This is a genomic window from Bacillus cereus group sp. MYBK5-2, assembly GCF_051915685.1.
Classification (GTDB): Bacteria; Bacillota; Bacilli; order Bacillales; family Bacillaceae_G; genus Bacillus_A; species Bacillus_A cereus.
Genome location: NZ_JBQAFE010000005.1, coordinates 288357 through 346027 on the forward strand (window position 1 = coordinate 288357; position 57671 = coordinate 346027).

The window sequence follows — 57671 nt, forward strand, 5'->3', positions numbered from 1 at the left end:
GTACAGGTTATTCAAGATAATTTCATATATAAGAATCATATCGTTTTATGGAAACTCTCTGAAAAGGGAGAGAGACAGTCAGCTACAAATGCACTTATAGATGATCTTCGTATTATAGAACAATTATATCGTGCTTATGAAATGTATAAGGAAGAGCGTTATAAAAACCTTGCCGATCAATTAAGTGATGCTGTACTTCGTTATAATAAAAAAGATAATTATTATGTTGATTATTATGATGCAGATACAGGGAAACAAAATAATTTTGTAACAACATCATACATAAATCCGCGTGCATTCTCCTATATGAAGAAGTACGGCAAAGTTTCTGCTCAGCAATATCAGGAAGTCGTTCAATTTTTAGCAGATTATCCAAGGCATGGCTGGGCATTCCCAAAAGAGTATAAAGAAGATGGTACATTTACGTACGATAAAGAAGTGAATCTTATTGACCAATCATACGTTGCATATCATCGAAGTTTAGGTGGTCTTTCATCAGCTGCTTATTTGGAATTTATAAAAAAGAAGTTCCAGGAGGATGGAAAGCTATACGGTCGTTACAATTTAGAAACGGGAAAACAAACTGTGAATTATGAATCGCCGGCCGCGTATGGACTAACGATTTTGTACGTACTACAAACAGGTGATACAAAGTTTGCGAAGGAATTGTATGATCATATGGCCACATTCCGAAATGACAACGTATTTAGTAGATATTACGGTGGATATGTAACAGGTGAAAATAATAATACGCATATTTTTGATAACGTACTACCACTTTTAGCTGAAATGGAATTAAAAAAGAGTGAACAATAAAAGGTGCCACCATATGAGGGTGGCACCTTTTATTTGTTCATATAATTTTACGTCCTAATATTAGAGAAGTAGTCAATCACGAATTCACGGAATTGCTGAGCTGTTTTTGATAAGTAGCGTTTTTTTGACCAACTTAATCCGATGGTTCGCTGACAAGTGGGTTCAATAATACGCAACTTGCTCGATGCTAAAGTAGAGTTTTTTAATAAAGTTAAACTTGGAACAAAAGCGATGCCGAGACCTTGCTTAATGAGGTCGCTAATCACGGTCGGTTCATCGACTTCAAAAGCAATATGTGGAGTGAAACCAGCTTCTTTACAAAATTCATCCGTTAAGTGCCGAAATCCATAGCCAGTGTTCATACTAATAAACGGTTCGTCCTTTACTTCATGCAGGTGGATATTTTCTCGGCCTGATAAACGATGGCCTGAAGGGACGACTAAGAAAATTTCTTCTGTAATAAGTGGTTCCCAAACAATTTCTTCCCCTTCAATTGGCACAGAGGAGATACAAAAGTCAATTTCTATATTATCTAGTTGTCGTTTCATAGAAGGAGTGGATGCAAGAAATTGTTGGAACCGAACGTTAGGATGTTCTAGTAAAAAAGAGCCAAGTAGTTCTGGTAATATTCTCGGAATAGAAACGGCTAGTGTAATAGAGCTTTGTTGTAATTCGGCTAAATCTTTAATTTCTCGTTCCCCTTCGCTTAATTCATGAAAAATACGTTCTACTCGTTTTAAAAATACTTTTCCGAAAGAATTTAAAGTAATCTGTCGGCCTTGGCGATCAAATAAAGGGACGCCTAAATCCTTTTCGAGTCTAGCTATTGTTTTGCTGAGTGAAGGTTGTGCGATATGCAATTCTTCAGCTGCCTTTGTCATATGTTCTAGTCGTGCCACTGTCTGAAAGTATTTTAACTGGAGCAGTTCCATTTCGAGTCTCCTTTCTATAGACCAAAAGGAATGAATTAATAATTAAAGATGTATTATACAGTATGGAAAGTGACGTGTATAGTAAATCTGTTAAACCATTCTAATGGTGTTAAATTCGGAGAAGGAGTATGTTTCATGAAGGGAATTCAACTTGTATTTAAAGATTGGAAAGCGATGTGGCACCATAAACATGGACGTATCGCTTTAATTTTTTTATTAATCGTTCCGTTAATTTATTCAGGATTCTTTTTAGCTGGATATTGGGATCCGTACGGAAAATTAGATAAATTACCTGTTGCGGTTGTGAATTTAGATAAAGGTGCTGCGATGGATGAGAAAATAATTCATGCAGGAGACGATTTTGTAAAAAATTTAAAGGAGAATAAAGAACTGGCTTTTCATTTTGTATCAGAAAAAAATGCTGATGAAGGGCTAAAAGAAGATAAGTACTATATGGTTGTTACGATTCCAGAAAATTTCTCTAAAAAGGTAAGTACACTTATGGATGAGAAACCAGAACCAGCACAATTGCAGTACAAAGTAAATCCGGGTAAAAACTTTGTAGCAGCGCAAATTGGAACGACAGCTGTTGAAAATATGAAAACAAAAATCTCAAACAGTATTACGAAATCTTATACAGAAGGTGTCTTTTCAAAGTTTCAAGATTTGGCACAAGGATTGAGTGATGCAAGTAATGGTGCTGAGAAGTTACATGAAGGAACGACCGATGCAAAAAATGGAGCGAATCAGCTTGCGAATGGTATTGATCGTTTAAGTGATGGGACATCGAAATTGAAAGAAGGAAGTGAAAAGCTTGCATCCAGTCAATCTGCTTTAACCGGGGGAGCAAATGAGCTGAGTCAAGGAGCGACATCACTTCATAGTGGTATGGAATTACTAGCACAAGGTGAAAAAACGTTACAATCAGGAATTAGTGAATTAAGTGCTGGTACAAATGAATGGGTGAATGGAAATGAAAAACTTGCTGAAGGGCAAGCGAAAGCGGACAATGCGGCAAATAGTGTAAAACAACAATTAGAAGAGTACGTGAAAAATCATCCAGAAGTGCAGCAAGATCCCGCTTTTCAAAAAATTGTTGCTACGTCTAATGGACTAGCTAAAGCAACAAGTATTTTAAATAATAGCCAACAACAATTAACACAAGGTGCGCAGAAGCTTGCAAATGGTCAGCATAAGGTTGAAGAAGGTATGAATACATTCGGAGTTAAGTTAAATGAAGCTACTGCTGGAACGAAAAAAATAGCAGATGGTGCTACAAATTTAGCTAGTGGATTTACGAAATGGGGAGCTGGATTTACATCATTACAAGAAGGTGTAAATCAACTTGCGAGTGGCGGAACAGAGCTGAATCATGGTGCTGATCAGTTAACGAACGGACTTGTTAAACTTGATGATGGTGCGAAAGAACTTTCTAGGAAATTAGGAGAGGGCGCAGAGAAGATAGCGGATATTCGTAATGATGATGCACGCAATACGATGTTCTCAGAGCCAGTTCAGTTAGTGAAGTCAACAGTTTCTGACGTTCCTAACTACGGTTCAGGCATTGCGCCATATTTCTTATCGCTTGCATTTTATGTTGGCGGAATTATGGCATCGAATATTTTACCGCTTGGCCGCAGACAAAATATGAAAGTAAGCGGAACGGTACATTTTATTAATAAACTAGGATTGGTATATTTAATTGGACTTATTCAAGCGCTACTCGTAGATGTAGTTGTGCTAGGTGTTATGAAATTAGAAGTCGCAAGTGTGCCACTCTTTGTTTTATCAAGTATTGTTATTTCCTTTACGTTCATGACATTTATTCTTATGCTAGTAACAGTATTTGGTCTGGTTGGAAAGTTCTTAGCGGTAACCCTTCTTGTCCTGCAATTAGCGACGAGCGGAGGTACTTTCCCAGGAGAATTAAATATAGCTGTTCTTAGTAAAATTGGACAATTTCTCCCAATGTCTCATTCTCTTAGAGGATTACAAGATGTTATCTCTTTAGGAGATTGGTCACAATTACAAATGCAAATTTTAATATTGTTATGTTACCTCGTTGTTGCCGGTGGAATTGCTTGGATCACGAGTCATATACAGCATAGAGAAACGAATGCAGAACAAGTTTCTTAAAATGAAATAAGCTATCCGATTTTTTCGGATAGCTTATTTTTTATTTACGTTCCATTACTGCAAAGTAATTATTTTCATTATCAGCAAAGTTGAATGCTCTACCAGTAGGTAAATCTACAACCTGTCCAACTGTGACATTTTTCTCAGAAAGATCTTTATATAGACGGTCTAAGTCATTTGAGAAGAACATAAGTGAAGGTGTATTTAGGTTTAGTTCAGGTTGCATCTTCGCGATTAACGCTTTATCGTGAAGGACGATGCTTGTTCCTGCTTCTTTCGCCGGTGCAATTTCAATCCAGCGGAAGCCATTTCCGTTATTTTCTTCCGCAATGATTTGGAACCCTACTTTTTCTGTCCAAAATTGTACTGTTTCGTCTTGGTTATTTACATATAGCATAATTTGTCCAACTTGATTAATCATAGGTGTCTCTCGCTTTCTTTTTATATGCGTATTATTATATCAAATATATGGCTTGAATAGTTTTTTATGATTTTTTCGGAATACAACCTTCGTCCATTTCATCTTTGTTGTAGGAGAAGGTCCTGTAATCCAAGTATGAAATGGTATTGTGCTACAAATGACCATTGTTGAAATAGAGATAATGGCCGTTAACACAAATAGTAATAGGGTATATAATATAGTATTTTCTTGCAGCGTGAATAAGGAAAGAAGTTTTGTGCATAGTTGCAAGAAGAATAAATGAGCTAAATAAGCACCATACGTGTAATTTCCAATGAAACGTAACGTTTTATATAAGAAACCACGACGCTGTACTATCATAATAGATAACACATACAGTATGATAATTTCGCATACTATATATAAAAACATAGATGGTTTTAAATAGGTAGAAACAGTTAAATGGATAGAGTTTGCTCCGTAAAAACTAAACAACTCATAATTGATGAATAAAAATAAGATGAAAAATAATATTGTTATAAGCGGGATATGTTTCATGACGAATAGCCGCCAAGTTTTTAGTGCTACAGCGGCAATGCCGCCCATAACGAAATAGAATGAGTAGAATAGAAATGATCGATCTGTATAATGTAAAATTGTTGAACTTGTTAATTTTTCTCCATTAAAAATATAGTGAGAAGAGAACCACATTAATAGAAAATATAGGCAAGCGAAAAAGGTCATATATTTATATATGTCTTTTTTATTTTCTGTTCGTTTTTGAAACCAATAAAAAAGTGTGCATAGTAAAGGGAACAATAAGTGAATTTGGAACATCATAATAACGTACCAAAGATGGGGCGCGGCTGTTCCGAGTAATAAACTTTTTATTCCACTTTGTAACGTAATAAGATCGTTTGTTGTTAATAAGTAAAGAATAGACCAAAAGAAATAAGGAATGAGTAAGTGTGTCGCTTTTTCAGAAATATATTCTTTATATACTAATTGCTTCGTATAGTGACGAATTAAGTGAAATCCAACGATAAATATGAATGCTGGTGCTGAGAATTTTGCAAGATTAAATAGCATGCCCATAATGAGGGATTGCTCAAGTAAGACATTTCCTTGATTCATCGTATATAATAAGGAACTTTGCAAAACGACAGCGAGAAATGCAATGCTTTGCAAAACTTTAAATTCAGGTGCGCTTTGTGTCATCGTGTTCATCTCCTTTTCCATACATGATTATAGTACGGAGAATGGATAATGGATGTGGAATATTTGTGAAGATTGTAACAAATTTGTGGCGAGAGGAGCTATCAACTTATTAACAAATAACGAAAGAAAGAGGATGCTCTAAACGAGCATCCTCTTTCTATTAAGCAAATTTGTTTTTGATCCAATTCTTACCTTCTACAAGGCGAGCTGTCATTACCGCACAAGCGTTATCTGCTGTTACGTTTAACATCGTTGCAGGTGGATCAATGATTGTACTAATTGCTGCGATAATTGGCAGTGCTTCTGGCGGGAAACCGTATAGAGATACAATTAACATTTCACCGATCATACCGCCGCCGGGAATAGCACCCATTACTGTTCCTACTAATAGAGAAACAACAAGTGCGATTGCTAATGTTTTCGGTCCTTCGAATTCCATGTTGAAAATACCGAATAAGAAAGCAATTTTTAATACGCCACCTAAAACAGAGCCGTCTTTATGAAGTGTAGAACCAAGAAGGACAACTGTTTCGCGAACGTCTGAAGAAATACCCATTTTCTTCGTTGCTTCTAAGTTCGCTGGAATACTTGCGGCACTACTACAAGTTGCAAGTGATGTAACTGTAGGAGAGACCATGTTCTTCCAAAATACTTGTACACCTTGTTTGCGACCTGCAAGGTATGCATAGAATGTGAAGAATACAAAGAAATAAATTAGAGAAGCAGGATAGTATACCATTGCTGCTCGGAAGTAAGTTCCAAGAAGTTGTGGTCCGAATTCGCCAACTAATGCTGCAAAGTAAGCAGCAAGTCCGATTGGGGCGTAGTACATAATGAAAGATACAACCTTCATTGAAATCTCTGCACCAGCCTGTAGGAATGTAGCGAATGGCTTTCCTTCTTCGCCAACTGCTGAAGTTGCAATCCCCATTAAGATAGAGAAGAAAATAAGAGCTAACATATTTTCACGAGATAGTAACTTCGAGAAGTCAGATACTGTTAAAATACCGACGATTTGATCTGCAACACTAACAGCTTTGCCGGCTTTGTCAGGTTGTGTTAGTTCTAGTACAACACCTTGTGCTGGCGGGAATATTTTCACAACAATAATCATAAAAATAGCAGCTAAAATACTTGTAAATAAGAAAGTCCCAGCCATACTAGACATAATTTTACCGAAACGTTTTAATCCATCCATATTAGCAATAGACGATGCGATGCTAAAGAACACTAGAGGTACAACAATCGTAAACATTAAGTTTAAGAAAATGTCACCAAGCGGCTTTAAAGCAACTGCATCGGCACCCATGAAATAACCAATGAAACCACCAATTAGGATAGAAGATAATAAAATAAGTGGAAAGCGATATGCCTTCATAAATATATCCTCCTATCAATTAAAAAAAGTCATACTGAATCATTATAGCGAGTTAGAGTTCTCTTTACTAGGAGAATACGGATAAATGGAATAGCGCGAAAACCAAGAAATTTTTGTTTTTAAGCTCGGCATACAGCAGGAAATCTAGACATATATATTTGTAACCTAGTGGTGGCAAGGAGTGCACCATAATTTAGGTAGAGAAAAAAGGGGAGGGAAGCGGGATGAATATTTTACTTTGCTGTGCAGCGGGAATGTCTTCCAGTTTGATTGTTACAAAGATGGAGAAAGCAGCAGAGACAAGAGGGATAGAAGTAACAATCTGGGCAGTATCAGGTTCTGAAGTGAATAGTCATATTGATAAAGCTGATGTCCTTTTACTTGGACCGCAAGTACGTTATTTATTACCGAAAATGAAAGAATTATGTAAGGATAAAGGGATACCTGTTGATGTCATTCAATCTGTTCATTACGGACTTTGTAATGGAGAAGCTATCTTGCAAGCAGCTTTGTCAATGAAACCATGAGGAGAGTGGGATAGATGATACGGTTTTTAGAGAAGTATGTGATGCCGGTAGCAGGGAAGGTTGCAGAGCAGAGGCATTTACAAGCAATTCGAGATGGAATTATTTTAACGATGCCTTTCTTAATTATTGGATCGTTTTTCCTCATTATTAGTGCACTGCCGATACCCGGATATAACGAGTTTATGGCAGGTTTGTTTGGTGAGAATTGGCAGAGAGCTTTAGGGTATCCAGTTAGTGCAACTTTTAATATAATGGCTTTAATAGCTGTTTTTGGAATCGCTTACAGGCTTGGAGAGTATTATAAAGTGGATGCTTTAGCATCCGGGGCATTGTCGCTTGTGACGTTTTTACTTGCGACGCCATTTCAAGTTGCATATATTATACCAAGTACAAAAGAAAGTGTACTTGTAGAAGGCGCTATCCCAGCTGCATTAATGGGAAGCCAAGGGTTATTTGTAGCAATGATTATTGCACTTATATCTACTGAACTGTATCGATTTATTGTACAAAAAAAGATAATTATAAAGATGCCAGAGACAGTTCCACCAGCTGTCACGCGTTCATTTGCGGCACTTGTTCCAGGATTTATTGTTGTAACAGTTATTTGGATTTTACGCTTAATTATAGAAAATACTTCTTTTGGCAGTATCCATAATATTGTAGGACAAATTTTACAGGAACCACTTAGTGTACTTGGTGCTAGTCTTTGGGGCGCAATAATAGCAGTTATTCTCGTTCATGTTCTTTGGTCGTGTGGAATTCATGGTGCTACTATTGTTGGTGGTGTAATGAGCCCTGTTTGGTTGTCGTTAATGGATCAAAACCGAGTTGCTTTTCAAGCTGGGCAAGATGTACCAAATACGATTACGGCACAGTTTTTTGACTTATGGATTTATATGGGCGGTTCTGGTGCAACGCTTGCTCTAGTTGTTGGAATGTTACTATTTGCACGAAGTCAACAATTAAAAAGTTTAGGGAGATTGTCAATTGCACCTGGTATATTTAATATTAATGAGATGGTAACTTTTGGTATGCCGATTGTGATGAACCCACTTTTACTAATTCCATTTATATTAGTTCCAGTTGTGTTAACAATTGTTTCGTACTTTGCAATGGAATGGGGATGGGTGGCACGTCCGAGTGGGGCCGCTGTACCTTGGACGACACCTATTCTTTTTAGTGGATATTTAGGATCGGGCGGGAAAATTTCAGGTGTTATTTTACAACTTGTTAACTTTGCGCTAGCATTCTTCATTTATTTACCGTTCTTAAAAATATGGGATAAACAAAAACTGGCGGAAGAAAAGGGGGAGTAAAGAACTACAATGGATACGATAGAGACGAAAGCTTTTCATTTAATCTTGCATGGGGGAAACGCGAGAAGTTGTTCAATGGAAGCAATTGATTGTGCGAAGCGTGGGGAGTTTACAGAAGCTGAAGCTAAATTACAAGAAGCACTAGAGGAATTAAAAGAGGCGCACCGTGTACAAACGGAGCTTATCCAGAAAGAAGCTGGTGGTGAAAAGACCGAAGTTACTCTTTTAATGGTACACGCACAAGACCATTTAATGAATGCAATTACGGTGAAAGAATTAGCGAGTGAGTTTGTAGAGTTATATAGGAAGATGTCGGTGGATGAATGAACCTTGCTTATGCAAGGTTTTTTTATCTCGAATTAACGGGCAGTAAAACTCCCACTAATTAAAATTTCATTTTATGTATGTGCCTGTACCATCAGTGGAATGTTCATCCCACTGATGGTATTTTACAATCCTCCTTTTTTCGGATGAGTAAGAGTTATAATTAATCGGCAGTAACAATTTCTCCTATACCACGGATTAATCTTTTTATATGCATCCGTTCCGGTTTTAATATATTTACGATATAATCAATCGATATTTGTGGTTCAACGGTTGTACCGCAAGTATAACAGTCAATAGCTGCAAAATTTTGTTCCGGGTAAGTGTGAATGGAAAGATGGCTTTCTGATAATAACACTAATACAGTAACACCATATGGCTGGAACTCTTTTTTACTTACGTTTAAAACATGGGCACCAGAGTAATCTGCAGCTGTAACTAGATGATATTCTAAAAATTGCATATCATCTAATAGGGAAAAGTCCACTCCCCACAAATCTACTATTATATGCTTGCCAAAAGTAGAATATTCCATAGGGTAGCACTCCTTACTATAATATTGTCAAAACTTCATTTCCTGTTTGTAGCATTGATGTAAGATAAGATTTGATTCTGAATTTAAAAGAGCGAGGTTACGTTGTTCTAGATGTTCTTCTTTAAATTGAAATAAAGGAAAAAGAAGAGCAGGCAATGTTCGAGGAGTTGGTACTACATATAATTGTTCAATTTGATCGAGTACATGTGCAGAATTAGCAGCGATATGAAATCCCCAATCAGTTCCGAAAGAAGGGACTATTGTATGATAGCTTTTTACAGTTAATCCAGCGTGTTCAATTGTATTACCGATACTCCAATATACTAGAGGTGCATCAGCAGGTGAATTAGATTGACAGACAAAAGCACCATCTTTTGTTAAGAATGTAGCTATACGAGCAAATAGTTCGCTTGTATATAAAGTACTTAACAACTCTGTCGCTGGATCTGGAAAATCAATAATGATTACATCGTATAAAGATGAAGGTGAATTTAGAAATTCTTTTGCATCGCATACGTGTGTATTTACACGATTATCAAAAAATGCACTTTTGTTTAAAGAAACTAATTCTGGAACATTACGAGCCATATCAATCATCAATCCATCTAAGTCAACAAGGTCTACATGTAGTACAGTTTCATATTTTAAAACTTCTCGCAGGGCAAGACCATCGCCACCGCCTAATATGAGAACACGTTTTGGATCAATTACTTTTGACATAATTGGATGTACAAGTGCTTCATGATAAATTTGCTCATCGACGGAGCTGAATTGTAGTTGCTTGTCCAAGTATAAGCGAACATCGTTTACTTGGACTAAATTAATATTTTGGTAATTACTCTTTTCTTTAAATAAATTTGTATGTTCACCAGCTTGTATTTCTTTTAAAGAAATTTCATCCCATACATCTAAGTTGTGTGAATCTGTAGGTACTATAGTTACATTTTCCGATTGTACTTGCTTATCTTGCTTATTCTGCTCATCCTGTTTGTCCTGTTTGTCCTGTTTGTCTTGTATATCATGCTTGTCCTGCTGTTCTAGTTCAAATTTGTCAGAGTCTAATTCAGAACGCTTGTCTTTTTTATAGCTTGTTATTCTATAAATCTTTATTTTGCTTTGTTTTCTATGTTTTGGCATAGGAATCCCCTTTCGAATTGTGTTATTTTATTCTATTTTATTTTATGTAATCTAGTAGAGTATGCTTGGACAATAGAATAGATAGAAGACTGAGCTCAAGAAAATGTTGTTTTTTACTAGATTTCTACGATGAAAAATTTTTTTAGTGTTTTTTCATATTAAACATAACTAGACAACTAAACACTAATCTATTTTCATACAGTTATGTGTTAAAAGCGTGTTGTTTTATAACACACTGTGTGTTTTTTAGACGACACACTAATTGAAAGCGTTAACACACAAAGAAAATGCTCGAAAAAGCACTGATTTTAGTGGTTTTAAAAAGTTGGCACGCTAATTGCATTAATAAATAGCGTAAAGAAAAATAAATAAAACATAAATTTTTTATACTACACAAGGGGGATTTTCAAATGAATATTTTATTATGTTGCTCAGCAGGGATGTCTACAAGTTTACTAGTTACAAAAATGGAAGCGGCTGCAAAAGCTCGCGGTTTAGAAGGAAAGATTTGGGCTGTATCTGGGGATGCAGTAAAAACGAATATCGATCAAGCAGATGTATTATTACTAGGACCACAAGTTCGTTACATGCTTTCTTCAATGAAAACGCTTGCTGATGAGAGAAACGTTGGAATCGACGTTATCAATCCAATGCACTACGGCATGATGAATGGAGAAGCAGTTTTAGATCACGCATTAACACTTAAAAAATAATTAGGGGGGAAGCGAAATGCAAAAGTTTATTGCATTCATGGAGAAATATTTAGTTCCAGTCGCAGGAAGAATCGGATCGCAGCGTCACTTAGTTGCGATCCGTGATGGATTTATCGCAGTTATGCCTCTTATCTTAGTTGGATCATTTGCAGTACTTATAAATAATCTACCAGTTGATGCATTCCAAAAACTTATGAAGGGTGCATTTGGGGATGTTTGGAAAGATATTGGCGGTGGTATGTGGACAGGGTCCTTTGCAATATTAGCCCTCATAGCCGCAGTTGGGATAAGTTATAATTTAGCGAAATCTTACGGTGTAGACGCGTTGTCAGCAGCAATTATTACATTCGGTGCATTAATTATTATATCTCCGACAACGCCAAAAGAAGGCGGTATTGATTTAGCTTGGACAGGATCACAAGGTTTATTCGTTTCTATCATTGTAGCTCTTCTTGTAACCGAGGTATTCAGGTTCTTTGTTCAAAGAGATATTACAATTAAGATGCCAGATGGTGTTCCACCAGCAGTAATGAAATCATTCGCAGCATTAGTTCCAGCATTCGTTATTTTAATCGTAACAGCAAGTATTCAGTTAGCTGTGAAATTAGCGGGAACAAGTATTCATAAAATCGTATTTGAAACAATTCAATTACCATTACAAGGTTTAGCAGGTACGTTACCAAGTGCAATTATTATCGCATTACTTATTCACGTATTATGGTTCTTCGGATTACATGGTCCTAATATTATCGGTGGTATTATCGACCCAATTTATTTACCAGCACTAGAAAAGAACATTAAATTATTTAACGATGGTATGTCTGCATATGATGTACCGCACATTTTCACAAAGCCATTCTTTGATGTATACGTATACATCGGCGGATCAGGTGCAACATTAGCATTCTTAGTAGCGGTAATGCTTGTTGCAAAAAGTGCGCAACTTCGTGGTGTAGGTCGCGTATCTATCGGTCCTGGTTTCTTCAATATTAACGAACCAGTTATTTTCGGTACACCAATCGTATTAAATCCAGCGTTAATCATTCCATTCGTACTTACACCGGTTGTATTAGTTATTACTTCTTATACAGCGATTTCTTTAGGGTGGGTACCAAAAACAGTTGCTTTAGTTCCTTGGACAATGCCACCAATCTTTAGTGGTTATCTTGTAGCGGGCGGAAGCATCGCTGGTGCAGCACTACAAGTGGTAAACTTTGCAATCGCGGTAGTAATTTACTATCCATTCGTATTAATGTGTGACCGTACTTATGTACAGGCTGCAAAAGCTGAAACAAAAGGAAGCGACAATTCAGTATCACTTTAAAAAATATTATTCTGGCGAGTTCTTATAGCTCGTCAGAATAATTACCTTTATATCATGTTCAAAAAGATGAAAAACATCTATATGAACACTAAACTATCATTAATAAATTCATACTTTAATAGACATGTTCAAACTGAAGGGGTATTTAAATCGGTTGAACCTTATAGAGAGGGCGGTAATTATGATGACTACAGCAGAACAAATTCCATTCCAATTGATTTTAAATAGTGGTAACGCACGAAGCTTTGCGATGGAGGCACTTCAATTTGCCAAACAGGGGAAAATGGCAGAAGCAGATGAAGCGATGGTAAAGGCAAAAGAAGCGATTAATGAAGCGCATCATTTCCAAACAGAGCTCATACAATCAGAAGCAAGAGGAGAAAAAACAGAGGTTAGTGTTCTTTTAATTCACGCACAAGATCATTTAATGAATGCGATTACAGTGAAAGAATTAGCAGCAGAGTTTATCGATCTTTATAAAAAGCTTGAAGCGAAAGGGGAATAAAGCATGACTGGAATTAAAATTGCTACAATCGGCGGTGGATCTAGTTATACACCAGAGTTAATTGAAGGATTTATTAAGCGTTATGATGAGCTTCCTGTTCGTGAAATTTGGTTAGTAGATATTGAGGCAGGAAAAGAAAAGTTAGAAATCGTTGGTAACTTAGCGAAACGTATGGTGAAAAAATCAGGCTTACCAATCGAGGTACATTTAACACTTGATCGCCGTGAAGCATTAAAAGATGCTGACTTTGTAACAACACAACTTCGCGTTGGTTTATTAGAAGCACGTGCAAAAGATGAAGCAATTCCGTTAAAGTATGATGTAATCGGTCAGGAAACGAATGGTCCTGGTGGTTTATTCAAAGCATTGAGAACGATTCCTGTTATTTTAGATATTTGTAAGGATATGGAGGAGCTCTGTCCAAATGCATGGTTAATTAACTTTGCAAATCCAGCTGGTATGGTAACAGAGGCTGTCCTTCGTTATACAAATATTCAAAGAGTAGTTGGTCTATGTAACGTTCCAATCGGAATTCGTATGGGTCTTGCAAGATTACTTGAAGTAGATGCGAGTCGTGTTCACGTTGATTTCGCAGGTTTAAATCATATGGTATACGGACTAGATGTATACTTAGATGGCGTAAGTGTAATGGACCGTGTGTTAGAGCTTGTGACAGATCCAGAAAAACAAATTACGATGGAAAATATCGCAGCGCTTAACTGGGAGCCAGACTTTATTCGAGGACTTCGTGCGATTCCATGTCCATACCATCGTTATTACTACAAAACACGTGAAATGTTAGAAGAAGAGAAAGAAGCTTCTGTTGAAAAAGGTACACGTGCAGAAGTAGTAAAACAATTAGAAAATGATTTATTTGAGTTATATAAAGACCCGAACTTAGATATTAAACCACCACAATTAGAAAAACGTGGCGGAGCTTATTATAGTGATGCAGCATGTAGCTTAATTACGTCTATTTACAATAATAAAGGTGATATCCAGCCTGTTAACACACGAAACAACGGAACAATTGCAAGCTTACCACATGATTCAGCTGTTGAAGTGAACTGTATTATTACGAAAGAAGGCCCAAAACCAATTGCAGTTGGAGACCTTCCAGTACCAGTTCGCGGTTTAGTACAACAAATTAAATCATTCGAGCGCACAACAATTGAAGCTGCTGTTACAGGGGATTATCATAAGGCGCTGCTTGCTATGACAATCAATCCACTTGTACCATCAGATAAAGTTGCAAAACAAATTTTAGATGAAATGTTGGAAGCACATAAAGAGTATCTTCCACAGTTCTTTAAAAAGGTAGAGAAGTAAAAGCGGCGCTATTTAGCCCGCTTTTTTTATTCTATTAGGAGGTATTATGATGATTAAGTTAATTGTAAATGCAGATGATTTCGGTCTTACAGAAGGTACAAATTACGGCATTATTGATGGGCATATAAATGGACTTGTCAATTCAACGACGATGATGATGAATATGCCAGGAACAGAGCATGCGGTACGCTTAGCGAAAGAGTACAACCTACTCGGAGTAGGCGTACATCTCGTATTAACGGCAGGAGAACCACTGTTAAAGGATGTACCGTCACTCGTAGGGGAAAACGGATCGTTTCATAAACAAAGTGTTGTAAGGGAAGGGAATATAAATCCAGAAGAAGTTGAGAGAGAATGGACTGCTCAAATTGAGAAGTTTTTATCTTACGGATTAACACCAACTCATTTAGATAGTCATCATCATGTGCATGGTTTACCGATTTTACATGATGTTCTTGAGAGATTAGCGGCTAAATATAATGTTCCGATTCGTCGTTGTGAGGAAGATAGAGCGGTGCATCCATTTTCTGATGTGTTTTACAGTGACTTTTATGCGGATGGTGTGACGGAAGATTACTTTGTGAAGTTAAAAGAAAGAGTACAAGGTGAACAAACGGTAGAAATTATGGTTCATCCAGCTTATATTGATCCAGAGCTTGTGAAGCGTTCTTCTTACGTAATGGATCGTGTGAAGGAATTGCGTATTTTAACAGAGAGTGAGTTGCCAGAAGGCATAGAGCTTGTGAAGTTTTAATAGAAAAAACGACGGCTACATCATGCCGTCGTTTTTTCTATTTATAAAATGGACAGAATATATCCGCCAAAGGCTCCCAGTATAACGATAACCCAAGGTGGTGTTTTCCAAAAAGCTAGTAAGCAAAAAAGAAGCGAAGCGAAAACGAAATCTGAAGCATTTATAACTGTACTCGTCCAAATAGGATCGTAAAAAGCGGCAATTAAAATACCAACAACTGCGGCGTTAACACCAAGTAGTGCGCCTTGTATGAATGATATTTTTCTCACACTGTTCCAAAATGGTAAAACACCAATAACGAGTAAGAAAGCAGGGAGGAAAATCGCAATTGTTGCGAGTGTTGCCCCAAGCGTCCCGTTTAATACTGCTCCTATATAAGAGGCGAATGTAAATAGTGGTCCTGGTACTGCTTGTGTTAATCCGTATCCAGCTAGGAACTGTTCTTTCGTCATCATTCCGTTTTGTACGAACTCACCTTCAAGAAGGGGCAGCACGACGTGTCCTCCTCCAAATACAAGTGCGCCAGAGCGATAGAAACTATCAAATAAAGCGATGTAATAAGAAAACGGTCTTAATATCGGTAGCAGTAGTAATAGTCCAAAGAATAAGACGAGACAAGAAACTGCTATCTTTTTTGAAATAGGTACTTTTATATTTTGAGATTGGCTAATTGGTTGGTTGCGATATAAAAACCAACCGATAAAGCCACATATTATAATAAGGATGACTTGTGTCCAACTACTTGGCCATAATAAGGCAATTGCGGCAGTTACAATCGCAATCGTCGCACGGTTGCGATCTGGAGTTAACTTTCGCGCCATTCCCCATATGGCATGAGCGACAATAGCTACTGCTACAAGTTTTAGTCCATGAATCCAGCCAGCACTTCCAAGATCGAACTGATTAAGGAATGAGGCGAAGAAAACCAAAACAAGTACAGACGGTAAAGTGAATCCAATCCATGAAATAATAGCTCCTAATAGTCCGCCTCTTAATAATCCAACCCCCATACCGACTTGACTGCTGGCAGGACCAGGAAGGAATTGACATAGCGCTACTAAATCTCCATAGCTTCGTTCATCCATCCATTTTCTTTTTTGCACGTATTCGTGGTGAAAATAGCCGAGATGAGCGACAGGACCGCCGAATGAAGTAAGTCCTAATTTAAATGAGACGAGAAAAATCTCTAATAATGTGTGAAAGATGTGTTTGTTTTTTTTCAAAATAACCTCCTATAATGTTTTTCTATGTGCATTATACAAGAGACTTTCAATCTACAGGAACGATTTTAATGTAAAGATTTTGTGAATCTTTTCTTTGTAATTAAAATTGAAAAAGTCATAAATGATTATGTCTAAACCATAAAGTAGTAGAAGTAGTGCTGGGAAATTTATATAAGGAGAATGCCTTATGACAACACATTTCTTTGCCAGGTTAACAGGTAAGAGGGAAGTGCCTCCTGTAAATACAGAAGCTTTTGGGGTAGCAGAGTTTATTTTTAGTGATGATTTAACGAAATTGCATTACAGAGTAATACTAAAAAATATAGAAAAGGTTACATCGTGTCAAATTCATTTAGGGAAGTCTACTCAAATTGGTCCTGTTGTTTTATATTTGTATGGTCCACTGGAGCAAGGGATTAGTTTGAACGAGGGAAGTATTACTGGTGTAGTGAATGTAGAGGATTTTGAGGGACCTTTACAAGGGAAATCATTTGTACATTTACTTCAAGAAATTATTCAAGCAAATGTATATGTTAATGTCCATACGAAATCACAAAAAAGAGGAGAAATAAGAGGGCGAGTTAGAAAAGTAAAGAAGTAGAGGAAAAGGCTGTCCATATGTTGGAACAGCCTTTTCTCATTATATAAGGTGCTAGTTTTAGCGATTATTGTCGGTAAATCGATATGTTTTGAAAATCGCTGATATAATCTGAGTTGCGCCGATATAACTCACGTTACGGTCGATATTTTTAAAAACGGCCTCAATTAATTTTTAACAGGCTGATTTTTAATAAAGAAGTCCATAACGTAAAATACTTCGTCATCAGGTATTTGTATTTCAAATGTATTTTCAATCGGTTGCAATGCTTTTTTTACTTTCATATACATCCAGTATTCATCTTGTCTTCTTTTCTCTTTATCAGGGTGAGGAAGAAGGCTTTCTCCTTTTTGAAGACGGTCAACCATACAGCTCATATGCAGAATAACCCCCATTAAGCTATCAGGAGTTAGCTGTAAGGAAATTAATTCTTGAATTGTATTTAATGCGTAACGAATTGTTTTAATAAGTAATGCCCCATCGTTACGCTGCATTTGTTGTTCAAGAATATCCGCCATTTTTGCATATGTTTCTTCATACGTAATTAATTCTTGAATAGGCTGAATCGCTGTGTAGTTTACGATGTCTTGGAAATGATATGTTAAGCACGGCACTTGCACATCGAAATTCGTGACGATACAAATGATATTACGCTCTTTTTTTATGTTCTCGATCATTTTCGTTAAATCTTTTTCATGGACGATACTAATCGGAATAATTTCAATTAAGTCTTTATCAAATCGTAAATAGTTCTCTAACATTTTTTGAATAGCTAAAGCACTTCCTTCACCAGTTAAACAAGCTGTTAAAATAACAGATTTCATTGGAGAGAGAGGTTTTTTCTTTTCTTCTTGTACGTTTAAGTAAAATGGTGTTAAATTTTTTACTGTTTCATACAGCGCATCTAATGAATAACCGAGCTGAGCTTTTCGAGCTGCTTCTAGTGCATGTGGTGTGCTCGTCATCGAGAGAACACGTACAGGGATTTTGAACTCCGTTTCTAATATGTCACCGATATAAGCAAGTGACCCCATATCGACAAGTAAGAGAAGCCCATTTACATTTTGTAGTGTTTTCATATACACTTTCACACGTTCCAAGAAATCTTTCGGTGATTCGTGTAACGGCATATCAATACCGGTTACTTCCTCAATGCCGAGAAGTTCGTTTGCAACGTTTGCCATTTCAGTTGCGATGCCATTACCGTGTGCTAATATTAATACTTTTACTTCTGTTTGTGAGGCAGGAATTGGATCAACAACGAAGAACATTGTTAAAAAGCCAGCTTCATCAATAGGCATTGTTATTTGTAATTCTTCCTCCAGTAGTTGAATGCATTGCATAGCTACGGAAAAAGCTTCTTTATATTTCGTACGAATTTGATTTAATTGTGGGTGATGTATTTGTTTTCCGCTTTGTAAACGTTGTAGAGTTGTCTGTACATGTAAACTTAAAGCAAGAAATACTTTTTCATCAAACGTCTTAGATAAATGCTTTTCAGCAAGTTCCGCTATTTTTTCACATACGGAAACGATATTACGATCCACAATTTTAAAAACATTTTCATGGCTTGTTTTTTTGGATATTTGGTTAAAATATTGTACGAAAAAGCTTTGAACATCATTTTCTATTAGTAATTCTAATTCTTCCTCTTCAATACCACGTGCTTGAAGTTCTTCGTATTTATAGTCAATATAATCGTAAATAGAAGAGCGTTTTTCATCTTCTGTTTTATGATTACTCCAACCTTCCTCACCTGTAAATACAAATGTTTCATTTGGTATTTGGTATAAGTGACGGCTCTTCCTTTCAATGAACAACCCTTCTTTCATATACCAAGGTAAATCTGTACTTGAAACATAGACAGAATCACGTTTCTTTGTGACCAAATCAGAATAGGCTTTCGCACAGGCAATTTGAACATCTGTTTTTAATTGACCGATGTTATTGGGACAATTGTAAAAGACGAAAGCACGCATTGCATTTGGGCTAACGTGAATGTCTTTTCGCAGACGAATTGCTTCATTTGTGAAAAATAGCTGTAGTAAAGCAAAGCGCTCTTTATGTGTACGCTCACGAAGTGGTGGCAGCGTAACAGTCATCGGTATACGTCTTGTAAATGTTTTTAATAAAAATGAATTTGGTTCTTCTGTTGTTGCAGTAATGATTAATACTTGTGCTTTACGTTCGTTCTCTGTTTCTCCAAGGCGGCGGTATACCCCGCGGTCAATAAAGGTGAAAAGCATTTCTTGTCCCTCTGGAGGCAGGCGATGTACTTCATCTAAGAAAAGAATTCCTTCATGTGCTTTTTCAATTAACCCTTTTTGATCACTTGCTCCTGTATAAGCTCCTTTTTTAATCCCAAATAATTGCCCGAGTAGTAACTGTGGATTATTTGCATAATCAGCACAGTTAAAGACGATAAATGGTGCATCTTTGGGAAGCTGTTCAACTTCAATTGCATATTCGTGCATTAAAGAAGCAAACATAGACTTTCCGACCCCTGTTTCTCCCAGTAGTAAAGTATGCATACCGTTTGGAGGATAGAGAATAGAAGCTTTCGCTTTTTCAATTGCAATTTTAAGGCTCGTATTTTCAATTGCAAATGTATCCAATGAAGTTACTTCTTTTGAATGCGTTTCCAACGAAGTGTTCGTTTCTATGTAAAAACGAACAGGTCGCGTATTTGTTTTTAATAAAAGTTTATCTTTTACAAGTTTGTTTAAATCGCTACTTACATTGGCGCGATCTAGTTGCAGAAATGTAGCGAGTTCTGATGCGGTTACACCTTCTGTATAATTGCCTTTTTGTATTGCGTTAAAAATGAGATCTATTCGTTTCATTTCTATTCACCTCGAAACTTCATCACTATTTAAAATTTTACACAAAAATGGGAAGGGTGGGAAGAGAAAAATAAAACAGCTTTAGCACATAGGCACTAAAGCTGTTACAATCTTGTGTCTTTCCAAAAATTTACCTTGAGATGAGAAGAAGGATTATAGGGAAGAAGTTTGTATCCTTGTGACTGTAAATAATCAATTACTTTTGGCAGTATTTGTACGGTTACACTCGAATCATGCATTAAAATGACTTCGACTTGTTCATCACTTTGATTACGTACTCTTTCGAGTATGGCAGAAGGATTGTCATAGCTTTTCCAGTCGTATGTATCGATCGTCCAATCCCACATTTTATACTGGGCCGATACAAGTGCGTCACGGTAATTCTTTTTTAAGTAAGGCATACTACCATATGGAACGCGAACGAGATGTGTATTTAATTTCGTAACTTGCTGGACAATGCTTTGTGTTTGCTCCATTTCTGCAATTAAAGTGGAAGGGTCACCAGTGTAAAGGCGTTTTACATCGTGTGACATACTGTGAAGTCCGATATAATGTCCGTCTTTAATTAATCGTTGCATTGTCTTTTTATAATGTGGTACTTTTCCACCAATAACAAAGAAAGTTGCTTTTCCGTTCTTTTCTTTTAAGATGTTTAAAATTTGTGTAGTATATTTGTTTGGCCCGTCATCAAATGTTAAGTACGCAATTTTTTGTGTAGGAGAAGTTGTTTCAGCATTTGGATGATATTCAGCAGGAATAACAGTTGTTGCTTCAGTATTAGATGATACGTACATAGTAATCGTTAAAAATAAAATAATACATTGAAATACTCGCTTGATCATAACATTCACCCTCAGTTTGACAATCAAGATGTAAAAAAGAAAACTTGATACTTTTCTTATTATGTATATCTTTCTCCAATAGAGGAACTCTCAAACAATCTATATTTTGGAAATATAAAATATGGAATAAAAAATAGCATCCTCTTATAAGAAAGAGGATGCTATTTGAATATTTCATAATTGAAAAGGCTATACTACAATTAGTCTTCGCGTTTTTTCACTTTTTTATAAAAGGAAATGATTGGTTTGTAGCGTTCATGTACAAGCCCGATTATTTCAGCGATGATTTCTGTGAAGAAAATCAAAGCGAAAAGAAGAATAATGGATAACCATAATGTTGCAGTAGTGAAAATAATGGCATTTACACTAAAGAAAATACCGAATGCGTATATAATTAGTACCGTTTTGCGATGAGAGAATCCCATTGCAAGTAAGCGGTGATGTAAATGCGATTTATCTGGTGCTGAAATAGGTTTTTTATTTACGATACGACGGATGATTGCAAATATCGTATCAAATATAGGTACACCTAAAATGATAATTGGAACGATAAAACTGAATAACGTTACACTTTTGTATAATCCAAGTAACGATATAACAGAAATACAGTATCCTAAAAATAGTGCTCCTGTATCTCCCATGAAAATTTTTGCTGGATGGAAGTTGTAGAATAAAAATCCAATTGTACTTGCTAATATAATTAATGCGAGTGGCAAGATAATAGCTGTTCCAGTACCCCATGGGCTAGTGAAGGCCATATATGCTAGCGTTGCAAGTACGATAGATGAAATCCCAGCAGATAATCCATCTAAGCCGTCAATTAAGTTGATTGCATTTGTAATACCTACAAGCCAAAATACTGTAATTGGATAAGCAAGCCATCCAAGTTCAGTATCCCCAAGGAATGGGATATATAATACTTGCACTAATAATCCACTTTTTACAATCATAATGGCAACTAACAGTTGTCCACCGAATTTTACTCTCGCAGATAACTCGTACATATCATCTAAAATTCCGATGATTACAATGATAATCGCACCTAGCGTTATCGATAACATTCTTTGCTCATATAAGCCGCCGACAACAAATCCTACAGCTACACCAATAAATATTGCTAACCCGCCAAGACGTGGCATAATCTTTTGGTGCACTTTACGTGCGTTTGGCTTATCTGTCGCTCCTATTTTAAAAGCTAATTTAATAACTAAAGGAGTAACGACGAGTACAGTGATGAAAGATGCCAAAATGGCATAAATCACTTGTGAGTCCATTAATACCCCACCCTTTATAGTCTAACGTAATTTTTTTTTGAAAATATATTTATCTGAAAATTATGATGTTTATTTACAGGCTCATAACATATGGTATCACAAAAAGATTAGAATTCAATCTTTTTTTCTTTTTACGGTTAATGGAAGCGAATAGAATATATGACAATTGTATATAGAATGTTGAATCATATGAGAAGGTTAATCGTACTGGACTTCGGAATGTGACATTTCCTCTTTTTCTTCGATAGTGAATACTTTTATTTCAGTATTATAAGTGTTGCACGTAGAAATGAGTAAGTTTCGTGTTAAAATGTGGGAATTTATTACGCGTGACCTGGCAGCCTGATTCTCACTGATTAAGTTTTACTTTATAGTGCATTTAATTTTACAAAAACTTTAAAAAAAGTAAGGGAAGTAATTCATATAATGAAGAAGGAAAAGGGTTTTCTCATTTTTAATATGAGAGGGGGAAGCGCAGGGAGAGTTCTATATTTCATATCTTTTCTATTGTAAATTCCTGTGCGAAAAGGAAATGAAAATTACGATAGTAGGTACTGGATATGTTGGATTGATTACAGGAGTAGGATTGGCAAAATTAGGGCATTCAGTTACATGTTTTGATATAGATGATGAAAAAATTGAACGGATAAAACAAGGGGATTTACCTATTTATGAGGTTAGATTACATGAATTAATAAATTATGCATATGAGAATAATGCTTTAACTTTTACATCAAATAAAGAAGAGGCATTTGATGATGTAGAGTTTATATTTATTGCAGTTGGAACACCACCTTTATTAGATGGGACGGCAGATTTAACGTATATTCAGAGTGCTTGTAACGATATTGGATTATATGCGACGAACGATATTATTGTTGTTACGAAAAGTACAGTTCCAGTAGGTACAAATGATGTAATGAAGGGATGGATTGAGGAGAAGTTAAAAGGGAGGCATACAGTACATATCGTATCGAATCCAGAGTTTTTGCGTGAAGGTTCAGGTATTTATGATTTCTTTCATGGAGATCGTATTGTAATTGGAGCGGATAGTGAGGAAGTAGCAAGAAGAGTAGAGAGTTTGTATAGTGAATTATGTTTAGAGACGTATGTTACAGATATTAAAAGTGCAGAGATGATTAAATACGCGTCGAATGCCTTTTTAGCTACAAAGATTAGTTTCATTAATGAAATTTCAAATATATGTGAGAAGGTAGGCGCGAATGTATTGGATGTTGCCAAAGGGATGGGAATGGATAAGAGAATTGGTGCATCTTTTTTAAATGCGGGCATTGGCTACGGAGGGTCGTGTTTTCCGAAAGATACGAAAGCGTTGGTGCAAATTGCGGGAAATGTTGCTCATGATTTTCGTTTGTTAAAAGCGGTTATTGAAGTAAATAATAAGCAACAGCTGCTATTGATTGAAAAAGCGAAAAAAGTTATGAACATGAGTAAAAAGCGGATTGCAGTTCTTGGCGCATCCTTTAAACCGAATACGGATGATATTAGAGAGGCATCATCTCTTATTATAATAGAAGCATTACTTAATATAGGTGCAGAAATTGTTCTTTACGACCCAAAAGCAATTCAATATGTAAAAAATATATTTGGAGATGCTATACAATATAGTAGATGTATAGATGAATCGATTAGAGATGCGAGTGCGGTTTTTATCGTAACAGAATGGGAAGATATTCAAACTTATCCGTTAGAAAAGTACGTACAACTTATGAGGGAGCCTATTTTATTTGATGGGAGAAATTGTTATACTGATGAAGATGTTAAGAAACAAAAGATAGATTATTACTCGGTGGGAAGAAAAAGTATTTGTAATAGACATGTTTCTATTATGCGTTAAAAAGGGATGTACTCATGCATATTTTTATATGTCATAATAGAAGCTGTAATTAGTGAAAGAAAAGAGGCAATCACATGACTGAACGTTTAAAAGTAATGACAATTTTCGGGACACGTCCAGAAGCAATTAAAATGGCACCTCTTGTATTAGAGTTGCAAAAACACCCAGAAAAAATTGAATCGATTGTGACTGTAACAGCACAGCATCGCCAAATGTTAGATCAAGTATTAAGTATCTTTGGAATTACGCCAGATTTCGATTTAAATATCATGAAAGACCGCCAAACTTTAATTGATGTTACAACGCGTGGTTTAGAAGGTTTGGATAAAGTAATGAAAGAAGCGAAGCCGGATATTGTACTTGTACATGGTGATACAACAACAACATTTATTGCAAGCTTAGCTGCTTTTTATAATCAAATTCCAGTAGGTCATGTTGAGGCGGGCCTTCGTACGTGGGATAAGTATTCTCCATACCCAGAAGAGATGAATCGTCAATTAACAGGTGTAATGGCGGATCTGCATTTCTCACCAACAGCAAAATCAGCAACGAACTTACAGAAGGAAAATAAAGATGAGTCACGTATTTTCATTACAGGAAATACAGCGATTGACGCGTTACAAACGACTGTAAAAGAAACATATAGTCATCCTGTACTAGAGAAACTTGGAAATGATCGTCTTGTACTTATGACAGCTCACCGCCGTGAAAACTTAGGTGAACCGATGCGTAATATGTTCCGTGCAATTAAGCGTCTTGTTGATAAGCATGAAGATGTACAAGTTGTGTACCCTGTTCATATGAACCCTGTTGTTCGTGAAATAGCAAATGAAATTTTAGGTGAACATAACCGTATTCATTTAATTGAGCCGCTAGATGTAATTGATTTCCACAATGTTGCAGCTCGTTCATACTTAATGTTAACGGATTCTGGTGGTGTACAAGAAGAAGCTCCATCACTTGGGGTACCAGTTCTTGTTCTTCGTGATACAACAGAGCGCCCTGAAGGTATTGAAGCAGGTACGCTGAAATTAGCAGGAACAGACGAAGAGACAATCTTTGGTCTTGCTGATGAGTTGTTATCAGATAAAGAAGCTCATGATAAGATGGCGAAAGCATCTAACCCTTACGGTGATGGTCGTGCATCAGAGCGTATTGTAGAAGCGATTTTACAACACTTTAATAAGTAAATAAAAAAAGGCCCAATCGGATAGATTGGGCCTTTTTTTTTACGGCTGATTGCGCATAATCCACTCTGCATGAGCATTTGTAGAAGGTGGCGGATCAGTTGGTGTTTTATTTTGGTTTGTCTCTTTTTTTGTTTGTTCGTTAGAGTTAGAACTTGAATTTGAATCAGGATTTGAGTTGTTTTTTGTAGTTGGATTTTTTGCTTTTTCTCCTAATTCTTTTTCAATTTCGTTACGCACCGTTTCTACACTGATTGGATCTGGAAGGAAGTAATAAATACCGCCTATCTTTTTGTCTTCGCCTTCAAGCTTTAACGTTTGCATTGTAGAAGGATCAAATCCAGAAAGTTTATTGTAAAGAGCAAGTCCGTCTGAAATAGGAATGTCGGTTTTTATATATTTTCCAACGACAGCTGTTAAATCTTTAATTTTAAATACAGTAGAGGTGGAGTTTAGTTTATGAGCAACAGCGGCCAGTAATTGTCTTTGTCTAGCAGCTCGACCATAATCGCCATTTGGATCTTGCTTTCGCATACGGACGTAAGCAAGTGCTTCTTCACCGTTTAAGTTTTGCTGTCCTTGCTTAAATTGAATTTTTTTGTAGTAATCCACGTCAGAGCGCTCCCAGAAATCGAAGGGTACGTCAACGGTAACGCCGCCAACAGCATCAACGATACCTTTAAAGCCTTGGAAATCAATTTTCAGATAATGGTCTACAGGAACTTTTAGAAAGCCTTCGACAGTTTTGATTGCCATTTCTTCTCCGCCGTAAGCATGGGCAGCATTAATTTTGTCTTCCTTATTTTTGCCAACAATTTTAACTCGAGAATCACGAGGAATACTCATAAGTGAAATCTTTTGCGTTTTTGGACTGACTGTTGCAAACATTAATGAGTCTGTACGACCATTTTGACCATCTGTCGCATAATCTTCTATACCCATAATGAGAATTGTAAAAGGTTCTTTTGTAATTTCTACATCTTTGTTTCTTAAATCTGATTTTTCACGAGTAAAACCACTATACATCCCCATAAGAGAAGAGTAAGAATTTAACACATAAACTCCTATGCTGCCAAATAAAAATGCGAAAATAAGGAAGAAGAAAAGTTTCCTTCTTCGCTTCTTTTTTATTCTGCTATTTTGGAGATGATAATAACGTTCTTCCATATATAATCTCCTTAGTTCGTTAGTTCATTTGTAGGGAAGTAATTCACTACATTAATCTTTGAAGGTGATAAATGGGTTATGCTTAGATAACATCTTGTTCTAAGTACAACATATCTCCTTCTGTAATTGTACATTTCCCGTTTGTTAATTCAATCATCCAATCTGCAAATGCTTGTTTGCCGTCTTCTTCTACATACGTATCAAATGTGACATTTTCTAGATAATGAATATCTTTAATGGCATATTTTGAATTGCGTAATTCATTTTCCACTTTGCCAAGTAATGTGTAATCAATCTCGGTTTGCATCACACGCATTAGTTTTCGCTGGACAACACCGACATGATTAATGCCTTCGCTTGTACACTTTCCATATGCACGAATTAATCCACCTGCACCAAGTTTAATGCCACCAAAATAGCGTGTTACGACAACAACGGTATCTTTTAGTCCACGTTTTTTAAGTACTTCCAGCATTGGTACGCCAGCTGTACCGCTAGGCTCGCCGTCATCATTTGCTTTTTGAATATGATCTTGTTCGCCAATTAAATAAGCGGAACAATTATGTGTTGCATTCCAATGTTGTTTTTTTATTTTTTGTATAAATTCTTGAGCCTCTTCCTCAGTCGTTGCTCGGCTAATATAACAAATAAATCTTGATTTTTGAATGACGATTTCGTGTTCGCCGTAGTCTTTGATTGTTAAATATTGTAATAGCACTTGTGTACGCCCCTATCTATCAAAATGACTAGTACTTTCCATTTTAAAAGCGAGCCTTTTTATATTCAAACATTTTTTCTAAATATGCTGAAGTTTTTGGTGAGTATTTTATCTTTTTGTTGTAATTTGTCGAGATGGTAGGTATAATTTCAACCGGCATTTTCATGTATGGATGCACCATTTGTAGTTTTCGTGTAAAATTAGGAAATAAAACTTTTTATAAGGCAGGTACGAAAATGAAAATAGCTATTGTTACTGATAGTACGGCATATATACCGAAGCAAATTCGTGATGAACTCAATATATATATGATTCCATTAAACGTTGTGTTTGGAACAGAATCTTATCAAGAAGAAGCTGAAATTTCAGCAGATGATTTTTATGTGAAAGTACGTGAACAAGAGGAACTTCCAAAAACTTCTCAACCAGCAATCGGAAAGTTTGTTGAGCTATATGAAGAACTAGCTAAAGATTATGATGCAGTTATTAGTATTCACCTATCAAGTGGAATTAGTGGTACATATCAAACATCAACGACAGCTGGACAGATGGTAGAGGGTATTGATGTATACACGTATGACTCTGAAATTAGTTGTGAAGTACAAGGATTTTATGTGCGTGAAGGTGCAAAGTTAGCAAGTGAAGGAAAGAACCCAAAAGAGATTATCGCTCGTTTTGATAAAATGAAGAAAACGATGGACGCCTATTTTGTAGTTGATGATTTACATCATTTACAACGTGGTGGTCGATTGAATAGCGCGCAAGCTTTCATCGGCAGTCTGTTACAAGTGAAGCCAGTTTTATATTTTAGAGATAAAATCATTATTCCGTTTGAAAAGATTCGTACACGTAAAAAAGCATTAAAACGTATCATTGAAATTTTTGATGAACAAGCAAGTAAAGGTGTACCTATGGAAGCAGTTATCATTCATGCACAACGTGAAGAAGAAGCGAATGAATGGAAGAAAGAATTAGAAGCAAAATATCCTCACGTCACAATTCGTACAGGTTATTTTGGAGCTGTAATTGGTACGCACTTAGGTGAAGGCGCATTAGGTCTTGGATGGTATACGAAGTAATAAAGATATAAAAAGCTCTCTTTTTAAGAGGGTTTTTTTACGGGTATGTTACGTTTAGTTGACAAGTTAATATTTGGAAATGGTAAAATGTACGTAAAATAAAATAATGAGGAAAGTTTTATAACTTACTTTTTACAAGAAACTATATTATAATAGAAGAGAGGTGAAACATATGGAGCATAATTCTTGTTTATGTCCAAAGTTTGAGTCAGCTTTTACTCTGCTTAGTAAGAAGTGGACTGGCTTAATTATTAAATCTTTGCTTGAAGAGTCGAAACGTTTTAGAGAAATCGCAGATATTATCCCAAATATGAGCGATCGTATGTTGTCAGAGCGTTTGAAGGAATTGGAAAGCGAGGGCATTGTAGTTCGTAATGTCTATCCAGAAGTACCAGTTCGAATCGAGTATGGCTTAACTGACAAGGGAAAAGCGTTAGAAAGTGTTATGGATGAGGTCCAAAACTGGGCTGAGAAATGGATGAAGTAGCATTTCATTTGTATTCGTATATTTAATAAAACGTAAGGGATTCCTTACGTTTTTTCTTTTTTTACAGAAGTGAGAAAAGTATATAAATTTCTACACATATATACAAAAATATACGAATTTTGCGCTAGAGATACATATAATATTACATTTGTTTTACAAAAACGTAACATTAGCAAAAAAAATCCCGAATTATGGTATAAATTTTATAGGTTATATACGGAAAAAGAAAAAGAAAGCGGTGTAAAAAATAAAATGAAAAAGCTAAAAATGACATCTTGCGCATTAGTTGCAGGGTTAATGTTTTCTGGGCTAACACCAAATGTATTTGCAGAAGATAAAATTTCTGACGTGAAATCACAAATTAATACACAAAATGACACTTTACATAAACAACAACAAGAACGTGATGAATTACAAAAACAAATGAATGACTTAAACAAAACAATTCAAGGTTTAGATAAATCTGTTCAAGAGAATGCTGCAAAGCTTGATGAAACAACGAAAAAAGTTTCTGATACTGAGCAATTAATTGAAAAGAAAAATAAAGATATTGCAGAATTACAAACAAAGATTGCAAAACGTGAAGAGCTATTAAGAAAGCGTTTAGTTGCACTTCAAGAACAACCAAATACGAACGTTGTAACAGAAGTTCTTGTAAACTCTAAAAACGTTGCAGATTTAGTTGATCGTTTAACTTCTGTTTCTAAAATTCTTGAGTCTGATGAAGATATCATGAAAACACAACAAGAAGATCAAGCTAGTGTGAAAAAAGATGTTGCAACGGTAAAAGAGAAACAAAAAGAATTAAAAGAAGCACAAGCTCAAATTGAAACTGCTAAGAAAGAACTTGACGCTGAAAAAGAGAAAAAAGCAGCAGCGGTAAACGATTTAAGCGGTAAAATGGATACAGTTGTAACTTCAATGACAAGTACGGAAGGTCAATTGAAAGAGCTTGAGAAACAAGCATTACAATTACAACGCATTGCAGAAGAAGAAGCACAAGCAAAAGCTGCACAAGAAGCTGCTGCTCAAAAACAAGCAGAGCAAGCTGCTAAAGCTGCACAAGCTCAGCCAGCACAAGCACCTGCAGAGCAAGCTGCACCAGCAAACAATGGTGGACAAGCTCAAAAAGAAGAGCCTAAAAAAGAAGAACCTAAAAAGGAAGAGCCTAAAAAAGAGGCACCTAAAGCAGAAAAGAAAACACCAGAGCAAAACTCAGCACCAACTCCACCGGATACTGGCGTAATTGGTAAAGCTAAGCAATATTTAGGTAAGCCATATGTTTGGGGAAGTGCATCTCCATCAAACGGTGGTTTTGACTGTAGTGGATTCATTTCTTACATTTTTGGTGTAGGTCGTCAAGACGTTGCAGGTTACTGGAACTCAGTTTCTAAAGTAGGTAGCCCACAACCAGGAGACTTAGTATTCTTCCAAGGTACTTATAAAGCAGGTCCATCTCACATCGGTATTTACGTTGGTAATGGTCAAATGATTCATGCTAGTGATAAAGGAATTGCGTACGGTGATATCAATAGCTCATATAACCAAAAACATTTCTTAGGTTACGGTCGATTCTAGGATTTATAAAAGAATAAAAAACGTGTATAAAGTCGATAGCTTACTATTTTATAAGTAGGTTATCGGCTTTTTTGAGTTTTTACGAGATGATGAGAAAGGTTTATAGTAGTGCTGGAGGTGATTGTTGATGGTAGCGGGGAAACAGTTGCTATTAGAAGAACTTTCTTCAGATTTACAGAGGAAATTAAACGATTTGAAAAAGAAGGGAGAGATTGTATGTGTACAAGGTGTAAAAAAGAAGAATTCTAAATATATGTGCCAACGCTGTGGAAATGTAGATCGGCGGCTATTTGCGTCGTTTTTATGTAAAAGGTGCAGTAAAGTGTGCACATATTGCCGGAAGTGTATAACGATGGGGAGAGTAAGTGAATGTGCTGTACTTGTTCGCGGGATTGCTGAAAGAAAGAGAGAAAAGAATTCAAATTTGTTACAGTGGAACGGGACGTTGTCTACTGGCCAGAATTTGGCGGCGCAAGGAGTTATAGAGGCTATTAAGCAAAAAGAATCATTTTTTATTTGGGCTGTATGCGGGGCTGGGAAAACAGAGATGTTGTTTTACGGTATTAACGAAGCGCTTCAAAAAGGAGAAAGAGTTTGTATCGCAACGCCAAGAACGGATGTTGTTTTGGAATTAGCACCGAGATTACAAGAAGTATTTCCATATATAAAGGTAGCGGCTTTATATGGAGGGAGTGTAGATAAAGAAAAAGATGCAGTACTAGTCGTTGCGACCACGCATCAATTATTACGTTATTATAGGGCATTTCATGTCATGGTTGTAGATGAGATAGATGCTTTTCCATATTGTGCAGATCAAATGTTACAGTACGCGGTAAAACAAGCGATGAAAGAAAAAGCGGCGCGTATTTATTTAACTGCGACTCCAGATGAAACGTGGAAGCGAAAATTTAGAAAAGGTGAACAAAAAGGTGTTATTGTTTCTGGACGATATCACCGTCATCCGTTGCCAGTTCCTCTATTTTGCTGGTGCGGAAATTGGAAGAAAAGCCTCAACCGTGAAAGAATTCCTCGAGTTTTACTACGATGGTTAAAGATGCACTTAAACAAAAAGTATCCTGTTTTTTTATTCGTTCCCCATGTACGATATATAGAAGAAATAAGCTCGTTATTGAAATCATTGCATAATAAAGTTGAAGGGGTACATGCAGAAGATCCGATGAGAAAAGAGAAAGTCGCAGCGTTCAGAAAGGGAGAAATCCCATTATTAGTTACAACGACAATTTTAGAGCGAGGCGTAACGGTGAAAAATTTGCAAGTTGCAGTTTTAGGGGCGGAAGAAGAAATATTTTCAGAAAGTGCGCTCGTACAAATTGCGGGCCGAGCAGGGCGGAGCTTTGAAGCACCGTATGGAGAGGTCATTTATTTTCACTATGGCAAGACAGAGGCGATGGTGCGCGCGAAAAAACATATTCAAGGTATGAATAAAAATGCGAAAGAACAAGGATTGATCGATTAATGCATTGTTTACTTTGTGATGAGTGTTTTGTAGAAAAGGTTAGTTGGTACACTTTTTTTGTAAAGTGTCATAGAAAATATATATGTGATAGATGTGAGCAGAAACTTTCCTATATTATAGGAGAAATTTGCATGGAGTGCGGGCGACTTTTAGAATTTGTTCCTGCCTCATTTCAAGAAGACGGTATTTGTATAGATTGTATAAGGTGGATGAAAGAGGAGAAGTATCGTTCTTTTAAAAACCGTTCGTTATATATGTATGATGATGAGATGAAAGAAATAGTAGCGCAGTTTAAGTTTCGGGGGGATGCAGAGTTAGTGCACATTTTTTATCGTCCTTTTCGAAGTTTATTTCAAAAGTGTTTTGCCAATGTTTCAACTGTTATCGCTGTTCCGCTTAGTAAGGAAAGGGAAGTTGAACGTGGTTTTAATCAAGCTGAGTTATTAGCAACTTGTTTGCCTGTCAAAATTTCTTATCCATCATTAAGAAGAAGGGAAACAGAAAAGCAAAGTAAGAAGACACGTAAAGAAAGGGTGTCAGGAAGCAATCCTTTTTATTTTCAGGGAGAAGAGATGTTTTCTGGGCAACATATTTTACTCGTTGATGACGTGTATACGACAGGGATTACGGTCAGGCAAATCGGAAGTTTGTTATATGAAAGAGGGGCAAGGGAAGTATCTAGTTTGACACTTTGTAGAAGTTAATATGGCAGTGTCGAAAGGGATAAGAAAAAGGCGATAAGTCTTCTTTGACTTCATATGTTGTCATTCGTTATAGTCAAAATATGGGGCGAATACCCTGATTTTTAGAGTGAAGGGAATGGAATGAACATGCAAGGAAGAGTGAAATGGTTCAATGCAGAAAAGGGATTTGGGTTTATTGAGCGTGAAGATGGTGACGATGTATTTGTCCATTTTTCTGCTATTCAACAAGATGGGTATAAGTCATTGGAAGAAGGGCAACAAGTAGAGTTTGACATTGTAGATGGAGCACGTGGACCACAAGCAGCTAATGTTGTGAAACTGTAGGGTATGTTGTTTTGGGAAGAGAAAGCTGCGTTTGTGGCAACGTTATATATATGTAGTAGAACCTCTTGTTTTTCGCAAGGGGTTTTTGTTATAGGGTAAGTTGTCAAAAAGTTGTTTCTTTTCTGTAACGAATTGTCCACAGAAATATTCGTTATTCACGATGTTAATAGGATAAAATAAAAATAGAAACGATGCATCTTTTCATTTCAACAAAAAACGATAAAAAAATCGCAATTCCACTAATTTTTTTAAAAAAGTTAGAAGGAGTTTTTAAGCCAATGTCGAAATTATAGTACATAGGCTTGAAAGGAGGAATTCATCTATGAAATTCAACATTCGTGGTGAAAATATTGAAGTAACTCCAGCATTAAAGGAATATGTAGAGAAAAAACTAAGTAAGTTAGAGCGTTATTTTGATACATTTCCAGAGATTAAAGTTAATTTAAAAGTATACTCTGACAAGCAACGTGTCGAGGTAACAATTCCATTTACTGATTTATTACTTCGTGCAGAAGAAACTAATAGCGATATGTACGCTGCTATCGATTTAGTAGTTGATAAAATTGAGCGACAAATTCGTAAACATAAAACAAAAGTAAATCGTAAGTTACGTGAGAAAGGTTCTATAAAAACGAACTTTATCCTTCCAGAAGCAGTAGCTGTTTTGGATGAGGTAGAAGAAGATGAATTAGAACTTGTACGTACAAAACGATTCGATTTAAAACCGATGGACGTTGAAGAGGCAATCCTACAAATGGATATGCTAGGACATAATTTCTTCGTCTTCACAAATGCTGATACAAACGAAACTAATGTTGTATATGGCCGTAAAGATGGGAAATACGGTTTAATCGAAACTAAATAATAATTCGAAAGCGTAGCCGAAATGGCTGCGCTTTTTTTGTATTTTTCGTAGCAAGGTTAAAAAAGTTTTATAAGTAGCCGATTTCATTAAGAAGTGATTTTTAGGCAGTGTTTCCTCAAAACAGCAGGAGAAAATTCGAAACTTAGAGAGGTGAGTTACTCTTTATTATTTGGAACAAGCATAGGAATGTAGCTACCTTTACAAGTAATTCTTTGCTAGGGATATAGTATTGTTTTTAAAAATTTAACGAAATGTTCGCAAGTGTAAAAGTAATATTAAATATTCTGAAATCCATTGAAGGTGTGTTGAGGTGTTGTTACCATAATATTGTATTATATTGATTTTGTTCATTCAGTGGAAAAATAAAATCAATATAATGCTACAAATTATCGGAGGTGCTTTTAGTGAGCATTAAGAAAAAAAGTCGTTTTATGTTTGGATCTGTTTTATCGTTAGGTATTTTAGCTAGTACTTTCGCTTTAACCGAACCGGCTAAGGCTAGTACAAGGGATGACCATGTGAATTTTACCTTTAGACTTTGGAGTCCATATGATTATACTAATGCACGTCCTAAAGAGACGCCTACCTCTATGTATATGCGTGTGAAGAGCAGTGAGAAGGGCGGAGGTTCTTTCAATGTTTGGACAGAAGCAGATAAAAATAAAAATGCAGAAGATAGAAAATGGGTAAATGTTCAGGTAAGCATGAAGGAACAGTGATACCAGGTAGAACATATCTTTTTCAAAATTATGCATATGAAAACCATGGGAAAAATGTGCCTGTGAGATTTGGTGGTTATTCTAGAGAAAATAATGCTTATCCTACTGCTTGGAGTCCTGATAGTGTAAGACCTAGTGGACCTTACACTGAATATTGATTTAGAAATTATAAATTGAAATTATTTATTTTATAGTGCTAGAAAAAGTCGTATAGTTTCAAATCCGGATTATACGACTTTTCCTGCTATTTCATTTTTAAAATAGGAGGAGCTGTAATGAGGTTTCTTTCAAAATATATTTTAGTTTGTTTTTTTATATTGAGTATTAGTTTCTTAGTTTCTTGTCAAAAGAAAGTAGATGAACCTATTGTACATGTTGAAGATACTTTAACGGAAAAAGAAAATTTGAAAAGTATTGAATTACAAGGAATTAACAAAAATACTATTTTTGAACAAGTGTTTTTGAAAAGTGAAAATGGTGATGATTTCTTTCAAGGACAAATAGAAAAAAATGATAGTTTAATAGAGGATAAGCTTTCAAATAAAAAATTAAAATTAGGAGTTATACCAGAAAATTATTATGTTTTTTTGACGGGTGTTACGAATAAGAAAAAACCAACGTATCTCTTGGGACGGATTGAACAAACTGATGGAGAAGTAATTCAGTGGAAACAAGAAGTTAAGAGTGTAAAAAGAAAAGGCACAAATGATGTTTATCAGTATGAAGTTGAGTTTCCTAAATTTGAAGGAGAGAGAGCAAATGTTTCTTTTCGTTACATTTGGTTAAATAAAGAAAAGAAATGTTATGGTGTTGCGGATCAATTGTTCATATTAAAAAAGATTTAAATTTAATGGTTTATGGAGGAGCTATAGATGAGTTACTTTTTAGGAAGGATTTTAAAAGGTAAGATGTTTTGGTTGTCTTTATTTATTATGTTAGTAATTGTTATTGCTCAATATATTGCTATGTTTGTGACAACTAAAGGATTTAACGATGCTGGGATTATAAAGGTATCCCCATATTTATCTAATATTTTATATTTTAATAGATTATCGTTTTATAGTGAGTTTTATTTACTTATATTTCCTATGCTTTCCGCAATGGCTGTAGCAGGGATTTATAGAATTGATAAAAATTATGGATTTATTTATCCTGTTATTTCTAAGATGGGAACATGTTATTATTTTAAGCTACTTTATTTTATTAATTTTATTGTATCTTTTTTTATTATAAGTGTCCCTTTACTATTTAATTTTTATTTATATGTGATGACTTATCCAACAGTTGCTCCGCATCCAATATTAAATTATATGGCTTCTACTGTTTCGCCAACAGCTCAATTTCATATAGTTTATTATAAGTACCCTACTTTATATTTTCTAATGTATGTATTTTTAAATGGTTTATACGGTGCGGTTTTTTCGAGTTTAGCTTTATCAGTTTCGTTTTTTATAAAACGAGTTTATTTTGTTTATTTAGTTCCATTTATTTTACATATTTTTTGGCTTGGTATTGGAAAAGGGATTCTCAATCCTAAAGATTATTTAATTAAAGATTTTGGCTTTTTTGAATTACAAATTTTTCTTAGTGTACTGTTATGTATTTGGTTTTGTTCTGTAGTTCTTTATTTACGGGGGAGTAGGAAGCATGTTCTTTTATAATGTTATGAAAGAAACTATAAGGATGAAATATGTTTGGTTAAGTATTCTCTTTTTACTTAATGTCAGTATCATTGGTTGTTTGTTCAATTATTTTGAAACCGGAATTATAAAAGAGAAAATGAACGAATTGGAAGTTTTGTATAAGGTTATGTCGTTTTATAATTTATCGACTATATTTATTCCTTTAACTATCGTTTTTTCTGTATATTCTATGTCGAATTTTTTTAGTATTTATGTTGTTTACAGAGTGAATAATACATTGAAATTAGTTTCCATATATTATTTGAAGCTATTCGTTTTTGTTTACTTTTTTGCTGGGAGTATGATTTTACAGTTGTTTTTGATGTCAAATATGATGGCTGTAACTAGTGTTGATGTAAATTATCCATTATTATTTTGCATTCAATTATTTGCGAGTGTTTTTATATGTATGATAAGTGCTTTATTGCAATTATTTTTATCTAGTTTACTTGTAATAATATGTATGATTACTGCTGTTTTATTAGATAGATTTATATTACATGGATTTTTATTTACAAATGCTTTTTATATAAATGTCTTTGAAGATGCTACTGGTTTATTTATACGCTTATTTGGCTGTCTTTTTATCTTTTTTATAAGTGTATGGATTTTATCTAAAAAAAGTTATATTTCTATGAATGATGAGACAGAGGTGATCTAGTTTACATTATGATCTTATATTATTTGTTAAAAAGAGATTTACATGTAAGGTTTCGAGATTCCATCAAGATAATGGCTTTTTTATTCTTAATTTACGCTATTATTGCAATTGCTTTTTTATACAATCAGCCTCTTAGTAATGGTAAAGAATCTGTATTAGTAGATGTTACCTTTTATCGATTTTTTCATGGAGTAGACTTTGTTGATTTATCTTATTTTTATAAGGAGGGGCGATTTTCTATCCCTTTTTATTGGATATTCTTTCAAATCACTCCTTTGTTGCTTGTAGGGAATTTTGCTTTTTCAGATATTCAACAGAATGGTGTTTATTTATTTCCTCGTGTTAAGAAGAAGCATTTTCTGTGGTTAACGAAAATATTATCTTTGTTTTTTTATATAATTATTATTTGGATTGGTATGTATTTTATTTGGTTTAGCGCTTACTATTTGCTTTCTTTAGGCGAGTATAATTTTTTAAATTTATATAGTCAATTTCCTTATAAGATATTAGGTACTATGCTAATTCAAATAATTATAAGTTTTTTATTAGCTTTGATTTTTGAGTTTTTAACTTTTTATATACCGATAACTATTGTTTTTGTACTAATGTTGTTGTACCTATTTTTGTCTATTTTCTTTCATAGTATTTATTTTTTAGGCTCTTTTGTTATGCCAAATCGTTGGTATTTTGTTGATCACAGTTCAATTCAATTGACTTTAGGTAATAATCAATCTATTCAATATAATGATTTACTTTTAATAGGAGTAGTAATTGTTGTTGTAATGATTTTATTAGGTAGTTTTTGTTTTAAAAAACTAGATGTGATAGGTGAATAATTTATGGACAATTATATTAAATGTGAATGTATGAGGAAAAGATTAAAAGGAAATATTGTGTTAGATAATATTAGTTTGTCAGTAAAAAAAGGCGAATTTTTAGTTTTGAAGGGGCATAATGGCTCTGGTAAAACGATGATTTTACGCGCTATCTCAGGGTTAATGCGTTTGAATTCTGGAGTTGTTTATATAGATAATAAAATAATTGGAAAACAAAAGCAATTTCCTGATTCTATGGGAATATTGATTGAATATCCAAGTTTTATTCCAGGGTATACTGGTTTTCAGAACTTGAAATTTTTATCATCGATTAACAATAAAATCTCCGATGAGGAGATTTATAATATTATTCAAAGGGTTGGACTTGATAAAACAGATAAGAGAAAGTATAAAAGATACTCTTTAGGTATGAAACAACGTTTAGGGATAGCGCAAGCTTTAATGGAACAACCAAAATTACTGTTATTAGACGAGCCAACTAATGCTTTAGATAGTGATGGGATAAAAGATGTTTTAGATATTTTGAAAGTAGAAAAAGCCAAGGGAACGACTATTGTTGTAGCCAGTCATGATGTGCATGTTCTAGATAATGAAATGGTAGATCGTATTGTACATGTTAATAATGGAAAGTTGGTAGATTAAGAGTGACGAGAAAACATATCTTAATAAGTATTGGATTGTGTCTGTTGCTATGTATATTTGCTAGTTTATTAAGATTTAAAACATTAAATCTTAATAATGAATCTTATAAAGTGGTAAAAGATGAGTTTTTATCTAATAGAACTTTTGAAGATGGGCAAGGAGTTACGTTTCATGCACTTAATCCTCTTGATCCTACAAAAGTTTATGATCCCTATGAAGACCGTGAAGTAGTGACGTATGTTTTACCTTTAGATATTACAAATACAACAAATCGAGATATTAACTTGCTTAGTAATAAGTCTATTTCCGATACAATGTTTTATTCTAAAATAGGTGAGTTTTATAATTTAATCCCTTATTCAATGGAATTACCTAAAAAATATCAGTTTGATCCTGTAATACCTGCTGGTAAAACAGTACGAGGGTATATAGGGACAAATTATTTTATAGGAGATGACCCTTATAAAAATTATAAAAACTTTTCAAATGAATCAACTAAAGTGAAATTCATTTCGTGTATAAAGGATAAGGAAGGGAAATATCATGAATTAGAAATACCGATAAATTAATAAAATTTATGATTGATACAGCTATATTTTAATGTTGTTTGTAGATCTTGCAACATAACAATATCTTTTAAAGTCGGAGTTTTTTTGTAGGTGTAAGTATCTATGGATGCTACACCTGCGAAGTTTCCGGCTTTTTGTAATTGTCGATTTAGATTTTATTAAGGAATTTCTGGTAGTCCTATTTTTTAAAAGGAAACTTGAAAGAATATGACTTAGATTTAATACGAATTTTGTAACGTGAAATTGAAATAGCGAGACAGAGAAAAGGAACGTAACAAATGAAATAAAAACTTTTTCTGAATATGAGGCCCGACATCTTGCCGATTGTTGTCATAGTTATAAGACAAGTGTTACAATTATCATTAGGTATATACATTTTAGTTTTTTTAATTAGGAGAAAAATTGGCATAACATACATTTGATTTTTATAACGACTGATTGTAATAGAGAAAAAGAAAAACAATCGGAAGTTTTATTTTAATAAAAAGAGGAGCGTATTTCCTATGATCGGTATTTTAAAAAAGGTGTTTGATGTAAATCAACGCCAAATTAAACGTATGCAAAAGACAGTTGAGCAAATTGATGCATTAGAGTCATCTATTAAGCCACTAACTGATGAACAATTAAAAGGAAAGACGCTTGAATTTAAAGAACGTCTAACAAAAGGTGAAACAGTAGATGATTTACTACCTGAAGCTTTTGCAGTTGTTCGCGAAGCGGCAACTCGTGTTCTTGGAATGCGTCCATATGGCGTACAGTTAATGGGTGGTATTGCCTTACATGAAGGGAATATTTCTGAGATGAAAACGGGTGAAGGTAAAACGTTAACATCTACATTACCTGTATATTTAAATGCTTTAACAGGAAAAGGTGTTCACGTTGTTACAGTCAATGAATATTTAGCACAACGTGATGCGAGCGAAATGGGACAACTTCATGAGTTTCTTGGCTTAACGGTAGGAATTAACTTAAATAGTATGTCACGCGAAGAGAAACAAGAGGCTTATGCTGCTGATATTACGTATAGCACAAATAATGAGCTTGGATTCGATTACTTACGTGATAACATGGTTTTATATAAAGAGCAGTGCGTTCAACGTCCACTTCACTTTGCTATTATCGATGAAGTCGATTCTATTTTAGTCGATGAAGCACGTACGCCGCTTATTATTTCAGGACAAGCTCAAAAATCAACAGAGCTATACATGTTTGCAAATGCATTTGTTCGTACGTTAGAAAATGAAAAAGATTATTCATTTGATGTGAAAACGAAAAATGTAATGCTAACAGAAGATGGTATTACGAAAGCAGAGAAAGCTTTCCATATTGAAAACTTATTCGATTTAAAACATGTAGCACTTCTTCACCATATTAATCAGGGGCTTCGTGCACACGTTGTTATGCATCGTGATACAGATTATGTTGTACAAGAAGGCGAAATCGTAATTGTAGACCAATTCACTGGTCGTCTTATGAAAGGTCGTCGTTATAGCGAAGGATTACACCAAGCGATTGAAGCAAAAGAAGGTGTAGAAATTCAAAATGAAAGCATGACGCTTGCAACAATTACATTCCAGAACTACTTCCGTATGTATGAAAAATTATCTGGTATGACTGGTACAGCGAAAACAGAGGAAGAGGAATTCCGTAACATTTACAATATGAACGTTATTGTAATTCCGACAAACAAACCGATTATTCGTGATGATCGTGCCGATTTAATCTTTAAATCAATGGAAGGTAAGTTCAATGCTGTTGTTGAGGATATTGTAAATCGTCATAAAAAAGGACAACCTGTTCTTGTAGGTACAGTTGCAATTGAAACTTCAGAGCTTATTTCAAAAATGTTAACGCGTAAAGGTGTACGTCATAACATCTTAAATGCGAAAAACCATGCTCGTGAAGCAGATATCATTGCAGAGGCTGGTATGAAAGGTGCTGTAACAATCGCGACGAACATGGCAGGTCGTGGTACAGATATTAAGCTTGGAGACGATGTGAAAAACGTTGGTTTAGCAGTTATCGGTACAGAGCGTCACGAAAGTCGTCGTATTGATAATCAGTTACGTGGTCGTGCTGGTCGTCAAGGGGACCCTGGTGTTACGCAGTTCTACTTATCGATGGAAGATGAATTAATGCGCCGATTTGGTTCAGATAATATGAAAGCAATGATGGACCGCCTTGGTATGGATGATTCTCAGCCGATTGAAAGTAAAATGGTTTCTCGTGCGGTAGAATCTGCACAAAAACGTGTTGAAGGAAATAACTATGATGCACGTAAGCAGTTACTGCAATATGATGATGTACTTCGTCAGCAACGTGAAGTTATTTACAAACAGCGTCAAGAGGTAATGGAGTCTGACAACTTACGCGGCATTATTGAAGGTATGATGAAATCTACAGTAGAACGTGCTGTTGCTCTTCATACACAAGAGGAAATTGAAGAAGATTGGAACATTAAAGGTCTTGTTGACTACTTAAATACAAACCTTCTTCAAGACGGAGATGTAAAAGAAGAAGAATTACGTCGCCTTGCTCCTGAGGAAATGAGCGAGCCAATTATTGCGAAATTAATTGAGCGATACAATGAAAAAGAAAAGCTTATGCCAGAAGAGCAAATGCGTGAGTTTGAGAAGGTTGTTGTATTCCGCGTTGTAGATACGAAATGGACAGAGCATATTGATGCGATGGATCACCTTCGTGAAGGTATTCATTTACGTGCTTACGGTCAAATCGATCCACTTCGTGAGTACCAAATGGAAGGGTTCGCGATGTTCGAGTCAATGGTTGCTTCTATTGAAGAGGAAATTTCTCGTTACATTATGAAAGCTGAAATTGAACAAAACTTAGAACGTCAAGAAGTTGTTCAAGGTGAAGCTGTTCATCCTTCTAGCGATGGCGAAGAAGCAAAGAAAAAGCCAGTTGTAAAAGGTGACCAAGTGGGCCGCAACGATTTATGTAAATGTGGTAGCGGTAAAAAATATAAAAACTGCTGTGGTATCGTTCAGTAATATAGGACGGTAGCTTAGGCTGTTTTGCAAACTTTTATATCAAAAATGTATAATTAAGAAGGATTAAACTCTCTCCGTAATAAGTGGAGAGAGTTTCCCTTGTTTTCATACGAAAGTAACAGCAATTACATAGAGGTGAAGGAAATGGAATTAGTAGAAATTAGACAGGAATTAGAGAAAATGGCTAAGCGATTAGCGGCTTTTAGGGGGTCTCTTTGACCTCCCTACTAAGGAGAAACAAATTGCAGAATTAGAAGAGAAAATGATGGGCGCAGGATTTTGGGATGACCAACAAGGCGCACAAGCTGTAATTAATGAAGCGAATGCGTTAAAAGATATGGTTGGAAAGTTCCGTCAGTTAGATGAGACGTTCGAAAATTTAGAAATCACGCATGAGCTTTTAAAAGAAGAGTATGATGAAGATTTACATGAGGAATTAGAATCAGAAGTAAAAGGCTTAATTCAAGAAATGAATGAGTATGAGCTTCAGTTACTATTAAGTGATCCTTATGATAAAAATAATGCGATTTTAGAATTACATCCAGGTGCAGGTGGAACTGAGTCACAAGACTGGGGTTCTATGCTATTACGTATGTACACACGCTGGGCTGAAAAACGCGGATTCAAAGTAGAAACGGTTGACTATTTACCAGGTGATGAAGCTGGTATTAAGAGTGTAACTTTATTAATTAAAGGTCATAACGCTTACGGTTACTTAAAAGCAGAGAAAGGTGTACATCGTCTTGTACGTATTTCACCATTTGATTCTTCAGGGCGTCGTCATACATCATTCGTATCTTGTGAAGTTGTACCAGAGTTCAATGATGAAGTTGAAATCGAAGTACGTACAGAAGATTTAAAAATTGATACGTACCGAGCAAGTGGAGCTGGTGGACAGCACGTAAATACGACAGATTCAGCAGTTCGTATTACACATACACCGACAAATACGGTTGTAACATGTCAGTCGGAGCGTTCTCAAATTAAAAACCGTGAGCATGCGATGAAAATGTTAAAAGCGAAATTATATCAAAAGAAACTAGAAGAGCAACAAGCAGAATTAGATGAAATTCGCGGAGAGCAAAAAGAAATCGGATGGGGTAGCCAAATCCGTTCTTACGTATTCCACCCGTATTCTCTTGTAAAAGACCATCGTACAAATACGGAGGTTGGTAACGTACAAGCTGTTATGGATGGAGAGATTGATCCATTTATTGATGCTTACTTACGTTCTCGCATCTAATAAGCGAAAAAAAGCCAACGAAATTGTTGGCGCATGCTGAGGACAATAGAGGATATAAAGAATTTGATTTTATTTTTATAGATGAAGTAAAGAGGAAGAGAAGTTGGAAACGACAACTTCTCTTTTTGATGGGATTATATGTAGATTACAATGCTGTATATTGTTTTGTAAAAAGTAGAGAATAGTAAAATAGAGCGGTAATATGGTAAAGATTTATATAGAACTTTTCTAATTTTCCTTTTAAAAAGGATGCTTTATAGAAGTTTTTTTAGTTGTTCACAGAATTGAAACAACTTATGAAAGCTTTATTTTATCAAGGTTCTCACTGTATTTTTGAGGAATATGAAATACACCTTAGTTTTTCTATATAAAGATAATGCTTATAATGAAAATGAGTGTGTTAGGAATAAAAAGAATATCAACAATGGGGAGCGATAGAAGTGAAAAAGAAATTGTTGGCTATTGCGCTAGGGACATCGGTTGTTTTTGCTTTAGGAGCATGCGGAAATAAAGAAGAGAGTAAGTCTTCGAAACAGTCTGCAAGCACAGACAGCGCAGAACAAATTTTCCAAAGAAGTTGTGCGGGATGTCACGCAACAGATTTATCAGGGGCAACTGGACCTGATTTAAGAAAAGTAGGCGGTAAGTACGACGCTGCAGATATCGAAGAGATTATTAAAAAAGGCCGCGGTTCAATGTCACCAGGACTTATTCAAGGTGAAGATGCGAAAAAAGTGTCTGAATGGTTAGCTGAACATAAATAAAAAAGGTGAAATGGACGAGTTGATAATATAGTCAACTCGTTTTCCTTTTTTCTGGTATGTAACATAACTGTAACAAAAATGTATCCAAATTGGAAACCGTTTGATGTTACAATGGGGTTTGTAGAATTTTGCTGAAATATATTACATAGAGTGGTATTGCTTATGAGAAAGCATAAGTAAACTATCTTCAACAAGGATGACTAAATGAAAATGAAGGATGTCTTTTGTTTTCAGATGTACAGAAAAGTATTTCGAAAAAAATCATTAAGTATTGGGTGATAAATAATGATAAAAATGACGAATGTTTATAAGGAGTACCCGAATGGTATGAAAGCCATTGCTGGTCTTACAGTTAACATTAAACAAGGTGAATTCGTATACGTAGTTGGACCGAGTGGAGCCGGAAAATCTACATTTATTAAAATGATGTATCGTGAAGAGAAACCATCTACAGGATCTATTAATGTAAATGGACTTACTATCGAAACATTGGCAGAAAGAGACGTTCCGTATTTTCGTCGTCAATTAGGCGTGATTTTCCAAGATTTCAAATTGCTACCTAAATTAACGGTATATGAGAATGTTTCGTTTGCTTTAGAAGTAATTGAAGAAGAACCGGATGCAATTCGTGAGCGTGTAACAGAAGTTCTAGGTCTTGTAGGCCTTGAAGATCGTGCAGACGCACTTCCAAGTGAGCTTTCGGGCGGGGAGCAACAACGTGTGGCTATTGCAAGAGCAATTGTAAATAGACCAAAGGTTGTAATTGCCGATGAGCCAACAGGTAACTTAGATATTGAAACAGCTCTTGATATTATGAATATTTTTACTCGCATTAATGAGCGCGGCACAACGATTGTTATGGCGACGCATAATGCAGATATCGTAAATACAATCCGTCATCGTGTAATCGCGATTGAAGGCGGAAAAATTGTTCGAGATGAGATTGAGGGAGGATACGGATATGAAGGCTAAGACCCTTAGTCGACATTTGCGAGAAGGTGTAAAGAATCTATCACGTAACGGATGGATGACATTTGCTTCTGTTAGTGCAGTAACAGTTACATTATTACTTGTAGGTGTCTTTTTAACAGCGATTATGAATATGAACCATTTTGCGACGAAAGTAGAGCAAGATGTAGAGATTCGTGTACACATTGATCCAGCTGCAAAAGAAGCGGATCAAAAGAAATTAGAAGAAGATATGAGTAAGATTGCAAAAGTAGATTCTATTAAATATTCTTCTAAAGAAGAAGAGTTAAAACGTTTAATTAAAAGCTTAGGTGATAGTGGAAAAACGTTTGAGTTATTTGAACAAGATAACCCACTTAAAAACGTATTCGTTGTAAAAGCAAAAGAACCAACCGATACAGCGACAATCGCGAAGAAGGTTGAAAAAATGCAGTTTGTTAGTAATGTTCAGTACGGAAAAGGACAAGTTGAACGATTATTTGATACTGTAAAAACTGGTCGTAACATTGGGATTGCGTTAATTGCTGGTCTTTTATTCACAGCGATGTTCTTAATCTCTAATACAATTAAAATTACAATTTATGCTCGTAGTACAGAAATTGAAATTATGAAACTTGTTGGTGCAACAAACTGGTTTATTCGTTGGCCATTCTTGCTAGAGGGATTATTCTTAGGAGTATTAGGATCAATTATTCCAATTGGCCTAATTCTAATTACGTATAATTCGTTGCAAGGTGTGTTTAATGAAAAACTTGGCGGAACAATTTTCGAGCTTCTACCATACAGTCCGTTCGTATTCCAATTAGCTGGTTTACTAGTGTTAATCGGTGCTTTAATCGGTATGTGGGGAAGTGTAATGTCAATTCGTCGCTTCTTAAAAGTATAAAAAGTTGCAAACATAATTCGTACAAGCTTATCATATAGTAGAAATAGGTAAAGGCATCACACACTGTGTGATGCCTTTTGCTACACCACCTGTGTGTTTTGGAAAGGGGAATTCCGCATTGAAACGTAGAGTTGCAATTATTGGAATGGTTGTTGCATTTTTAATTGGTGCTGGCGGAATGTTTGCAGGCATGTCTGTATTTGGGGTTAACCCATCAGAAGTAACGCAAACAATTTCGAGTGGGAATGCTAGCACTGCGCAAGGGAATTTGGCAAAAATTAATGAGGCGTATGCACTAATTGATTCACGTTATGTGGAAGACGTGAAAGATGAAAAGTTAGTTGAAGGTGCAATACAAGGTATGTTGTCTACGCTGAAGGACCCTTATTCCACGTATATGGATAAAGAAACAGCCAAACAGTTTAGTGAATCGCTTGATCCCGAATTAGAGGGGATTGGGGCTGAGGTGAACAAGACGGACGGTAAGCTTATTATCGTATCGCCAATTAAAGGTTCACCAGCAGAAAAGATAGGAATTAAACCGAATGACCAAATTTTATCTGTAGATGGAAACAGTGTGAAAGACTTATCACGTGAAGAAGCAGTATTAAAAATTCGTGGTAAAAAGGGAACGACTGTCGCAATTGAAATTAAACGTGCGGGAGTAACTGATCCGATTGTATTTAAAATTAAGCGTGAAAAGATTCCGATCTTTACAGTGTTTAGTTCTGTGAAGCAAGAGAGCGGAAAAGATATCGGTTATATGCAAATCACTTCTTTTGCTGAAAATACAGCGAAAGAATTTAAGGATCAGTTAAAAGAGTTAGAGAAGAAAAATATAAAAGGCTTAGTTATTGACGTGCGTGGTAATCCTGGTGGCTACTTAAATAGTGTAGAAGATATACTAGGGGAAATTATGACGAATAAAAAGCCGATGCTACAAGTAGAGCAGCGAAATGGTGAGAAGAAGAAATTCTCTACGGAACTGAAAGAGAGAAAACCATATCCAATTTCAGTATTAATTGATAATGGAAGTGCTTCTGCTTCAGAGATTTTAGCGGGTGCGCTAAAAGAAGGAGAAGGATACGATTTAATTGGTGAAAAGACATTTGGTAAAGGTACTGTCCAGCAAGCTGTTCCATTTAAAGACGGCAGCAACATTAAATTAACGATGTTTAAATGGTTAACGCCGGATGGGAACTGGATTCATAAAAAAGGAATCGCGCCAACAGTAGAAGTGAAGCAACCAAATTATTATCATGCGACACCAATTCAAATTGAAAAAACACTTTCATACAATTCAAATGATGTACAAGTAAAACATGCTCAGGAAATGCTTAAGAGCTTAGGTTATGTACCAGGTCGTGAAGATGGATACTTTAGTAAAGAGACAGAATCTGCTCTGAAAGCATTCCAAAATGCAAATGAAATGGAAGCGACAGGACAGCTTGATAAAAAGACAGCTGAAGCGATTCAAACTAAAATTATCGAAAAAATCCGTTCTGGAGAAAATGATCTACAATTACAGTCAGCATTAAAATTAATTGCAAAATAAGAAGAAATACAGGCAGTTTGCTGCCTGTATTTTTTTGTGTTAAACAAACGTTTGTTTAGTTATGATAATATAAAAAGAAAGAATGATATAAATGGTGGTGAATGAGTTCGTGGAGGCGTGGATTTTTGAAATAATGCGGGCAGTTGGACGTTTTTTCTTACACCCTGCTGTCTATATATTTGTAATAAGTAGTATCTTCGTTGGATACTTACGTATGTTAAGAGAACGAAAAGATTTTTCTTTTAAAGTTTATGATATTTGGTTTGAACTGCGAACCTCTCTATTTGCAGGGATTGGATACGGATTAGTAGTATCTATTATTACGATTGGGCTTGGACTTGTTGTTTCTAAAGCAAGCTTATGGGCCATTTTAATTTGGACGTTACTATTTGGATTAACGGCTATGTATCGATATTTATCGGCGGCTTATACATTTAGCATTGCGATTGTATGTGTTCTATTATCTTCTAAGCTACCAGTTTCCTTTTTACAGCTTCGAGAAGGTGAAGAGAGTACCATTGTATCCCTTGTTATTTTACTAGGCGTTATGCTTATTGTAGAAGGCTTATTGATTTCGAAAAACGCAGTAGGATATTCGACGCCGAGGATTAGGCAGGGGAAGCGTGGATTAAAGATTGGTTTACACGAATCAAAGCGTTTATGGATCGTTCCTATTTTTATTCTTGTACCGGGTGATGCGGTAACGCAGTTTATTTCATGGTGGCCTGTCGTTTCAATAGGTTCAAATACATATTCTCTATTCCTCGTTCCATTTTTAATTGGATTTATGAGAAATATTAGAAGTTATGAGCCGACGGAAGCTTTATTATTTACAGGAAGACGTGTTTATGGGTTAGCAGGACTTGTGCTCGTTTTAGGAATCGCAAGTTACTGGTGGCACGTACTTGCAATTATCGCGATGGGAGTCGCTATGCTTGGGCGTTTCACAATTTCGATGCAAGAAAAAATTGCCGATGAAACAAGACCAGCGTATTTTGCTGCACGCAATGATGGGCTCGTTGTACTAGATACAATTCCAAATACAATTGGAGCAGAGCTGAAATTACTGCCTGGAGAAATTATTACGAAAGTAAATGGAGTCATTCCAAAAAGCGCGGAGGAATTTTATGATGCGCTTCAAACGAAGACGACAGGAGCATTTTGTAAATTAGAAGTATTAGATACAAATGGTGAGCTTCGTCTTGCACAAACTGCATTATATGCTGGTGGACATCACGAATTAGGTATTGTATTCGTTGAACAGGAGCATGAGTGGGATTCGGAAGCGATGTAATAGAAGGAATGGTATCACCTTGTGGTGGTACCTTTTTTGTTTTTGGGGATGGGAGAGTAGTTAGTAAATGAAGTTTATATCGGCGATTTTGCAAATATATCAGCGCAACTCGAAATATATCGGCGATTATTCGAATATATCGACTTTCCAGCAAAAAAACGACAACTATCGCAAAGCTTATTTTCAGTTTCATAGACGGATAACTTGAATAATTATTTGATAATGGTTATCATTTAGGGAGTCTTTTTAATTTTGGAAAATGGAGGTAAGATATGCTGCGTAAATTTTTCTCGTACTATAAACCGTATAAAGGTTTATTTATACTCGACTTTTCTTGTGCGGTTGTCGCAGGATTATTAGAACTTGGCTTCCCGCTTATCGTAAACCAATTTATTGATAAGTTATTGCCAGGGCAAAACTGGACGCTTATTTTATGGGCTTGTTTCGGTTTACTCGCAGTTTATATGTTAAATGCAGGCCTGCAATATGTCGTTACATATTGGGGACATATGCTTGGTGTTAACATTGAAACAGATATGAGGCAGAAATTATTTGATCATATTCAAAAGCTATCATTCAGATTTTTTGATAATAATAAAACAGGTCATTTAATTTCACGCCTTACAAACGATTTAATGGAAATTGGGGAAATTGCTCACCATGGACCAGAAGATTTATTTATCGCCGTAATGACTTTAGTTGGGGCATTCTCATTTATGATGATGATCAACTGGAAGTTAGCGTTATTAACGTTCTTCGTCATTCCATTCCTATTATGGTTAGCGCTGTACTTCAATAAAAAAATGACAGGTACATTTAGACGTTTATTCTCAGACGTTGCTGATTTCAATGCATGTATTGAGAACAACGTTGGTGGTATTCGCGTTGTACAAGCATTCGGAAATGAAAAGTTTGAGAAAGAGCAATTTGCTGTTAACAACGCTCGTTTCCGTACAACAAAATTAATGGCGTATAAAATTATGGCGTTAAATTCGTCGATTAGTTATATGCTCATGCGTCTCGTAACGCTCTTCGTCTTAATATGCGGTACATGGTTTGTTCTGCAAGGAGAATTAACGTACGGTGGATTTATCGGATTCGTTCTATTAACGAATATTTTCTTCCGCCCAATTGAAAAAATTAACGCGGTAATCGAAAGCTATCCGAAAGGAATCGCCGGTTTTAAAAGATATGTAGAGCTTCTTGAAACAGAGCCTGACATTGTAGACTCTAAAGATGCAATGGAAGTGAAGCATGTACACGGTGATATTCAATATAACAACATTACGTTTGGATATGAAAATAAAGAACCGATTTTAAATGACATTAGTTTGAAAATACATGCAGGTGAAACAGTTGCGTTCGTTGGACCATCAGGAGCTGGGAAAACGACGTTATGTAGCCTATTACCACGTTTTTATGAACAATCATCTGGGTCGATCCAAATTGATGGAATTGATACGAAAGATATGACATTATCTTCACTTCGTAAGCAAATTGGAATTGTGCAGCAAGACGTGTTCTTATTCTCAGGAACAATTCGTGAAAATATCGCTTACGGAAATTTAAAAGCATCAGAAGCTGAAATTTGGCAGGCAGTAAAACGCGCGCAATTAGAAGATTTAATTTACTCACAGCCGGACGGTTTAGATACTGTTATCGGTGAGCGCGGCGTGAAACTTTCAGGTGGACAAAAGCAGCGTCTAGCTATTGCTCGTATGTTCTTGAAAAACCCCCCAATTTTAATATTGGATGAAGCAACTTCTGCATTAGATACAGAGACAGAACTTGCGATTCAAAAATCGCTTGCGGAGCTATCTGTTGGCCGTACAACATTAGTTATCGCTCACAGACTTGCAACGATTAAAAATGCAGATCGCATCGTCGTTGTAAATAAAGACGGTATTGCAGAACAAGGTTCACATAATGAATTAATTGAGCAAGGTGGAGGATACAGTAGGTTATACGAAGCTCAGTTTAGTTCGTAAATATAATTTGTACAGAATTAGTGCACCATAAGTAGGTGAAAATCTCATATGGGAGGTAATAAAGTATGATTGTAACAACAACGTCTACAATTCAAGGAAAAGAAATTATTGAGTACATCGATATTGTCAATGGAGAAGCGATTATGGGCGCGAATATCGTTCGTGACCTTTTCGCCTCCGTCCGTGACGTTGTCGGCGGTCGCTCAGGCGCTTACGAAAGCAAATTGAAAGAAGCACGTGACATCGCAATGGAAGAGATGAAAACTTTCGCAAGACAAAAAAATGCAAATGCAATTGTTGGTATCGACGTGGATTACGAGGTAGTTCGCGAAGGAATGCTAATGGTTGCTGTGAGCGGGACTGCTGTCCGTATCTAAAATGAAAAGCCGTGCTGATGCACGGCTTTTTGTATTCTATGTCGAAGATTCAATATTTCTTGGGAAATGTGGAATGCCCCGTCGATATATAGGGAAGACATTAGAGTGCTTCTTTACATTTTTGAATTTGAGTTAATAATTTTGCGTATTCTTGTTCGAGAGATGTGATGTCATCGTGATGATTTGGAATGGAAATCCGGCCGATGACTTCTGTTAATTTTGTTTGTAATCGTAACATTTCTTGCTCAGTAACGTTTACAGAATCTCCGGTGGTTCTTTTTGTGTATTGCTCGTAATTACCGTGGAAGATTCTTGGTTCATTCTCATCTACTTGTAGAATATGGTCTGCAACAGAGCGAATAAAGGCGCGGTCATGGCTAATGAAAAGTATTGTGCCAGGATATTCTTGTAACATGGTTTCTAATTCTTCTTGCGTCGCTAAGTCTAAATAGTTTGTCGGTTCATCTAGCAGAAGCATATTATAGTTTCCTAAAAATACTTTTGCGAGTGCAACCTTCATTCTTTCACCCCCGCTTAGAACGTGCAAAGGTTTATGAACATCCTCACGGCGGAATAGAAGTCGCGCAAGTATTGTGCGAACGAATGCTTCTGTATAGTTTGTTTCTTCTAGAACATTTTCTAAAATGGTTTTATCTGTTTTTAAAATAGATAATGTTTGTTCGAAGTATCCAATTTTACAACTTTTCGATAGCTGCATGCCACGCTCGTTTGTGAGAAGCATGTTGAACAAAGTGGTTTTGCCGCTTCCATTTGCCCCTAAAACGGCAAGCTTTGCACCAGGGGCAATAGTTCCATTCATATTTTTAAATAGTATACGGTCGCCTATTTTCTTTGTTGCTTTATTGAATTGTACTGCCACCTTACTATGAATGGGTGTATGGTATTGCACGTCAAATTGAGCTTGAGAAAGATCCTTTGGCTTTTCCTTCTTTTCTAGTTTTTCGAGACGTGTCTCTAATGCTTTTGCTGCTTTACTAACCTGTTCTTGGCCATGAGCCCCACTTAACCTATAAAGTCTAGATTCAGATGAACTGAACCGTGTTGGGATTTTTTTCATGTTAGAAGCACGTTGCTTTCTTTGTAGAATGGACTGTTCTAAACGATTTTTTTCTTGTATATATTGCTCATATTCTGCTTGTTTTTGTATTCGTTCACGTTCTTTTTGTTTTCGATAGTTTGAATAATTACCTTTGTACTCTTGAATAATACCGTCTTCAATTTCAATAATTTTGGTACATATATTATCTAGAAATTCACGGTCATGCGATATTAAAACAAGTGCCCCTTTATAAGATGAAAGTGCCTTTTCTAATTGCTCTGTACCGACCATATCTAAGTGGCTTGTTGGTTCATCAGCGAATAAAATGCCTGCATTTTGTTCGAGAGCATGCGCAATCTTTAGTCGCATTCGTTCACCGCCGCTCATTGCGTCGGTAACGTTTGAAATACTCCATTTTCCTTTTGCGAGAGAAGAAGCGGTTTCCGGTAGTTCTTCGCTGAGCTGAGGAATGATGGCGATAGAACTATGATGAGTTACTATGCCTCTGTCAGCTTCTATTTCTTTACTTAATATTTGTAATAACGTAGATTTACCAGCTCCGTTGACTCCGACAATTCCTATGCGATCCTGTGCTTGAATTTCCAGTGATGGTAATGTAAATAGTGTGCGATCACCAAAGCTCTTTTCAATATTACGTGCGAATAAAATAGTCATAAAAAAACCTCCCTAGTTTCACTAGAGAGGATAAACGTCGCCCTTGTATGTAAAAAATCGTACATAAATAAACGATTTTTTACATGATCGTTTCGAAAGAAAGTATCGACAAATGGACAGACTAATCCTCTGCTAGTTTTCATCATTTTTGTTCACTATTTGTGATGGATGAAATAAATAAGAGAATTAGAACTTCATTGGTCAAAGTACCTTCCTTTCATAATATTACTTTTATTGTATGCGCATACAAAAGGGTTTGTCAAACTTATTTCTGTTCGCTATTTTTGAATTTATTATTATACAATTGTGCTTTTGCTAGCGCCTCAGCATCGTTTTTAATTTCATCCAGTCCATTCGCATCTCCAATAACATAACCTTCAAATGAAGAACCAACAAAATCAAAGATATATTGGAATTGAGCAATAAGCGGTAATGCTTTTAGCTTTGGATTATCCCCGCCAACGATGACAACATACATTTTTTTGCCTTTCATTTTTTCTTTGAAATGAAGAGATGTATCGCGCAAGCTTTGTGACCAGCGATCAACAAAGTTTTTCATATGTCCACTCATTCCGTACCAATATAATGGTGTAGCAAAGATAATCGTGTCGTGCTCTAGCATGCGTTTGGTTAACTGCTCATAGTCATCATTTACGGATTGGAATCCTTCTGCATCATGACGTTGGTCTATAATAGGATAGACGGTATGATCACGCAAATAAATTTGTTCTGTTTCAATGTCCTCTATCATCATATGTGTTAAAGCTTCTGTATTTCCGTTTTGTCTTGAACTGCCATGTATAACAAACATGTAATCATCCCTTTTCTTTTGCATGTTTTAGGAGTGAAACGTGTTTTTGCAAATTCGTTTGGATGTTGGAAAGCAATGAGATTTGCTTTGTTACTTCATTGAGTTTATCTTCGTAAAGCGTAAGGATACTGCTGCACGGATTGTCGTACAGGTGCGGTTCAATTTCAAGGCAGCGCAGCATCCTTGCCGTCTCTTCTAAATTTAAGCCGATTTGTAAGTACATTTGAATAAGCTCCACTTTTTCGATGGCACTTTCATTAAAATCACGGTAGCCATTTGCAAGGCGCTTAGAAGGGAGTAAGCCCTTTTCTTCGTAATGTCTTAGTGATCTTTCACTAACGCCAGTTTCTTTTGATAATTCTCCAATTCGCAATGTATTTCACTCCTTTTACATGTATTGTAAACCTTCACACTAATGTGAAGGTCAACTCTGTTTTTTCGCAAAAGAATCTACATGATTTAAGAACACTTGAATGGCTTTAGATGGAATGAAATATTTACCGCGCACGATGGAAAACGGACGGATTAGTTGTTCATTTGGAACTTCGACGTGGAATAGTTCTTTTGCTAATAGCTCTTTCCGTACAGTCCAATCAGAAAGGATAGCGATGCCAAGCCCGGCACTAACAGCTTCCTTTACGCTTTGGATACTACTGAATGTAAAGAATCGTTTCATTTTTAAATGGTGTTGATGAATAAAGCGGTCACTATAAGCGCGTGTACCAGAACCACTTTCTCTTAATACCCATACTTGATCTTGGAGTGTACTTTCATTTATTTCATTTGTGCGGAGTAATGGATGATTTGGCGGGACGACGAGCTTCATTTCATCTTGCATAAATGTTTCAACATCTACGTCGGCGTATACGACTTGTCCTTCCACTAGGCCGATATCAATTTGATTAGAGCGAAGGCTTTGCAAAACGTCTTCTGTATTTGAGATGAAAGTATGAACTTCGACGTGTGGATTTTCATTCGCATAGTTAGCCAGTATTTTTGGAAGTAAGTATTCGCCAATTGTAAAACTAGCACCAATGCGAAGTGTTCCTGTTACAACGTTATGTAGTTCATTAATTTCTTGTTTAGCATCTTCGTAAAGAGAGAGCATTTGCTTTGCATGTATATATAATATGTTTCCAGCTTCAGTAACTTGGACGTGCTTCGGGGAGCGTTGAATAAGCGTAGTGCCAAATTCGTTTTCTAAGTTGCGTATATGCATACTTACTCCAGGCTGTGAAAGGTTTAATAATTCTGCTGCACGGGAGAAGTGTTTCTGTTCAACGACAGTAACAAAAATTTTTAAAATGTCTACGTTCATATAATGGGCTCCTTTCTTTTTCTATCATCTTATCATAAGTATTTCTGATGATAGAGATTTGGTATTGGTATTAAACTTATTATAGAAACTCTCTTATAATGTAAGTAGAAAGAACATGCATGTTCCAATACGATTATTGGAGTGGTTCAAAATGGAACAAACACTTGTTATACAAAAGAAGAAGCGTTTTGGATTTTCGCAAGGAATTGGGATTACATTATTAATCGCAATTGCCGCGAAATATTTAGCAGAGCTTCCATTTTTAAATATTATGGGACAATTAGTAATTGCTATTCTAATTGGGATGGTTTGGCGCGCTGCAATTGGAGTTCCTCACGATGCGATAGCAGGAACGAACTTTGCGAGTAAGAAGTTGCTGCGCTTTGGGATCATCTTACTTGGAATGCGATTAAATCTTGTTGATATTGCGAAGGCGGGACCGAAAGTATTGGTCATCGCGGCGGTTGTTATTACATTTACTATTTTTGTTGTATACGGACTAACGAAAGTATTTAAAGTAGAAAAGAAACTTGGGATTTTAACAGCATGCGGTACGGCAATTTGCGGCGCAGCCGCGGTCGTGGCAATTGCACCGCAAGTGAAAGCGAAGGACGATGAAACAGCAGTTGGGGCAGCAATCATCGCGATTTTAGGTACCATATTTACGCTTATTTATACGTTATTATATCCAGTGCTTGGTTTATCTCCGTACGGTTATGGTGTATTCTCAGGTGCGACGCTTCATGAAATCGCTCATGTCATCGCAGCTGCGGCGCCAGGAGGAAGTACTGCTGTAGACATCGCAGTTATTGTGAAGTTAACGCGCGTAGCAATGCTTGTGCCAGTAGCGATTTTAATTGGTCTATGGTTTGGTAAGAGTGAAGGTAGCAAAGAAAAGAAATCGTGGCGCGAACTTCCAATACCATGGTTCATTTTCGGGTTCTTAGCGATGAGTGCAGTGCATTCGCTCGGGATTATTCCAGAAGTTGTTGCGGGATACATTGTTGTTCTTGCTTACATGCTTATCGCAATGGCGATGGCAGGGCTCGGTTTAAATGTAGAGTTTAAAACGTTTCGTAAATTAGGAAGTAAAGCATTCGTGGCAGGGCTGATTGGCTCGGTTTGCTTATCGGTTCTTGGATACGTTCTTGTATATGCGTTAGGATTTATGTAGTAGAGGAGAAAGCTGTTCCCGAAGGTATTTGGGGACAGCTTTTTCTTATGATTATAGTAGCGCTACGGATGTCGGTATTTGTCGGTAAGTCGATATATTTGAAAAATCATCGATATAAATGGAGTTGCGCTGATATATTTGAGAAATCGCCGATATAAATTGAATTACTCTCGTACTTTGTTAGAGTGGATGTTCAGTGAAATGTTTTTCTAAAATTTGTAAAGATATCTTTACTTATAACTGGAAAATATTTATAATTTAAGTAAAGATATCTTTACTTTTGAAGGTGGAGCCTATGGGTGTAAAAAATAAAATAAAAGAGTTAAGAAAGCAAAATCATATAACACAAGTTGAAATGGCAAAGGTGATGCAGGTGACGCGGCAGACGATAGTGGCGATTGAAAATCATCATTACAATCCAAGTCTAGAGTTATCTTTAAAAATTGCCAAATATTTTGGAGTGAAGGTGGAGGAAATCTTTACGCTGGAGTAAGGGGAGAGAAATGGTAGGAAAACGAGCATAGCGATAGGGGGAATAAAAAATGCAGGATGAGTTTGAGAGATTTCAGTCAGATAAAGCGTTTAAATATGTAGGGTTATTTTTTACGATTAGTTTAGCGATATGGAGTTTATATAATTTAATTGTTGATGGAAATGCTGGTATGCCGTTTGTTTTATTTGTACTAGGGCAGTGGGTGTATTTTCTTGTGAACTATTGGTCGAAGTGGAAATATAGAAATCGAAAAGAGGCTAATCATGTATGAGTAAGAGAGAGGTCATGAGATTCGTAGGGAGTTTGCTTGTAGCAGAAATTCTTTTAAATACGAGTTTAATGATTTTAAGTATTTCGTGGGGAACTATTTTTATATCGAATGTAGCGCTAGTCATTTTATATGGAATTTCGGAATATAAAGAGCAGAAGCGTTTGAAAGAAGAGGGAGTACCATCAATTGATGAGCGAGTTGTGAACAAGATGAAGTCATATTTTATGATTTGTATTACAAGCTTCGTTTTCTTGTTTATTATGTATCTTTGTATAAATAAGTATTTAGATAGGCAAGCAGTACATGTAACTGAGCTATTATATATTGCTATTTTTGGTGTATTAATTAGTATCGCATCAACGAGTGTGTTAGCAACAAGGAATAATAGATAGAAAAAGGGGAACTGGGATGGGATTACCGGTGTTATGTGTCGCTACAGCTATATTTTCGCTTCTTTGGGGAATGCAAAACTTTTCTCGTAATCCAGTGCCGAGCATTTGTATTATGATTGGTACTGTAGGTTTATCGTATTATTTATTATTATTAGCCCATTATCATAAAACGGCAACGAGTGTTGTTGTTGGAGCACTTATTTTATTTTGTGGGCGCGCCATACAAAAGGGGTTATTTCCATAAAAGCTGTTTATACACTTTGTATAAACAGCTTTTTGTATTTTTTTTACAAAACACTTGAAAGTTACGTAACGTCATCTTTTATAATGAAGGGGAAGAGGTGATGGTAGTGATTTCAATACAACAATTGACGAGAGAAACAGGGGTTACAGTACGTACACTACGTTATTATGATCAAATAGATTTATTAAAGCCGAGCGGAAAAACAGAGGGTGGACATCGGCTATATAGTGAAAATGACGTTATTCGTTTGCAACAAATTTTATTTTTGAAAGAAATGGGATTTTCATTAAAAGAAGCTGCGAATATGTTAGTAAAAGGTGAGCTGGATTTAAAAAATTCGCTTGAAAAACAACTTCGCTTTGTACAGGAAGAACAAAAGAAATTTAATCGAATGGAGCGTGTTTTACAAGCGGTTGTTTATTCGGTAGATGTAGAGGGAGAACTTGATTGGAAAGTTATGTTTGAACTT

The 57671-nt window shown here is 35.8% G+C and carries 56 protein-coding genes and 3 pseudogenes (2 of these 59 cut by a window edge); 42 read left to right on the forward strand and 17 right to left on the reverse strand.

Annotated features, from left to right (window positions below; all coding sequences use genetic code 11):
- On the forward strand, positions 1-816 hold the 3' portion of the coding sequence (locus ACTFP3_RS19260; RefSeq protein ID WP_326035776.1) for a transcriptional regulator. The gene continues 270 nt to the left of window position 1, outside the view; the window shows 816 of its 1086 coding nt (coding positions 271-1086); the start codon falls outside the window, past its left edge; it ends in the stop codon at positions 814-816.
- Between the two features lie 47 nt (positions 817-863).
- On the opposite strand, the gene ACTFP3_RS19265 is transcribed toward ACTFP3_RS19260, so the two are convergent.
- Positions 864-1748 carry a LysR family transcriptional regulator gene (locus ACTFP3_RS19265; RefSeq protein ID WP_000421926.1) on the reverse strand — a complete coding sequence of 295 codons (885 nt, stop codon included), beginning with the start codon at positions 1746-1748 and terminating at the stop codon, positions 864-866.
- A 135-nt stretch (positions 1749-1883) separates the two neighbouring features.
- Between ACTFP3_RS19265 and ACTFP3_RS19270 the strand changes: the two genes are divergently transcribed.
- Positions 1884-3884, forward strand: a complete 2001-nt coding sequence (locus ACTFP3_RS19270) for a YhgE/Pip domain-containing protein (protein WP_326035778.1) — start codon at positions 1884-1886, stop codon at positions 3882-3884.
- 40 nt (positions 3885-3924) lie between these two features.
- On the opposite strand, the gene ACTFP3_RS19275 is transcribed toward ACTFP3_RS19270, so the two are convergent.
- From ACTFP3_RS19275 to ACTFP3_RS19285, 3 genes are all read right to left on the reverse strand, one after another.
- Entirely contained in the window at positions 3925-4305 is a 381-nt protein-coding gene (locus ACTFP3_RS19275) for a VOC family protein (protein WP_000610162.1), read from the reverse strand.
- Between the two features lie 39 nt (positions 4306-4344).
- Entirely contained in the window at positions 4345-5502 is a 1158-nt protein-coding gene (locus ACTFP3_RS19280) for an acyltransferase (RefSeq protein ID WP_000194344.1), read from the reverse strand.
- A 160-nt stretch (positions 5503-5662) separates the two neighbouring features.
- Complete coding sequence (locus ACTFP3_RS19285) at positions 5663-6880, reverse strand: dicarboxylate/amino acid:cation symporter (RefSeq protein ID WP_440011006.1); 1218 nt, start codon at positions 6878-6880, stop codon at positions 5663-5665.
- Between the two features lie 224 nt (positions 6881-7104).
- Between ACTFP3_RS19285 and ACTFP3_RS19290 the strand changes: the two genes are divergently transcribed.
- From ACTFP3_RS19290 to ACTFP3_RS19300, 3 genes are read left to right on the forward strand one after another with little or no spacing between them, the layout of a single operon-like run.
- The gene (locus ACTFP3_RS19290) at positions 7105-7407 is read left to right on the forward strand and encodes a PTS sugar transporter subunit IIB (RefSeq protein WP_001023557.1); all 303 of its coding nucleotides are present in this window, start codon (positions 7105-7107) and stop codon (positions 7405-7407) included.
- A gap of 14 nt (positions 7408-7421) precedes the next feature.
- Positions 7422-8723, forward strand: coding sequence for a PTS cellobiose transporter subunit IIC (gene celB / locus ACTFP3_RS19295; RefSeq protein WP_000617789.1), 1302 nt, complete (start codon positions 7422-7424; stop codon positions 8721-8723).
- Positions 8724-8732: 9 nt separating this feature from the next.
- Positions 8733-9050, forward strand: a complete 318-nt coding sequence (locus tag ACTFP3_RS19300) for a PTS lactose/cellobiose transporter subunit IIA (RefSeq protein ID WP_000379645.1) — start codon at positions 8733-8735, stop codon at positions 9048-9050.
- Positions 9051-9210: 160 nt separating this feature from the next.
- Here the strand turns inward: ACTFP3_RS19300 and speD are convergent, their stop codons facing one another.
- Together speD and ACTFP3_RS19310 are read right to left on the reverse strand one after the other, a co-directional pair.
- Positions 9211-9582, reverse strand: a complete 372-nt coding sequence (gene speD / locus ACTFP3_RS19305) for an adenosylmethionine decarboxylase (protein ID WP_000456823.1) — start codon at positions 9580-9582, stop codon at positions 9211-9213.
- A gap of 27 nt (positions 9583-9609) precedes the next feature.
- Positions 9610-10719 carry a polyamine aminopropyltransferase gene (locus ACTFP3_RS19310; protein ID WP_440011008.1) on the reverse strand — a complete coding sequence of 370 codons (1110 nt, stop codon included), beginning with the start codon at positions 10717-10719 and terminating at the stop codon, positions 9610-9612.
- 410 nt (positions 10720-11129) lie between these two features.
- On the opposite strand from ACTFP3_RS19310, the gene ACTFP3_RS19315 reads away from it, so the two are divergent.
- The 5 genes from ACTFP3_RS19315 to chbG all read left to right on the forward strand — a co-directional run bounded on the left by ACTFP3_RS19315 (position 11130) and on the right by chbG (position 15344).
- A complete protein-coding gene (locus tag ACTFP3_RS19315; protein ID WP_001023569.1) occupies positions 11130-11432 on the forward strand; it encodes a PTS sugar transporter subunit IIB in 303 nt (100 codons plus the stop codon).
- Positions 11433-11448: 16 nt separating this feature from the next.
- Positions 11449-12756 carry a PTS cellobiose transporter subunit IIC gene (celB, locus tag ACTFP3_RS19320; protein ID WP_001168854.1) on the forward strand — a complete coding sequence of 436 codons (1308 nt, stop codon included), beginning with the start codon at positions 11449-11451 and terminating at the stop codon, positions 12754-12756.
- Positions 12757-12937: 181 nt separating this feature from the next.
- Positions 12938-13261: a PTS lactose/cellobiose transporter subunit IIA gene (locus ACTFP3_RS19325; RefSeq protein ID WP_000989055.1), complete on the forward strand. Its 324-nt coding sequence runs from the start codon at positions 12938-12940 to the stop codon at positions 13259-13261.
- Positions 13262-13264: 3 nt separating this feature from the next.
- Positions 13265-14590 (forward strand): 6-phospho-beta-glucosidase, encoded by a 1326-nt coding sequence (gene celF, locus ACTFP3_RS19330; protein ID WP_000145762.1) that lies wholly within the window; start codon positions 13265-13267, stop codon positions 14588-14590.
- A 49-nt stretch (positions 14591-14639) separates the two neighbouring features.
- Complete coding sequence (chbG, locus tag ACTFP3_RS19335) at positions 14640-15344, forward strand: chitin disaccharide deacetylase (protein WP_000593496.1); 705 nt, start codon at positions 14640-14642, stop codon at positions 15342-15344.
- 41 nt (positions 15345-15385) lie between these two features.
- Here chbG and ACTFP3_RS19340 read toward each other — a convergent pair whose 3' ends face one another.
- A complete protein-coding gene (locus ACTFP3_RS19340; protein ID WP_000739648.1) occupies positions 15386-16567 on the reverse strand; it encodes a chromate transporter in 1182 nt (393 codons plus the stop codon).
- Between the two features lie 187 nt (positions 16568-16754).
- On the opposite strand from ACTFP3_RS19340, the gene exsM reads away from it, so the two are divergent.
- On the forward strand, positions 16755-17168 hold the full coding sequence (gene exsM / locus ACTFP3_RS19345; RefSeq protein ID WP_000207046.1) for an exosporium regulatory protein ExsM: 414 nt from the start codon (positions 16755-16757) through the stop codon (positions 17166-17168).
- 164 nt (positions 17169-17332) lie between these two features.
- Here the strand turns inward: exsM and ACTFP3_RS19350 are convergent, their stop codons facing one another.
- The 3 genes from ACTFP3_RS19350 to ACTFP3_RS19360 form a co-directional block, all read right to left on the reverse strand.
- Complete coding sequence (locus ACTFP3_RS19350; protein ID WP_326035782.1) at positions 17333-20008, reverse strand: PRD domain-containing protein; 2676 nt, start codon at positions 20006-20008, stop codon at positions 17333-17335.
- Positions 20009-20112: 104 nt separating this feature from the next.
- Positions 20113-20850 (reverse strand): polysaccharide deacetylase family protein, encoded by a 738-nt coding sequence (locus ACTFP3_RS19355; RefSeq protein ID WP_089607725.1) that lies wholly within the window; start codon positions 20848-20850, stop codon positions 20113-20115.
- 200 nt (positions 20851-21050) lie between these two features.
- Positions 21051-22124, reverse strand: a complete 1074-nt coding sequence (locus ACTFP3_RS19360) for a glycosyltransferase family 4 protein (RefSeq protein ID WP_246961609.1) — start codon at positions 22122-22124, stop codon at positions 21051-21053.
- A 532-nt stretch (positions 22125-22656) separates the two neighbouring features.
- On the opposite strand from ACTFP3_RS19360, the gene ACTFP3_RS19365 reads away from it, so the two are divergent.
- Complete coding sequence (locus ACTFP3_RS19365) at positions 22657-23982, forward strand: UDP-glucose dehydrogenase family protein (protein ID WP_065224409.1); 1326 nt, start codon at positions 22657-22659, stop codon at positions 23980-23982.
- Positions 23983-24056: 74 nt separating this feature from the next.
- Positions 24057-25172 (forward strand): non-hydrolyzing UDP-N-acetylglucosamine 2-epimerase, encoded by a 1116-nt coding sequence (gene wecB, locus ACTFP3_RS19370; RefSeq protein WP_000140145.1) that lies wholly within the window; start codon positions 24057-24059, stop codon positions 25170-25172.
- 39 nt (positions 25173-25211) lie between these two features.
- Here wecB and ACTFP3_RS19375 read toward each other — a convergent pair whose 3' ends face one another.
- On the reverse strand, positions 25212-26336 hold the full coding sequence (locus tag ACTFP3_RS19375) for an LCP family protein (RefSeq protein WP_086385579.1): 1125 nt from the start codon (positions 26334-26336) through the stop codon (positions 25212-25214).
- Between the two features lie 82 nt (positions 26337-26418).
- Entirely contained in the window at positions 26419-27054 is a 636-nt protein-coding gene (locus tag ACTFP3_RS19380) for a YigZ family protein (protein ID WP_086385578.1), read from the reverse strand.
- A 236-nt stretch (positions 27055-27290) separates the two neighbouring features.
- Between ACTFP3_RS19380 and ACTFP3_RS19385 the strand changes: the two genes are divergently transcribed.
- The 14 genes and pseudogenes from ACTFP3_RS19385 (at position 27291) to ACTFP3_RS19450 (ending at position 38677) form a co-directional block, all read left to right on the forward strand.
- A complete protein-coding gene (locus tag ACTFP3_RS19385; protein WP_098900072.1) occupies positions 27291-28133 on the forward strand; it encodes a DegV family protein in 843 nt (280 codons plus the stop codon).
- A 172-nt stretch (positions 28134-28305) separates the two neighbouring features.
- The gene (locus ACTFP3_RS19390) at positions 28306-28620 is read left to right on the forward strand and encodes a winged helix-turn-helix transcriptional regulator (protein ID WP_000400857.1); all 315 of its coding nucleotides are present in this window, start codon (positions 28306-28308) and stop codon (positions 28618-28620) included.
- A 148-nt stretch (positions 28621-28768) separates the two neighbouring features.
- Positions 28769-30198: pseudogene (locus tag ACTFP3_RS19395) on the forward strand (C40 family peptidase).
- 127 nt (positions 30199-30325) lie between these two features.
- Positions 30326-31675, forward strand: coding sequence for an ATP-dependent helicase ComFA (comFA, locus tag ACTFP3_RS19400; protein ID WP_326035783.1), 1350 nt, complete (start codon positions 30326-30328; stop codon positions 31673-31675).
- The gene (locus ACTFP3_RS19405) at positions 31675-32379 is read left to right on the forward strand and encodes a ComF family protein (protein WP_326035784.1); all 705 of its coding nucleotides are present in this window, start codon (positions 31675-31677) and stop codon (positions 32377-32379) included. Before comFA ends, ACTFP3_RS19405 begins: the two co-directional genes overlap by 1 nt.
- Positions 32380-32505: 126 nt before the next feature.
- A complete protein-coding gene (cspC, locus tag ACTFP3_RS19410) occupies positions 32506-32703 on the forward strand; it encodes a cold shock protein CspC (RefSeq protein WP_001990088.1) in 198 nt (65 codons plus the stop codon).
- A 322-nt stretch (positions 32704-33025) separates the two neighbouring features.
- On the forward strand, positions 33026-33568 hold the full coding sequence (gene hpf, locus ACTFP3_RS19415; protein WP_000671185.1) for a ribosome hibernation-promoting factor, HPF/YfiA family: 543 nt from the start codon (positions 33026-33028) through the stop codon (positions 33566-33568).
- A gap of 404 nt (positions 33569-33972) precedes the next feature.
- A pseudogene (locus ACTFP3_RS19420) lies at positions 33973-34445 on the forward strand (hypothetical protein).
- Positions 34446-34562: 117 nt separating this feature from the next.
- Positions 34563-35132 (forward strand): hypothetical protein, encoded by a 570-nt coding sequence (locus ACTFP3_RS19425; RefSeq protein ID WP_326035785.1) that lies wholly within the window; start codon positions 34563-34565, stop codon positions 35130-35132.
- A gap of 27 nt (positions 35133-35159) precedes the next feature.
- Positions 35160-35948: a hypothetical protein gene (locus ACTFP3_RS19430; protein WP_326035786.1), complete on the forward strand. Its 789-nt coding sequence runs from the start codon at positions 35160-35162 to the stop codon at positions 35946-35948.
- Positions 35935-36630: a hypothetical protein gene (locus ACTFP3_RS19435; RefSeq protein ID WP_440011013.1), complete on the forward strand. Its 696-nt coding sequence runs from the start codon at positions 35935-35937 to the stop codon at positions 36628-36630. The genes ACTFP3_RS19430 and ACTFP3_RS19435 overlap by 14 nt, the downstream gene beginning before the upstream one ends.
- Before the next feature lie 71 nt (positions 36631-36701).
- Entirely contained in the window at positions 36702-37466 is a 765-nt protein-coding gene (locus ACTFP3_RS19440; protein ID WP_270705809.1) for a hypothetical protein, read from the forward strand.
- 3 nt (positions 37467-37469) lie between these two features.
- Complete coding sequence (locus ACTFP3_RS19445; RefSeq protein WP_326035788.1) at positions 37470-38108, forward strand: ATP-binding cassette domain-containing protein; 639 nt, start codon at positions 37470-37472, stop codon at positions 38106-38108.
- 41 nt (positions 38109-38149) lie between these two features.
- Positions 38150-38677 carry a hypothetical protein gene (locus ACTFP3_RS19450; protein ID WP_033671094.1) on the forward strand — a complete coding sequence of 176 codons (528 nt, stop codon included), beginning with the start codon at positions 38150-38152 and terminating at the stop codon, positions 38675-38677.
- Here ACTFP3_RS19450 and ACTFP3_RS19455 read toward each other — a convergent pair.
- Positions 38674-38823, reverse strand: a pseudogene (locus ACTFP3_RS19455) (tyrosine-type recombinase/integrase); the annotation flags it as partial. The gene ACTFP3_RS19450 and the pseudogene ACTFP3_RS19455 overlap by 4 nt on opposite strands.
- 357 nt (positions 38824-39180) lie before the next feature.
- Here ACTFP3_RS19455 and secA point away from each other — a divergent pair.
- The 9 genes from secA to ACTFP3_RS19500 all read left to right on the forward strand — a co-directional run bounded on the left by secA (position 39181) and on the right by ACTFP3_RS19500 (position 50764).
- Complete coding sequence (secA, locus tag ACTFP3_RS19460; RefSeq protein ID WP_000579387.1) at positions 39181-41688, forward strand: preprotein translocase subunit SecA; 2508 nt, start codon at positions 39181-39183, stop codon at positions 41686-41688.
- Positions 41689-41832: 144 nt separating this feature from the next.
- Positions 41833-42931 (forward strand): peptide chain release factor 2 gene (gene prfB, locus ACTFP3_RS19465; protein ID WP_096001716.1). Its coding sequence is split into 2 segments (ribosomal slippage): positions 41833-41904 and positions 41906-42931, totalling 1098 coding nucleotides; the frame shifts between segments, so codons are not numbered across the junction.
- A gap of 440 nt (positions 42932-43371) precedes the next feature.
- On the forward strand, positions 43372-43695 hold the full coding sequence (cccB, locus tag ACTFP3_RS19470) for a cytochrome c551 (RefSeq protein ID WP_000727971.1): 324 nt from the start codon (positions 43372-43374) through the stop codon (positions 43693-43695).
- A gap of 285 nt (positions 43696-43980) precedes the next feature.
- The gene (ftsE, locus tag ACTFP3_RS19475; protein WP_000594321.1) at positions 43981-44667 is read left to right on the forward strand and encodes a cell division ATP-binding protein FtsE; all 687 of its coding nucleotides are present in this window, start codon (positions 43981-43983) and stop codon (positions 44665-44667) included.
- Positions 44657-45550 carry a permease-like cell division protein FtsX gene (gene ftsX, locus ACTFP3_RS19480; protein ID WP_000645027.1) on the forward strand — a complete coding sequence of 298 codons (894 nt, stop codon included), beginning with the start codon at positions 44657-44659 and terminating at the stop codon, positions 45548-45550. Before ftsE ends, ftsX begins: the two co-directional genes overlap by 11 nt.
- Positions 45551-45668: 118 nt before the next feature.
- Entirely contained in the window at positions 45669-47105 is a 1437-nt protein-coding gene (locus ACTFP3_RS19485) for a S41 family peptidase (RefSeq protein ID WP_440011015.1), read from the forward strand.
- Between the two features lie 91 nt (positions 47106-47196).
- Entirely contained in the window at positions 47197-48399 is a 1203-nt protein-coding gene (locus ACTFP3_RS19490; RefSeq protein ID WP_326035789.1) for a PDZ domain-containing protein, read from the forward strand.
- A 272-nt stretch (positions 48400-48671) separates the two neighbouring features.
- Complete coding sequence (locus tag ACTFP3_RS19495; protein WP_000944620.1) at positions 48672-50387, forward strand: ABC transporter ATP-binding protein; 1716 nt, start codon at positions 48672-48674, stop codon at positions 50385-50387.
- A gap of 65 nt (positions 50388-50452) precedes the next feature.
- Positions 50453-50764, forward strand: coding sequence for a YbjQ family protein (locus ACTFP3_RS19500; RefSeq protein ID WP_139896182.1), 312 nt, complete (start codon positions 50453-50455; stop codon positions 50762-50764).
- 100 nt (positions 50765-50864) lie between these two features.
- Here ACTFP3_RS19500 and abc-f read toward each other — a convergent pair whose 3' ends face one another.
- From abc-f to ACTFP3_RS19520, 4 genes are all read right to left on the reverse strand, one after another.
- Positions 50865-52499, reverse strand: a complete 1635-nt coding sequence (gene abc-f / locus ACTFP3_RS19505; protein ID WP_440011017.1) for a ribosomal protection-like ABC-F family protein — start codon at positions 52497-52499, stop codon at positions 50865-50867.
- 265 nt (positions 52500-52764) lie between these two features.
- Positions 52765-53310: a flavodoxin family protein gene (locus ACTFP3_RS19510; RefSeq protein ID WP_242284126.1), complete on the reverse strand. Its 546-nt coding sequence runs from the start codon at positions 53308-53310 to the stop codon at positions 52765-52767.
- Positions 53311-53314: 4 nt separating this feature from the next.
- Complete coding sequence (locus ACTFP3_RS19515) at positions 53315-53683, reverse strand: MerR family transcriptional regulator (protein WP_326035791.1); 369 nt, start codon at positions 53681-53683, stop codon at positions 53315-53317.
- A 51-nt stretch (positions 53684-53734) separates the two neighbouring features.
- Positions 53735-54628 (reverse strand): LysR family transcriptional regulator, encoded by an 894-nt coding sequence (locus ACTFP3_RS19520; protein WP_001099987.1) that lies wholly within the window; start codon positions 54626-54628, stop codon positions 53735-53737.
- A gap of 151 nt (positions 54629-54779) precedes the next feature.
- Here ACTFP3_RS19520 and ACTFP3_RS19525 point away from each other — a divergent pair, with 151 nt between their 5' ends.
- The 6 genes from ACTFP3_RS19525 to ACTFP3_RS19550 all read left to right on the forward strand — a co-directional run.
- A complete protein-coding gene (locus ACTFP3_RS19525; protein WP_000438432.1) occupies positions 54780-55802 on the forward strand; it encodes a YeiH family protein in 1023 nt (340 codons plus the stop codon).
- 295 nt (positions 55803-56097) lie between these two features.
- Complete coding sequence (locus ACTFP3_RS19530) at positions 56098-56295, forward strand: helix-turn-helix transcriptional regulator (protein WP_000538370.1); 198 nt, start codon at positions 56098-56100, stop codon at positions 56293-56295.
- A 49-nt stretch (positions 56296-56344) separates the two neighbouring features.
- Positions 56345-56566, forward strand: a complete 222-nt coding sequence (locus ACTFP3_RS19535) for a hypothetical protein (protein WP_336456912.1) — start codon at positions 56345-56347, stop codon at positions 56564-56566.
- Entirely contained in the window at positions 56563-56958 is a 396-nt protein-coding gene (locus ACTFP3_RS19540) for an ATPase (RefSeq protein ID WP_332284088.1), read from the forward strand. Before ACTFP3_RS19535 ends, ACTFP3_RS19540 begins: the two co-directional genes overlap by 4 nt.
- Positions 56959-56974: 16 nt before the next feature.
- Positions 56975-57202: a hypothetical protein gene (locus ACTFP3_RS19545; protein WP_000524139.1), complete on the forward strand. Its 228-nt coding sequence runs from the start codon at positions 56975-56977 to the stop codon at positions 57200-57202.
- Between the two features lie 100 nt (positions 57203-57302).
- Positions 57303-57671, forward strand: partial view of a MerR family transcriptional regulator gene (locus ACTFP3_RS19550; protein ID WP_264622708.1) — the 5' end (the start) only. The gene runs 393 nt beyond the window's last position; the window shows 369 of its 762 coding nt (coding positions 1-369); it begins with the start codon at positions 57303-57305; its stop codon lies beyond the right edge, outside the window.

What these genes read in the sequence shown, in the direction of transcription:
- ACTFP3_RS19315 (WP_001023569.1), top strand. Translation starts at nt 11,130, where the DNA reads ATGAATATTTTATTATGTTGCTCAGCAGGGATGTCTACAAGTTTACTA.
- ftsX (WP_000645027.1), top strand. Translation starts at nt 44,657, where the DNA reads ATGAAGGCTAAGACCCTTAGTCGACATTTGCGAGAAGGTGTAAAGAAT.
- ACTFP3_RS19280 (WP_000194344.1), bottom strand. Translation starts at nt 5,502, where the DNA reads ATGACACAAAGCGCACCTGAATTTAAAGTTTTGCAAAGCATTGCATTT.
- ACTFP3_RS19385 (WP_098900072.1), top strand. Translation starts at nt 27,291, where the DNA reads ATGAAAATAGCTATTGTTACTGATAGTACGGCATATATACCGAAGCAA.
- celB (WP_000617789.1), top strand. Translation starts at nt 7,422, where the DNA reads ATGATACGGTTTTTAGAGAAGTATGTGATGCCGGTAGCAGGGAAGGTT.
- ACTFP3_RS19445 (WP_326035788.1), top strand. Translation starts at nt 37,470, where the DNA reads ATGGACAATTATATTAAATGTGAATGTATGAGGAAAAGATTAAAAGGA.
- ACTFP3_RS19545 (WP_000524139.1), top strand. Translation starts at nt 56,975, where the DNA reads ATGGGATTACCGGTGTTATGTGTCGCTACAGCTATATTTTCGCTTCTT.
- ACTFP3_RS19405 (WP_326035784.1), top strand. Translation starts at nt 31,675, where the DNA reads ATGCATTGTTTACTTTGTGATGAGTGTTTTGTAGAAAAGGTTAGTTGG.
- ACTFP3_RS19530 (WP_000538370.1), top strand. Translation starts at nt 56,098, where the DNA reads ATGGGTGTAAAAAATAAAATAAAAGAGTTAAGAAAGCAAAATCATATA.
- ACTFP3_RS19520 (WP_001099987.1), bottom strand. Translation starts at nt 54,628, where the DNA reads ATGAACGTAGACATTTTAAAAATTTTTGTTACTGTCGTTGAACAGAAA.
- ACTFP3_RS19500 (WP_139896182.1), top strand. Translation starts at nt 50,453, where the DNA reads ATGATTGTAACAACAACGTCTACAATTCAAGGAAAAGAAATTATTGAG.
- ACTFP3_RS19525 (WP_000438432.1), top strand. Translation starts at nt 54,780, where the DNA reads ATGGAACAAACACTTGTTATACAAAAGAAGAAGCGTTTTGGATTTTCG.
- speD (WP_000456823.1), bottom strand. Translation starts at nt 9,582, where the DNA reads ATGGAATATTCTACTTTTGGCAAGCATATAATAGTAGATTTGTGGGGA.
- ACTFP3_RS19390 (WP_000400857.1), top strand. Translation starts at nt 28,306, where the DNA reads ATGGAGCATAATTCTTGTTTATGTCCAAAGTTTGAGTCAGCTTTTACT.
- comFA (WP_326035783.1), top strand. Translation starts at nt 30,326, where the DNA reads ATGGTAGCGGGGAAACAGTTGCTATTAGAAGAACTTTCTTCAGATTTA.
- ACTFP3_RS19435 (WP_440011013.1), top strand. Translation starts at nt 35,935, where the DNA reads ATGTTCTTTTATAATGTTATGAAAGAAACTATAAGGATGAAATATGTT.
- cspC (WP_001990088.1), top strand. Translation starts at nt 32,506, where the DNA reads ATGCAAGGAAGAGTGAAATGGTTCAATGCAGAAAAGGGATTTGGGTTT.
- ACTFP3_RS19425 (WP_326035785.1), top strand. Translation starts at nt 34,563, where the DNA reads ATGAGGTTTCTTTCAAAATATATTTTAGTTTGTTTTTTTATATTGAGT.
- wecB (WP_000140145.1), top strand. Translation starts at nt 24,057, where the DNA reads ATGACTGAACGTTTAAAAGTAATGACAATTTTCGGGACACGTCCAGAA.
- ACTFP3_RS19265 (WP_000421926.1), bottom strand. Translation starts at nt 1,748, where the DNA reads ATGGAACTGCTCCAGTTAAAATACTTTCAGACAGTGGCACGACTAGAA.
- hpf (WP_000671185.1), top strand. Translation starts at nt 33,026, where the DNA reads ATGAAATTCAACATTCGTGGTGAAAATATTGAAGTAACTCCAGCATTA.
- ACTFP3_RS19490 (WP_326035789.1), top strand. Translation starts at nt 47,197, where the DNA reads ATGGTGGTGAATGAGTTCGTGGAGGCGTGGATTTTTGAAATAATGCGG.
- ACTFP3_RS19275 (WP_000610162.1), bottom strand. Translation starts at nt 4,305, where the DNA reads ATGATTAATCAAGTTGGACAAATTATGCTATATGTAAATAACCAAGAC.
- celB (WP_001168854.1), top strand. Translation starts at nt 11,449, where the DNA reads ATGCAAAAGTTTATTGCATTCATGGAGAAATATTTAGTTCCAGTCGCA.
- ACTFP3_RS19355 (WP_089607725.1), bottom strand. Translation starts at nt 20,850, where the DNA reads ATGATCAAGCGAGTATTTCAATGTATTATTTTATTTTTAACGATTACT.
- ACTFP3_RS19365 (WP_065224409.1), top strand. Translation starts at nt 22,657, where the DNA reads ATGAAAATTACGATAGTAGGTACTGGATATGTTGGATTGATTACAGGA.
- ACTFP3_RS19540 (WP_332284088.1), top strand. Translation starts at nt 56,563, where the DNA reads ATGAGTAAGAGAGAGGTCATGAGATTCGTAGGGAGTTTGCTTGTAGCA.
- ftsE (WP_000594321.1), top strand. Translation starts at nt 43,981, where the DNA reads ATGATAAAAATGACGAATGTTTATAAGGAGTACCCGAATGGTATGAAA.
- ACTFP3_RS19285 (WP_440011006.1), bottom strand. Translation starts at nt 6,880, where the DNA reads ATGAAGGCATATCGCTTTCCACTTATTTTATTATCTTCTATCCTAATT.
- ACTFP3_RS19360 (WP_246961609.1), bottom strand. Translation starts at nt 22,124, where the DNA reads ATGGACTCACAAGTGATTTATGCCATTTTGGCATCTTTCATCACTGTA.
- abc-f (WP_440011017.1), bottom strand. Translation starts at nt 52,499, where the DNA reads ATGACTATTTTATTCGCACGTAATATTGAAAAGAGCTTTGGTGATCGC.
- ACTFP3_RS19290 (WP_001023557.1), top strand. Translation starts at nt 7,105, where the DNA reads ATGAATATTTTACTTTGCTGTGCAGCGGGAATGTCTTCCAGTTTGATT.
- ACTFP3_RS19535 (WP_336456912.1), top strand. Translation starts at nt 56,345, where the DNA reads ATGCAGGATGAGTTTGAGAGATTTCAGTCAGATAAAGCGTTTAAATAT.
- exsM (WP_000207046.1), top strand. Translation starts at nt 16,755, where the DNA reads ATGACAACACATTTCTTTGCCAGGTTAACAGGTAAGAGGGAAGTGCCT.
- ACTFP3_RS19350 (WP_326035782.1), bottom strand. Translation starts at nt 20,008, where the DNA reads ATGAAACGAATAGATCTCATTTTTAACGCAATACAAAAAGGCAATTAT.
- ACTFP3_RS19300 (WP_000379645.1), top strand. Translation starts at nt 8,733, where the DNA reads ATGGATACGATAGAGACGAAAGCTTTTCATTTAATCTTGCATGGGGGA.
- celF (WP_000145762.1), top strand. Translation starts at nt 13,265, where the DNA reads ATGACTGGAATTAAAATTGCTACAATCGGCGGTGGATCTAGTTATACA.
- ACTFP3_RS19430 (WP_326035786.1), top strand. Translation starts at nt 35,160, where the DNA reads ATGAGTTACTTTTTAGGAAGGATTTTAAAAGGTAAGATGTTTTGGTTG.
- chbG (WP_000593496.1), top strand. Translation starts at nt 14,640, where the DNA reads ATGATTAAGTTAATTGTAAATGCAGATGATTTCGGTCTTACAGAAGGT.
- ACTFP3_RS19375 (WP_086385579.1), bottom strand. Translation starts at nt 26,336, where the DNA reads ATGGAAGAACGTTATTATCATCTCCAAAATAGCAGAATAAAAAAGAAG.
- ACTFP3_RS19510 (WP_242284126.1), bottom strand. Translation starts at nt 53,310, where the DNA reads ATGTTTGTTATACATGGCAGTTCAAGACAAAACGGAAATACAGAAGCT.
- ACTFP3_RS19440 (WP_270705809.1), top strand. Translation starts at nt 36,702, where the DNA reads ATGGCTTTTTTATTCTTAATTTACGCTATTATTGCAATTGCTTTTTTA.
- secA (WP_000579387.1), top strand. Translation starts at nt 39,181, where the DNA reads ATGATCGGTATTTTAAAAAAGGTGTTTGATGTAAATCAACGCCAAATT.
- ACTFP3_RS19325 (WP_000989055.1), top strand. Translation starts at nt 12,938, where the DNA reads ATGATGACTACAGCAGAACAAATTCCATTCCAATTGATTTTAAATAGT.
- ACTFP3_RS19270 (WP_326035778.1), top strand. Translation starts at nt 1,884, where the DNA reads ATGAAGGGAATTCAACTTGTATTTAAAGATTGGAAAGCGATGTGGCAC.
- ACTFP3_RS19495 (WP_000944620.1), top strand. Translation starts at nt 48,672, where the DNA reads ATGCTGCGTAAATTTTTCTCGTACTATAAACCGTATAAAGGTTTATTT.
- ACTFP3_RS19310 (WP_440011008.1), bottom strand. Translation starts at nt 10,719, where the DNA reads ATGCCAAAACATAGAAAACAAAGCAAAATAAAGATTTATAGAATAACA.